The following is a 56,372-nucleotide window of genomic DNA, read 5'->3' as shown; positions in this document are numbered from 1 at the left end:
CCAGCCGGCGGCTCCACAGGCGCCAGTAGGCGGTGGTTTCCTGCTCGAAGTCGCGCGCGATCTCTTCCACGCCATGCGCCAGGGTCTCGTCGGGGCCCAGGATAAAGTTGTGCCCGCGCGTGACCAGGAACGGCGTGTGCGACAGCACGTAGGCCAGCGGCGCATCGGTAGTCATGCGCAGCGTCATCGATTCGCCGATGTAGCGCACGTGGCTGCTGCCGCGCGAGATCTCCGGCGCCTTGCGGCCCCATTCGAAGCGCGGCGCCACCACCACCCGCACGCGCGGCGCGCCGCGCACGGGACGGATGCGCCGGATCAGCGTGGTCGGCCGGAAATAGCGGCCCAGCCGGAAGAAGCGCGGCGCGAAGTCGGTGATCTCAAGGCAGTTGCCGTGCGTGTCGCTCAGCCGCGTGCGCAGCACCGCGGTGTTGGGTTCATACCACTGGCTCGCGCTGTGGAAGTCCTCGATCTCGATCGAGAAATGGCCGGCTTTCTCGCTCGGGTCGAGCAGTGCGTTGAAGACGGGATCGCCGTCAAAGCGCGGCAGGCACGACCAGACGATGCGCCCGCGGCAATCCACCAGCGCGGAGATTGCGCAGTTGCCGATCATGCCCAGCGAGAGCGAGCCCTCGGCATGCCGGCAGTTGCCGTCCACGGTCTTGTTCACGCCTTCGCTCGGCGGCTTTCCCAGCTCGCTGGGGCTGCTCGTATTGGTCACAGCAGTACCTCCCTCAGGATGCTGTCGGATAGGGGTTGTGGCGCGGTGCGCCTTCGCGGCCTGGCTCGGTCTCGTGCGGCACCGCGGCGGGCTGGCCGGCGGCGCGCGCGGATTGATCCAGCGCCCGCGCCGAGCGGTGCAGCCAGCAGCGCAGCGCAGCGGGCCCTTCCACGCAGACGCCGGCCACGGTCTCGCGCCGGCCCACCAGCACGCCCAGCCCGCCGAGCTTGCGCACGGCGGCAAAGCCGGGCTCGTCGGTCATGTCGTCGCCGGCAAACAGCGGCGTGCGGTCGCAGAACGGCGCCGACTTCATGAAGGCGGCGATGGCATCGCCCTTGTCGACGCCGGCGGGCTTGATCTCGACCACCATCTTGCCGGGCAACGCTTCCAGCCCGACCGCGTGGCGCAATACGTCAGTGACCGCGGCATCGACGAGGCCGGCCAGCTCGGGTGCCTGGCGGTAGTGGATGGCAACGGCGACGGACTTGCGCTCCAGCCGCAACGCCGGGTAGGCGTGCACGAGCGCTTCAAGGTGTGGGATCAACGGCTCGAGGGCCGGCGCGGGTGTCTGGGACACCATGCCGCCGTCGGTGCGGAATTCCGCCCCGTGGATGCCGGCCGCCGGCAACTGCAATGGCTGCAGGAAATGGTCCAGCTCGACGATGGGCCTGCCGGAGATGACGGCGAGCGCGCCGTCCAGCCGCTGGTAGAGCGTACGCAGCGTGCCGACCAGTTCAGGTTCCACCTGCACCAGTTCGGGCCGCGGCGCGAGGTCGGCCAGCGTGCCGTCGAAGTCGAGAAACAGCGCGGTATTGGGTTCGATAAGCGGTAGCTGAGGCATCGCGTTACACCGTAACACGTCGTTTTGACCGGCGTCCACCGGGCGCAGTCCTACATGGCGGGAGCGCAATCGTCAGCCGATGCAAGTCCGGGGCCAGCCCCGGCGCATCGTTCCGGGCCCCGCCGCCAGTGCCTTCCCCACCACTTCAAGGCACGGCCACATCCGTCCCGCGCTAACTTCCGCGGGCGACGGTTGGGCTGCCCCGGTGGGGTGCGCGGCGCCGCCATCCTTTATCATTGACGGTTTCCGCCAGAATTTCCGGTTTTTTTGCGCCGCCCCCGCGGCCCCTGCCCTGACACCATGACCCGCTCGTCCGCCGCCCGCCCCGACTACCTGAAGAAAATCCTGACCGCCAAGGTCTACGACGTGGCGCAGGAAACCGAACTGACCTATGCGCACCAGCTGTCGGCTCGCACCGGCAACTCGGTCTGGTTCAAGCGAGAAGACACCCAGCCGGTGTTCTCGTTCAAGCTGCGCGGCGCGTACAACAAGATGGCCTCGCTCACGGCGGAGGAACTCAAGCGCGGCGTGGTCGCGGCGTCGGCCGGCAACCACGCCCAGGGCGTGGCGCTGTCCGCGGCCCGGCTGCAGTGCAAGGCCATCATCGCCATGCCGGTGACCACGCCGCAGGTAAAGATCGACGCGGTGCGCGAGCGCGGCGGCCAGTGGGTCCAGATCGAGCTGCACGGCGAGTCCTACAGCGATGCCTACCACCACGCCGCCGAGCTGGAGAAGAAGCACAAGCTGACCTTCATCCACCCGTTCGACGATCCCGAAGTGATCGCGGGCCAGGGCACCATCGCCATGGAAATCCTGCGCCAGCACCCGGGCCCGATCCATGCGGTGTTCGTCGCCATCGGCGGCGGCGGGCTGATCTCCGGCGTCGCCGCCTACATCAAGGCAGTGCGTCCGGAGATCAAGGTGATCGGCGTGCAAACCGTGGACTCGGATGCGATGAAGCGCTCGGTCGATGCCGGCAAGCGCATCGAGCTGAAGGAAGTGGGCCTGTTCTCGGACGGCACCGCGGTCAAGCTGGTCGGCAAGGAAACCTTCCGCATCACGCGCGAGCTGGTCGACGACATCATCCTGGTCGACACCGATGCCATCTGCGCAGGCGTGAAGGACGTGTTCCAGGACACCCGCAGCATCCTGGAGCCGGCCGGCGCGCTGGCGGTGGCGGGCCTGAAGGCGTATGCCGAGCGCGAGAAGCTCAAGGGCCAGCACCTGGTCGCGATCGCCTGCGGCGCCAACATGAACTTTGACCGCCTGCGCTTTGTCGCCGAGCGCGCCGAGGTGGGCGAGGCGCGCGAAGGCGTGTTCGCCGTGACCATCCCCGAGGAGCGCGGCAGCTTCAAGCGCTTCTGCGAGCTGGTCGGCACGCGCAGCGTGACCGAGTTCAACTACCGCATCGCCGACACCAGCATGGCGCATATCTTCGTCGGCGTGCAGATCGCCAGCCGCGCCGAGAACGACAAGATCGCCGCCAGCTTCCGCAAGCATGGCTTCGACACGCTCGACCTGTCCAACGACGAACTGGCCAAGCAGCACATCCGCTACATGGTCGGCGGCCGCTCGGCGCTGGCGCATGACGAACTGCTGTACCGCTTCGAGTTCCCGGAGCGCCCGGGCGCGCTGATGAAGTTCCTGTCGAGCATGAGCCCGAACTGGAACATCAGCCTGTTCCACTACCGCAACCAGGGGGCGGACACCTCCAACATCCTGGTCGGCATCCAGGTGCCGAAGAACGAAAAGCGCGCCTTCCGCGCCTTCCTTTCGACGCTGGGCTACGTACACTGGGACGAAACCGACAACCCGGTGTACAAGCTGTTCCTGTCCTGATTGCTGTCCCGCTTCCTTCCGAGCGCCCCATGAGCCTCCCCGAACACTCGCCGCTGGGCAAGCCCTCGGCCTACAAGACCGAATACGACGCCTCGCTGCTGTTCCCGATCCCGCGCCAGCCCAAGCGCACCGAGATCGGCCTGCCCGAAGGCAAGCCGGTGCCGTTCTTCGGCGTCGACATCTGGAACGCGTACGAACTGTCGTGGCTGAACCTGAAGGGCAAGCCGCAGGTGGCGCTGGCCACCTTCATCATCCCGTCGGACACGCCCAACATCGTCGAGTCCAAGTCGTTCAAGCTGTACCTGAACTCGTTCAACCAGACCAGGATCGCTTCGCCGGAAGCGCTGCAGCAGCTGTTGCACCATGACCTGTCCGAAGCCACCGGCGGCACGGTGCAGGTGCGGCTGGTGACGGAGGCAGATCTTGGCAAGCAACAAATGGGCGAGCTCGACGGCCTGCTGCTGGACCGGCTCGACATCGAGGTCGACCGCTACGAGCCCGCGCCCGAACTGCTGTTCGCCAACCAGGAGGAAACGCCGGTGGAAGAAACGCTGGTGTCGCACCTGCTCAAGTCCAACTGCCTGGTCACCGGGCAGCCCGACTGGGGCAGCGTGCAGATCCGCTACGTCGGCGCGCCGATCAACCAGGAAGCGCTGCTCAAGTACCTGATCTCGTTCCGCAACCACAACGAGTTCCATGAGCAATGCGTCGAGCGGATCTTCATGGACGTGCTGCGGCAATGCAAGCCGGTGAAGCTGGCGGTGTATGCGCGCTACACGCGGCGCGGGGGGCTGGATATCAATCCGTTCCGGACCAACTTCAATACGGCCTGGCCGGACAACAAGCGCAACGCGCGGCAATAAGGCTGGACGGGGAGTCAGAACTCCCCGTGAAACCTCACCCCATAGAACTTCACCGGCCCGCGGTCCCGGTTGTAGCCGGGATTGCGCACGAACTGGAAGTCCGGGCTGATGCTCAGGTATTTCACCGGCTGGAAACTGTAGTAGATCTCCAGGATCTGCTCGGGGCCATAACGCAGCGCACCGTCACCAAGAAAGGCGCCCTGCCCGCCCGCGGCAAGATAGTTGCGATGCTGGCCGCCCAGCATATTGATCGCGACCGCCACGCCCAGCGCATCGCGGGCACGTCCCCATGCATCCCCCTTCATCACGCCGCCACCTGACACCTGCCTGCCGATCTCGGTAAAGGCATAGGTCTCGGTCTTGTCATCCGACAGGCTGGCGCGCGCAAACACTCCCAGCGAATCCGACACCTCCTGCAGCAGCGTCACGCCGACGCCCGTCTTGGCGTGCTCGCGCCGCACCTCGGCCAGGTCCGGCGTGGTGTTGTTGGCGATGCCGAACTGGATCGCATCGCTGAACGCGCCCATGCGCGCCTTGTTGCGGAACAGCAGCAGCCGCGCGGCGCCGGGCCGGCCCGCGAGCTGGTAGCGCTTCTCCAGCTCGATGATGTCGCCGTAGTGCTCGAACATGCGCGTATCGAGCTCCAGCCCGTTCGATTCCAGCGGCTGCAGGAAGCGCCCGATGCGCGCCGACCAGCCGTCGCCGATGTATTCCAGCGACACGCCCCAGGTATAGCCGCGCGCATCGGCCGGATAGTCGAACGCGCCATGCGTCATGAACGACCAGTTCATGAATTGCGTGCGTGGGTCCGAGCCGAACTCGTTCTGGTCGAACACGTCGAGCACGCCGAAGTTGCCCGCGGTCAGCACCACGCGCTGGCGGTCGACGGTGCGTGCGAACTGGTTGAAGTCGGCCTCCAGCGCCTCGCTGCCGCCGCCCATGCCCCAGGTCTGCCGCACGAAGGCGCGCGCGCGGTAGAAGACGGGGCTGGTGCTGGCCGCCTTGCCCAGTTCGCCGTTGGACAGCCCGCCCAGGCCGTGCAGGCCTGAGAACGGCACGCCTTGCGTGGCTTCCGGATTGAAGTGGAATTCCGCACCGCGCCACAGCTTCAGCCCGAGGTCGAGCGTCGCGCTGAAGGAGTAGCTCTTGGCGCGTTCGGTGCCAAGGCTGTTCGGGCCCGAATAGGCGGCGTTGAACGCCGGCTTGCGCTGCCAGACGTAGGTGCTCTGGCCGTGGAAGGCGAACGGGCTATCGGCATCCGCGGCGGCGTCGGCGGCAGTTGCCTGCTGCGCCGTGGCCGCCGGCAGGCATGCGCAGCAGGCCAGCGCGGCAAGCGCGCGGCGGAATCTGCGTCGGGCGCGCGGGTACGCGGCGGCAAGTGGCGAAAACAGCATGAACAAAGAAGGAGGCGAATGATGTGCCGGCGGCGGCGCACGCAGCATAGCCAAGCGCACATGACATGTCCACCGCGGAGCCAGGTGCGGAAATGCCGACGTTGTAACTGGGCTTGAATTAATTAATTCGAAAATTAATATTGTTTTCGACACGTTCAACACACGCCCATGCCACGCAAACCAGCTACCCCGAAGCCGCCCGATCGTCGCACACCCGGCCGCCCTGCCGCGGGCCAACCCGGCCAGCGCGAGCGCATTCTCGATGCCGCCACCGAACTGTTCTCGCGGCACGGCGTCGCCGGCACGCCGGTCAAGGCCATCGCCGTGCAGGCAGGCGTTACGCCGGCGCTGGTCCACTACTACTTCAGCGACCGCGAGCTGCTGCTCGATGCCGTGATCGAGGAGAAGGTACAGCCGCTGGTCGCACAGTTCTTCGCCACCGGCCCGGAAGTTTCGGAGCCGCTGGCGATGCTGGTCGGCATCGCCACCCGGCTGGTCCGCGCCGCGGCGGATACGCCCTGGTTTCCCGGACTATGGATCCGCGAGGTCGCCAGCGACGACGGCGCGCTGCGCGAACGCGTGCTGAAACGCTTCGCGCTGGAGCGTGGCAGCGCGCTGATGGCGCCGCTGGCCGCGGCGATCGCCAATGGGCAGCTCAACCGCGGGCTGGAGCCCGCGCTGGTGATGCCCTCGCTGGTGGGCCTGACGCTGCTGCCGCTGGCCACCACCCATATCTGGCGCCGGCTGCCGGGTGCCGAAGCGGTCGATACCGACGCGCTGGTGCGCCATGTCTCGGCGCTGCTCACGCACGGGCTGGCCCCCGCGCCGACTGACCGCGCCGGAACCTCGCCCCCACCCGCATCAAAAAAGAAGGGCCGTGCGCCCAGGCATTCCCCGGAGTCCGCTGCATGAACACCGTTGTTTCCCCCCTTCCCCTTCTGGCGCGCGCGCTCCCCATCGCCGCGCTGCTCGGCGCCGCGCTGCTTGCCGCCGGCTGCGGCAAGTCCGGCACCGACACCTGGCAAGGCTATATCGAAGGCGAGTTCGTCAGCGTCGCCTCGCCCTTCGCCGGCCGCCTCGACACGCTTTCCGTGCAGCGCGGCCAGCAGGTGGCGCAGGGCGCGGCGCTGTTCGCGCTCGAATCCGACGACGAACGCGCCGCGCGCCAGCAGGCCGAAGACCAGCTGCGCGCCGCCGAAGCGCAGCTGCAGGACATGAAGACCGGCAAGCGCCCGGTCGAAGTCGACGTGAGCCGCGCCCAGCTGGCGCAGGCGCAGGCCCAGGCGCAACGCAGCGCCGCCGCGCTGCGGCGCGACGAGCGCCAGTTTGAGATCGGCGGCATTGCGCAGGCACAGCTCGACGAATCGCGCGCCCAGGCGCGCAGCGATGCGGCGCGCGTGCGCGAGCTGCAGCGCGATATCGACGTGGCACGCTTGCCCGGACGCGACGCGCAACAGGCCGCACAAGCCGCGCAAGTGGCCGCGGCGCGCGCCGCGCTGGCGCAGGCGGACTGGAAGCTGTCGCGCAAGACCGTGGCCGCCACGCAGGCAGGGCTGGTCTACGATACGCCCTACCGCCTCGGCGAATGGGTGCCCGCCGGCAGCCCGGTGGTGCGCATGCTGCCGCCCGGCAACGTCAAGGTGCGTTTCTACGTACCCGAGGCCGTGGTCGGCGCGCTGCGCAACGGGCAGGCCGTGCACGTGCGCTGCGATGGCTGCGCCGCGCCGGTGGCGGCCAGCATCACCTATGTGGCCAACGAGGCCGAATTCACGCCGCCGGTGATCTACAGCAACGAGACCCGCAACAAGCTGGTGTTCCTGGTGGAAGCACGCCCGTCGGCCGCCGATGCCATCAAGCTGCGGCCCGGCCAGCCCGTCGAGGTGGTGCGGCAATGAACACGGAAACCAGCCACGCTGACAACGGCCGCGCGCAGGAACTTGCCATCGACGTGCGCGGGCTGAACAAGCACTTCGGCGACAAGCACGTGGTCAACGACCTCAGCATGCAGGTCGCGCGCGGCGAGATCTTCGGCTTCCTCGGCCCCAACGGCAGCGGCAAGACTACCTCGATCCGCATGATGTGCGGCCTGCTGACGCCGGATTCGGGCGAAGGCACCTGCCTGGGTTTCGACATCCTGACCGAATCCGACGAGATCAAGCGCAGAGTCGGCTACATGACGCAGAAGTTCTCGTACTGGGACGACCTGTCGATCCGCGAGAACCTGGACTTCGTCGCGCGCATGTATGGCATGCCGGACCGGCGTGATGCCGTCGACCGCGCGCTCGAAGACCTGGGCCTGGCGACGCGCTCGGCACAGCTGGCGGGATCCTTGTCGGGCGGCTGGAAGCAGCGGCTGGCGCTGGCGGCCTGTCTGCTGCACGAGCCGGAACTGCTGCTGCTCGACGAACCTACCGCCGGTGTCGACCCCAAGGCGCGGCGGGATTTCTGGGAGCATCTGCACCTGCTTGCCGCGCGCGGCATCTCGGTGCTGGTCAGCACGCACTACATGGACGAGGCCGAGCGCTGCCACAAGCTCGCCTATATCGCCTACGGCAAGCTGCTGGCGCAAGGCACCGCCGACGAAGTCGTGGCCAGCCAGCAACTGTCGACGTGGAGCGTGGAAGGCGACGACCTCGCCACGCTGTCGGAGCAATTGCAGGGCGCGCCGGGCGTGGAACAGACCGTGGCATTCGGCACCGCGCTGCACGTCACCGGGCGCGATGCGCAGGCGTTGGCGGGCACGCTGCAGCGCCTGGCCGGACCGGGACGGCGCGTGATACAGGCCCAGACCAGCCTGGAAGACGTGTTCATCCACATGATGAGCCGGGCCGATGACAACATGGACACGCGCAAGGCGAAGGAGCCGACATGAACGCCGCCGCAATCCGGAACCCGCGCCAGCCTCGCGCCAACGGCACGCGCTTCTCGGTCCAGCGCTGGTGGAGCATCGTGCTGAAGGAATTCCTGCAGCTGCGCCGCGACCGCGTCACCTTCGGCATGATCGTCGGCCTGCCGATCATGCAGCTGCTGCTGTTCGGCTTTGCCATCAACACCGACCCGCGCCACCTGCCGACCGCGGTGATCGCTGCCGACCAGAGCGAATTCACCCGCACCTTCATTGCCAGCATGCAGAACTCCACCTATTTCAAGGTGGTGGCCACGCTGCCCGACGAGGCCGCCGGCAGAGAGGCGCTGATGAAGGGTGACGTGCAGTTCGTGCTCAGCATCCCGCCCGATTTCACGCGCAAGCTGCTGCGCGGCGAACGCCCCGCGCTGCTGGTGGAGGCCGACGCCACCGATCCCTCGGCCACCGGCCAGGCGATCGCCGCGCTGCCGCAGCTGCCGTTCAGGGTCGGCACCCACGACCTGAAAGGCTCGCTGGCGCCGCTGGCGGGCGGCAAGGCGCCGTTCGACGTGCAGGTGCAGCGCCTGTACAACCCCGAGGGCCTGACCCAGTACAACATCATCCCCGGCCTGATGGGCGTGATCCTGTCGATGACCATGGTGATGATGACCGGGCTGGCGATGACGCGCGAACGCGAGCGCGGCACCATGGAAAACCTGCTGGCCATGCCGGTGCAGCCGCTCGAGGTGATGACCGGCAAGATTGTGCCGTACATTTTTATCGGGCTGATCCAGGTGACCATCGTGCTGCTGGCCGCGCGCTGGGTATTCAGCGTGCCTTTCGTCGGCTCGGTGACGGCGGTCTACCTCGCGGCGCTGCTGTTTATCGCGGCCAACCTGACGGTGGGCATCACGCTGTCGTCGCTGGCGCAGAACCAGCTGCAGGCGATGCAGCTGACCTTCTTCTACTTCCTGCCCAACATCCTGCTATCGGGCTTCATGTTCCCGTTTGCGGGCATGCCCGGCTGGGCGCAGGCGATCGGCAACATCCTGCCGATGACGTATTTCAATCGCATGGTGCGCGGCATCCTGCTCAAGGGCAGCGGCTGGGCCGAGCTATGGCCGCAGGTCTGGCCGATGGCGCTGTTCATCGTGGTGGTGATGACGATCGCGGTGCGCTTCTACCGCCGCACGCTGGACTGAAGGATTGCTGCCATGACCCGATTTCTTCCTTTGATGGCCGCTGCCGCGCTGCTGGCCGGCTGCGCCGTCGGCCCCGATTTCCGCCGCCCCGCGCCGACCGATGATGCCGGCTACGTGCCGGGCCCGCAACCGGTTGCCACCGTCGCGGCCGACAGCGGCGATCGCCATCCGCAATCGCACGCGCAGACACTGGCCGCAGGCGCCGACGTGCCGGCGCAATGGTGGACGCTGTTCCATAGCGCCGAGCTGGACGCCACCATCCGCATGGCGCTCGACGCCAGCCCCACGCTGGCCGAGGCGCGCGCGCGGCTGCGCGAGGCGCAGGAAAACCTTGCCGCGCGCACTGGCGCCACGCGCTGGCCCGCGATTGACGCGCAGCTCAATACCACGCGGCAGCAGGTCAATTTCCAGTCGATGGGCATTTCGACGATCTCCAGCCCGGGACCATTTACGCTGTATGGCGCTACGGTGCAGGTGTCCTATGTACTCGACCTGTTCGGCGGACAGCGGCGCGAGCTCGAAGGGCTGCAGGCGGCGGTCGACTACCAGCGCTACGAGCTGGAAGCGGCGCGGCTGGCGCTGGCCGCCAACGTCGCCACTGCGGCGATCCGCGAGGCCGGACTGCGCGCGCAACTGGCCGACACGGTGGCGCTGGCCGAAGCCCAGCGGCGCCAGCTCGGCATCGCCGAGGAACGCCTGCGCGCCGGCGGCGTCGCGCGCGTCGACGTGCAGCGCCAGCACGCACAACTGGCGCAGACGCAGGCGCTGGTGCCGGGCCTGCAGCGCCAGCTGGAAGCGACACGGCACCAGCTCGCGGTCTACACCGGCCAGACTCCGGCAGCCGCCTCCTTGCCCGCATTCACGCTGGACGCGCTGCATCTGCCCGACACGCTGCCGGTCAGCCTGCCGGCCACGCTGGCGCGGCGCCGCCCTGACATCCGCGCGGCCGAAGCGCTGCTGCACCAGGCCAGCGCCGATATCGGCGTGGCCACCGCCAACCTCTATCCGCAGGTCACGCTGAGCGCCAGCGGCGGCAGCCAGGTCACCGCCGCGCGCGACCTGTTCAGCAGCCTCAATGTGTGGAGCCTCGCAGCCGGGCTGGTGCAGCCGGTGTTCCGCGGCGGCGAACTGCAGGCGCGCAAGCGCGCCGCCGAAGCGGCGTACGAGCAGGCACTGGCCGCCTACCGGCAGGCCGTGCTGCAGGGCTTGCAGGACGTGGCGGATTCGCTGCGCGCGCTCGAGGCCGACGCCGCCACGCTGCGCGAGCGCGCCGACAACGCGCGCCAGGCGCGCGACACGCTGACGGTGGTGTCGGAACAGTACCGGCTCGGCGGCGTCAGCCAGCTGGCCGTGCTCGATGCCGAGCGCGAGGCGCGTCAGGCTTCGCTGGACCTGGCGCAGTCGCGCGCCGACCGGCTGGCGGATTCGGCGGCGCTGCTGCAGGCGTTGGGGGGTGGGTGGTGGCAGGAAGACCAGCAGGCCAGCGCGGCCGGGTCCCCCCCTGAGCGCTGATCGTCAGCGGCCGATAAACGCACGCAAGCGGCGCACCCCGTCATCCAGCCGCGCCGGATCGCAGGCATAGCACCAGCGCACAAAGCCTTCCCCCTCGTCGCCGAATGCGCTGCCGGGGGCCAGTCCGAGGCGTGCGTCGCGCACCAGCTGCTTGCACAGCGCCAGGCTGTCGGCTGCGCCCGGCAGGCGGAAGAAGACATACATGGCGCCGTCCGGGGCATGCGCATCCACACCCGGCAACCCCGACAACGCGCCGACCAGGTGATCGCGTGCGGCGTGCAGGCGCTGCACCAGGTCACGCGTGAAGGGCTCGCCCTCGCGTACCGCCACCACGCCGGCCTCCTGCACGAACGACGGTGCGCACGAGGTGTTGTATTCAATCAGCTTGCCCAGATCGTGGGTCATCGCCGACGGCAACACCATCCAGCCGAGGCGCCAGCCCGTCATCAGCCATGCCTTGGAGAAGGAGTTAACGTGGATCACGCGCTCGTCGCGCGAAGCGATATCGAGGAAGGACGGTGCCGTGCGGCTCTCGCCGCCGCCCGCTTCGTCGCCGTAATAGAGGCGTTCGTAGACTTCGTCGGCAATGATCCAGATGCCGTGGCGGCGGCAATGATCCAGCACGGCCTGCTGCGCGGCGCGCGGCATCACCCAGCCGGTCGGGTTGTTGGGAGAATTGACCATCAGCGCACGCGTGCCCGGGGTGAGCGACGCCAGCAGCTTGTCGACATCAAGCGTCCACCCGTTCGCGCCATAGTCGAGCGACACGGTGTCCACGGTGGCGCCGAGGATCTTGGGGATCTCTACCAGGTTCGGCCACAGCGGCGTGACCGCCACCACGCGGTCACCCGGTCCGGTGACCAACTGCGCAGCGAGCATCAGGCCATTGACGCCGGCACTGGTGACTGCCACGTTGTCCATGGAGGTCGCGCCGTGCAGCGCGCTCGCATAGTCCGCCAGGGCACTGCGCAAGGGCGCAATGCCGAGGTTGTGCGTATAGAAGGTGGCGCCGTTCGCCAGTGCACGCGCCGCCGCGTCGCGAATGAAGTCAGGCGTGGTCTGGTCGGACTCGCCGAACCAGAACGGCAGGACGTCGGGCAGGCCAATGCCTGCGTTGGCGACCTCGCGGATACGGGAGGCGCGCAGGTTGCGGATGGTGTCTCGTGCTTGCGGGAGGTTCTGGTCGGTCGGACTGCGGGGGCTTGCTGACATCGGCACTCCTCGTGAGCGGGGGGAGAATGCCAAGGGTAGCGGAAAGTGGCGGCGCGCGCGCACCGCCACGCGCTTACCGGCCGGGTGAGTACAGATCGGAGCGGTCCAGGGCACGGCCGTCGCGTCCGGCGCCGCCGCCCGGCCTGAGCTTCAGGCCGAAACTGCTTGCCGCCTGTCCTTGGTCGCCCGGACGTAAGGCGTACTGCTCCCCGTGGTCCGGCCGTGCGGCCCGTACAGCCGAGGCCGGAGCCGGGGCCGTGCCGGAGGCTGTTCCTGCGGGACGGTTGGAGGCTCCTGCGATTGCCGAGGCGGCCTGCCACAACAGCATGAGCGAGATAAGAGCGCGAAGGATTACCGGAGGATGCCGTTGCCTCGTCGGGTTGCACGTCATGGGTGATAAGAACGGCAGCGCTGCAGGCCTCCATTGTGGCAGCGGCGGCGACGCACCGCCAGCCACCAGCCGCTTGTGCACGCTACTGCCTGTCAGTCTGCCTGCACTGGTTCCTTGCGCGACCGCGCAAGCCACTAGTTAGTGCCATTGGATTTCCAGTACACGGCCTTGCGCTTCGGGACAATGGTAGGCGTAACCCGTTGCGGTGAAATGGGCGAACTGGCACCACCATCGCGCTGCACCGCCCCGATGACCACCGTCGTCGCCTGGCCGTCGATCGGAACAGTGCCGAACATCGGCGAAGGCGGCAGCCCACCTCCAACAAATTTCGAAGACCTGTCGCCTCCGCAGGAGCCCGTTACGCCTACAGCACCGGACGCATTGAACAGGTTGACCCAATAGCCCCGCGCCTCGCCGAGCATGGTCGAGCAGCTACCCTGCTTGGCTGGTACCGGGCGGTTCGTGCTGAACGTGACCATGCCTGCCGCAATGAGCGCGGAGGTCACGGTTTGTTCCCCCTGTCCATACTGGCTCAGATCCATGAACCACCCTTTGCTACCGGACCCGGGCAAGACTCCGGTGACGCTGCAGCTGGTCGTGTTCGTGAAGTCGTTCATGAGGCTGGTATCGTCGAGATTGCGTGCAGTGGTGCTGGCAAGATCGTCGAGATATACGTAGAAGCGATTGGTTACACTGCCAAAGGCGTATTGGGCCTGCAACGGGTGCTCGCGGTCACCGGAACCAAGGGCGAGGTACACCTTCCCGCCGGGAGCCGGCAGCACGGCAGGCGCGAACAGGAATTTGCGGCCCGAGCCGTTGGTGTAAGCAACCCGGTTCATGACCCAGTCGTCGGGATTCGCCGCGAAATCGATACGATAGATGTTCCCGCCGGTGTCAACCGCGTAGGCATGGTCGACCACGCCGGCGGTGGTGACTGCGGCCAGCGCGATATCCGCGGCAACGCTGCGCTGCGTGCTGAACGACTTGATGATGGCGCCGGTGTCAGCCTTCAGGATGTAGACGCGCGCGCCCTTTGGACTGGTGCAGTTCGGCGCTACCTGATTTGCGTCCTCGCAGCTATCGTAGCCGCCGCCGACAATCATGACAGGGCCCGTATGGCCAAGCACCGTCGGTACCACCTTGGGCGTCGACCACGTCTGGCCGATCCCGCTGAAGTCATCGTCCGCGATCGGAGCCATGCACCCCAGGTCGTTAGTCAGGTTCGGGCAGCCCGCTTTCCACTTGAACTTGGGCGCAGCGGGATCGGTGACATCGAGCGCGTACAGCATGCGCCCGCCACGGCGCATGGTTGGGTAGATCCAGACACTGGAATTGTTGGCCGACTGATAGACACCGATCGAACCGTCAAAGAAATAGTCCTTCGGGATGGGTGTCGGCGTAACGCCAGCGGGCGTCGTGGGGTAGTTGATCAGCGGACTGTTGTCCTTCAGGCGTTGGAACTTGCTGAAGAATTCAGGCGCGATGAAGGCCCAGCGTTCCGCCCCGGTGGTCGAATCCACCGCGCGCACCATGCCATCGTTGGCGCCATAGTAGGCAGTGACGCCGACCGTGCCACCATAATCGACAGGCAGCGGTCGCGAATGGATGGCATCTCCATGCAGGGATGGACGGCTTTCCGTCACATCGTTATTGTTATTCTCGTCATTGACATCGTGGCCACGGATGAAATCCACCAGCGATTGCTGAAGCCCTGACGAACTGGCGTTGAATGGAACCAACGCGCTGCCAGATTGCGTATAGATGTTCCGATTGACCTTCCAGGTCGGGCTCGCATTGGTCGTACCCGGGTTATTGCCCTTGCGAATCACTTCGGCCACGCCGCCTTTCTCTACCAACGGGCCGTCGGGCGCATCTGAAAATGCGGTTTCAGTACTGCAATTGCCTTTTGGCGAGGTGTCCTCCTTCACCGTTTCCCAATACCTCCCCGAATCAGTCGTCCAATAGCTGACGGCACAGTCAGTTGGGTAACCGGTTAGCGGGTTTACCGCCAACTGCGGCGGGCTCGAGCTATCACCAAGGACAACGGAACTGCCATTATTAATCAACTGATACTGCTTCAGATTACCCATCCAGCGAGGTTTGGTACCGGCATCAGGACGAAACATGGGGATAAACACCTGGTTCTTGTCCTGCGCCCGGTTGGTGGTATTGACCGGAAGGCTGGCTGAAGCGAACGTCGAGTTGACTCCCTGGATCTGAGCAAGAATGAGTTTTATCTTGTTTTCGATATCTGCCTGACCATCTGCATGCAAATACATGCCACCACCACGCTCCGCTGCATCCCGCAAGGAATTGGAGTACCGCTGATTCCATTGATCGTGATATACGTCTATCACGTAGGTCACGATCGATCCGTTATTGTTCTCCTCCGGCACGACCGCGCCGCTGTTGGACAGGAACAGGGTCCATTCATCGGTCCAGGTATCGAGGCTGGGGGGAAATTTTGTTGGTAGCTTCGATCCGGCGCTGGCAATACTTGGCTCGTAGGATTGATTACCTGCCGAGCCTGTATTGTTCGCGTTATTTGCAATATAAATAATAAAATTTTTCGCGCACGGATTCTCAGATTTTATCGGACTCTGATACTTACCACTACTAATCGCAAACCCGGATGTCAGGCCCCTGCCGGATGCGGAATATGGAGCCGCGTTCGTGGCCGCATCAGCATTGTCATTCGGGTATTGATTGGTTGGGAAATATGGGCCACTGAACGGAGTGAGACCGGAAAAATATTTGTAGAGCTCGTACAGCCCGGCCGCCTCATCCTTATTGTTCATCCCACCCACCTTCTCAGTGGATGCGGTTATGTTATTTCCAATGTATGCCAGGATACTCTGGAAAGCAGTTCGATTCGTGTCATCGGTCATATCACGCGCACCGAATCGGACATAGCCCCCACCCGTACCCGGCGTGGCGCCATTAGCGTTCGTACCCGTGTAGTCCGTGAGCAACGCCAACCCGATATTCGCAGGACTCGTGGTTTTGATCGTGCTCAGTACATTGCTCAGCGCCATGACCTCGGCCTTGCCCTGAGTCTGCCCACCATCCCAGCCCTGAGAGTTGCGGCTCCAGTTCGGGCTGTTGTCAATCAGGACCATGATATTGGGCGCCTCCGCCCTGCCGCCGACTCCGATGAAGACATCAATATCCTCGGCCATCCCGCGCAGCGGCATCGCGACAAGGGCGCAGGAGACAACCAGCGCGATGCATTTCCTGATCGAGGTAGTTGGATAGTTCACGGCCATATGCCTCACGAATTATGGACAGACAGTGGTCGCCGGAACCCGGACGGCCGCACCCTGGTTGACTGTTGCCTGGGCATTGCCCAAGGTATCTGTGGCGACGGCCTGGACATCCCACAATGTGTTTGCACAAAGTGAATTGTTGGAAGCGCCCCCTTCCACGCCAAATTCCTGGCCCGCGCCCAGGAGACAACCGGCATCGTCGGCTTTGGTGAAGTCAAGCGCTGCGGCCGGTATGACTTGCGCCGATACACATTTCGCCGTGACGGCGACCGTCACATCCGTAACACCATCGCCGTTCACATCAACACAACTTGTGTTCGGCACGTTGCCGCACGGATTTGGTATGGCATTCGCGGGAGTACTGGTGAACTGAGTACTGCTGATAACCTGCTCAATGGCTCCCTGGGCAGCTGAAATCGCCTGGTCCCTCTGCTGGGCATTGCCGGCAGCCTGGAGATTGCCCTTGGTCAGCTTGAACGAGGTGATGGCCAGCAGCGTGATCAGTAGCAGCATGATCATGCCCACCAGCAAGGTGGCGCCGCGCTGGCGGAATGTCATTGTTCTCATGGCGTATTCCTGCCAGCGGTGTTGTTCACCCTGATCAGAGAGGTGTAGGCATGACGCCTGTAGGCATCGTTGAATGGGCCGACGGTGTTGGCGGTGCCGTCGGCGTTCATGCCCATGGCAAAGGTCTTGAGCTTGCCGTCGGTGTAGCCCATGCTCTGCTTCTTGTTGCGTGCGAGCAGGTAGAGCTTCACCGAGACGACGTTGCGCCAGTAACCGACGCAGGCCGGCTCCACGCAACCGGCGTAGCCGGCCGGGTCAGCCGTGAAAACGCTGGCCGCGCCCGTGGTCGGCACCGCGGTCTCGATGCCGTACTCGATCTGCATGTTCTCGATGCCTTCGACCAGCGGGACAATAGTAAAACCTGCGGCTCCGAGTTCGGCGCGCTTCAGCGTGGGAATGCCATCGCCATTCTTGTCATTGTTTGCGATGAAATAGATATGCGTGCGGTACTGATGCAAGGCAGCCAGGGTTCCCGGCGTTGTCGGCGGCTTGCAGTCCTTCTGATGCAGCGTCAGCTTTGTCGTATCGACATCGAGCCCGTAGTAGTTGGCAACAGTGGGGGAGGACAGTTCCGCCGCGCTGGTGCAGCCAGATGCCTGGAAGTACGGGGCCCCGGCGATCAGCGCATCGCAGTCGGGGGTTCCGACTGCGCAGCCACTGGCGCGGCGGACCACAACGATATCGCTCCCCGCCTTCACATCGCTCAGGCAAGTCGGGATGCTTGCGGCATTGTCATTGCCCTGGACGGCAATCGGCAAGGCCACTTTCAGGTCGGCCAGCGCTGTGGCGCAGGGATCCGGGGTTGTGGCGGGCAGCGATAACAGGGCCCCATTGAACTCCGCAAGGTAACCGGCATTGCGCAGGTCGTCAGTGAGCAATTGCACGGCGTAGCGGCCATTCTCGGTCTGCTCGTTGGCGCGCTCGATTTCGTCGCGTGTCTGGCTGTTGTTGACAAAAAGCGTGGTCAGTGCGGCGATGATCAGCAGGCCAAGGGTGATCGCCACCATCAGCTCGATAATGGTGTAGCCACCGTGCGCGGTTCTGCGGTTGACTGTCATGTTGACTTCAATCCGGAATCATGAGGAAAGCGCCAGGAGCTCAGAAGCAGGCAGGCAGCCCGATGGAGACCTGGGTGGCAATGACGCGTCGATAGGCGTCATCGTTGCCGTACTGTCCCTGCGCACAACCGATGGCAGATGCGGCGGTATGGTGGACTCCCTGCCAGGCAACCGCGACTTGATAAATCCCCGGCGTGCAGGTACCGGGTGTGGGATCGGGCGCCTGCAGTTGCGTGATGCAGCCGCGCGCACCCAGCATGGCCCCGACATTCACTGCGGATTTTTGCTCGGCCGCGCCCTTCAAGGCATTGCTCCATTCGCAAATGTCGCGAGCAGGTCCCGCGGCAACGCCGGCACAGGAAGCCGCTTGGGTGTCACCCGTACCAATCGCGTTCGCAGTAACGTAATTCGAAGCCAGTGTGCGATTGGCGCCGATGCGCTCGGACATATCCTGCAGGAGCAAGGTCGCCTGAGTACGCTGATAGGATTCAATCTCCGCGAGATAGACCTTGGCCAGCAGGCCGGCGGTACCCAGCAAGCCGAAGCTCAGGATCACGATGGCTACCAGTACTTCCAGCAAGGAGAATCCGTGCTGGTGCCGATGTGTGCGCCGCGCCGGGATCAGCATGATGAGGCTGCCAGCATATAGGGACGTCCGCTCAGATCGACCGACACGCACTGGTATGTCGTGGTCGAACCGGAAGTCGCAGTAATGAGAAACGACGGCGCGGCCCCTGCCTGGAGCCGTCCAGACGCGCGGTAGATAACATTGGCGGGACCGGTAATGGATGCACCGGTGGCGCTGCCGCGATCATCCAGGACATTGGCCACGTTGGCCGGATCGAGGATCTGCCAGCCGTTTTTCCAATCCCCGGCCTTCGGCGACAGGGTCACTGCCGCATTGCGCGCGATAGCCTCGCTGCGCGCCCTTGACAACGTTGCAAAGAGCTCCGAAGCAACTGCCTTTGCGCGCTGCGACGCTATCAAACCCGAAAACGAGGGGGCGGCCATCGCAGCCAGGATGCCGACGATAGTGATGGCGACCAGCAACTCCGGCAGCGTGAATCCCGCTCGGCTACCCCATGGCCGCCCGCCAGCCGGGGATGCCGCCAATCGATTCCGGACATGACCATTGGACATGGCAGGCACCTACCAAGTGTTCGCAGGCGTCTTGACGCCCGCGTTGTTGATGCTCAGGGTGACGTCGTTTGCCTGAGAAGTACCCGCTATGGGCGTTGCCGTAACGGTAAAGGTGGGCGGAGACCCGGCCACCGCTGCAATGCCGATGGTGTAGTAAGCCGTAACATCGGTTGGCGGTGTCACGTTAAGCGTCGCCAGGCTACTGGCATAGCTTCTGGAATCGAGCAGGTACTGCTGCTGGCGCTGCGCGATGTCCATGAGGCTGGCTTGCGCCGCAGCGCGCCTGCCCTTGATGACGTGACTGATGTACGAGGGATATGCAGTCGCAGCAAGGATAGCGATGATCGCCACCGTGATCATCAGCTCGATCAGCGTGAAGCCGCGCGCGCGCGCGCCGCGGCCCGGCATGGCGCCCGCCGCGTCTGTTCCTGCCCCGATTTGACCCTTGACCCGAAACGGCGGCGTGACCATGCCGCCGTGTCGCACTGCAGGGCTTCTATGTCCCATGCTCGCGCTCCGTACCAATTATGTTCCGGTTGACCGATTTCCGGAGGTTATGGCGCGGAGTGTAAGTCACCGCCATTCAAGTGGGTAAGGAAATTCTGATGACAGTGCGCCAGCGTTGCGGCAATCCGACAATCGGGGGGCTTGCCAAAAACCCCGGGTACAGCTTTGGCGGTGTCCGGACGTTAACCGGCTTTCGAAGTAACGATGTGACGGCGTGACGACGTGGCAGCGCGTCGTCTGCAAGCGCCGCCGCCCGGCGCTCCGGTGCGCGGCTGTGCAACAATCGTTACAACCACGAACCCGGAGTGCCCATGCCGTCCGACAGCCCCACCCATCCGCCACAGCCTTCCCAGGCCGGTCCCACGCCGGCGCCGCCCCACGACCTAGACGCGCTGCTGGCCTTGCTGCGCGCCAGCTTCCCGAGCCTGAGCACACAGTTCCAGAGCGGTGCGCGCTACCTGCTCGACCACCCGCAGGACGTGCCGGTGCTGTCGATGCGCAAGATCGCCGCCAGCGCCGGCGTGCAGCCCGCCACGCTGGTGCGGCTGTCGCAGCACCTCGGCTTCGAGGGCTGGCAGGGCCTGCGCGAACTCTTTGTCGATGCGCTGCGCGGCGGTAGCCAGCCCTATGCGCGCCGCGCGCGCAAGGTGGTGCGCGAAAGCAGCGCCAGCCGCATGCTGGGCGAGATGCTCGACGCGCAGCACCATAACCTCGACCTGATCGCCGCCAACAACGACAAGACGCTGCAGCAGGCGGCGGAACTGTTGTCGCAAGCGCAGAACGTGCACGTGGCGGGCTTCCGCTCGTGCTTCCCGATCGCGTTCACCTTCCACTATGTCTACCGGCTGTTCCGCAGCTCGGTGCAGCTGATCCGCGCCGATGCCGGCACGCTGGAAATGGAGCTGCGCGGCCTGGCGCCCAAGGACGCCGTGGTGGTGGCCAGCTTCGCCCCGTATTCGCAGGAAAGCATCCGCGTGGCGGCGGCCGCGCGCGAGTGCGGCTGCAAGGTGATCGCGCTGACCGACAGCACCGTGGCGCCGATCGCGCTGGCGGCGGACTGCACGCTGCTGTTCTCGGTCGAGAGCCCGTCGTTCTTCCCCTCGATCACGGCCGGCGTGGCCATGGTCGAGGCACTGGTCGAGCAGTTGCTGGCGCGCAAGGGCAAGGGCGCGATCCGCGCGCTCGAGCAGGCCGAGGGCGAGCTGCACCGCGCCGGCGCCTACGTGCCCGCCGGCCGCGGCTGAGGACGATTATTCGAAGGCCTCGTCGCTGGGGCTGGCGTAGGCCTTCTTCAAAGGCTCGCTCATCTGCAGCTCGAAATTGACCTGCTTGGGCGGCACCGGCGCGGCAAACCACTTGCTGTAGAGCTTGTTGATCTCGCCGCTGCGGATCAGCCCGCCGATGGCGCCGTCGACCACCTGCTTGAAGCCGGGATCGTCCTTGCGCAGCATGAACGCATAGGCCTCGAACGACTGCGGCGTGCCCACCACGGTCCAGTCGGCGGGGTTGGGCGCCAGCGTGCGCGCTCCCGACAGCAGCACGTCGTCCATCATGAACGCGGCCACGCGCCCTGACTGCAGGATCAGGAACGACTCGCCATAGTCCTTGGCGCTCTGGATGGTGATGTTGGCCTGCTTCTCGTCGTTGAGCCGGCGCAGGATGCGCTCCGAGGTGGTGCCGGCATTGGTCACCACCGCCTTGCCCGAGAGGTCGCCGAAGTCGCGCACCGGGCTGCCTTTCTTCACCAGCAGCCGCGTGCCGGCGACGAAGAACGTGGTCGAGAACGCCACCTGCTGCTGGCGCGACTTCAGGTTGGTGGTGACGCCGCATTCCAGGTCGACGGTGCCGTTCTGCACCAGCGAGATCCGGTTCTGCGAAGTCACCGGCACCATGCGCACCTGCAGCGCCGGCAGGCCGGTCTCGCGCTTCACCGCATCGATCACCCGGTCGCAGATGTCCTGCGAGAAGCCGATCACCTTCTGGTTGGCGTCGTAGTACGAGAACGGGATCGACGAGGTGCGATGGCCGATGGAGATCGTGCCTGACGACTTGATCTTGCCGAGGGTCGGGCTGGCGGCGGAATTGGCGACACCGGCGGCGACACCGGCGGCATGCGCCGTGCCGGCCGGGCCGCTGCAGAGCACCAGCGCCGCCGCTGCGGCCGATGCAACCGCGGACCGGCGCGGGGTCGGTGAACCGCCGCACGGACGCGTGACTTCTGCTGCTTTCATACAGGCTCTCCTTGGATGCGTGAATAGCTTGGTTGTCGGGTTAGCGGTCAGCGACGCGCCATCGCATCGCCAATGCTAGGCAATCAGCAACAACTGTTCCATCATGGATAACCATGAAACATATGTATTTTTCACCGGCGCGGTGAAACGACTGTTGGCGCCGCGGGCGGATGGGCGCAAACGTGGGGCATCGACGCGCGACGCTTGTGCAGCCGGCGCAGCATGAGAACGAGCAAGGAGGCAGGGAGTCGGGCGCGGGACCGCGCCGGGAGGTGGGTGGCGACGTGGGGCGGACGCCGCGCCTGGCGCGGCCGTCCGCCGTGGAACCGGCTTACCGTGTGCACTTCTCCTGGTACGCCTGCTGCAGCGACTTGCGCGGGCGCTCGCGTTCCAGCTCGGGCACCTGCCGCCCTTGCGCGGTCTCGATGGTCGAGTCGGTGGTGCGGTACTCGCGCTTGGGCGCGGTGGCGATCTGGGCGGCGAGCTCACGGCATTCCGCCGACTCGATGCTGGCCGGCGTCGCGTCCGGGTCGGGGCGGTAGGGCGTGGTGCCCTGCTGGACTGCCTCGTTGATGGCAGCGGCGGCGGCGCCCTGGACGTCCTGCTTCTGCGCCTGGGCGCTGCAGGCCACGACAAGGGTGGCAAGTGCGGCTAGGCGGATCAGGGGGCGCTGGCGGCTCGGCATGGTGGCTCCTCGGATGTATGGCTCGTTGATTTGCAGAAGCCGCCAGCTTAAACGTTCGCGCCCTGTCTGGCACTAGCGGCATCTGCGGCACTTCCGGCATTTGTTGCCGGCCGCGGCAGCCGTTGCGCTAGCGCCCGCGGTGCCCGCCCTCGTCGTCGAGTTGCCAGTCGCGCCGCATCACCACGTAGGTGAAAGACGCGGACCAGCCGATCAGGATCAGGCCCACCAGCGGCTCGATGGTCGCGATCAGCCGGGTCGCGCCGACCGGGTAGAGGTCGCCCAGGCTCTGCGTGGTGAAGGTCTCCAGCGCAAAGTAGGCATAGACCAGCAGTGAGGGCTCGCCGTGGCGGGTGGGCATGCCGGGCGCGGTCGATCCGGCCAGCCAGCCGAGGCCGAGCACGTTGTCGGCAAACCAGAAGCCGAACGCGAACACCATCGCCTCCAGGCAGTGGACCAGGATGATGCAGACGATCAGCACGCCAATGTTGACGCGCCCGCTCCAGCGCCGCGGATGCAGCGACGACAGCACGCGCAGCGCCTCGTAGTGGATCCCCACCACGGCCACGGTCAGCACCGCGGCGCACAGCAGGGCCAGCAAAAAATTCTCGGCAGAGTTTTCCATGCGCAACCGGTCGAGTGGCTGGGGCGTCCGGCTTATGGCGGGCAAAAAAGACGCCCTCCAACATAACATCGGAAGGCTCGCGGGAAAACAGCCGCGGAACGCCGCAAGATGTCATGCAGAACCCGGCAAGCCACAGGATTCGTGGCCCCATGCGGGCCATGCACTATGCTGGAAATCCCACAATCCCAATGCAAGCGGAGGCCGACATGCGTAAATCCATCCCGATCCTGGCGGCGCTGGTGCTGTGCGGCGCCAGCGGCCTGGCACTCGCCCACAACTGCCCCAACGAGATGAAGGCGATCGACGCCAAGCTCTCGACCAAGCCGGCGCTGTCGCCGGAGGATACCGCCAAGGTGGCCAAGCTGCGTGCCGACGGCGCGGCCTATCACAAGGCCGGCAAGCATGACGAAGCGATGAAGTCGCTGCTCGAGGCCAAGAAGATACTTGGCATCTGAAGGGGGGCGCCGCACTAGAAAAAAAAGAGCCGCCGGGCAATCCCGCGCGGCGGCTTTCTCATTGCTGCATGGCCCAGGGCGAGGGCCCTGGCCCAGTCCGGGTCAGGAGCCCGACCCGACCTGCTGGATCACGCCATTGGGCGCCACCAGGTAATACTCGGCGCCAACCCCCACCCAGCGCGTGCCCTTGCGCGGCGCCGGCAGGTTGTATTGCTTGTAGTCGTCGATCACATATTGGCGGTCCCTGAACTCGGTCGGCAGGCGGTCGCCCTTCTTCCATTGCTGCACCTGCACATACGGCGAGCTTTGCGGAGCTGGCGGCGGCGCAGACGCCGCGGGTTCCGTCATCGGCCGGGTAGAAGTCTTGCCACCACCCTGCGCCATGGCAAACGGCGCCGCCAGCACGCTTGCCGCAAGCAACAGGGCCGGCATCGCTTTCTTGGTATTCATCGTGATCTCCTTGCGTACGGAAAACCGAACTGCCGGAGGATCCGGACAGCTTCTACCAGATTAGTCACAAAAGCGGGAAACCGTGGCAACCGTGGCCCGGCAGCCACGTCCGCGGTGTTCACAATTGTTTGCCCGGCCGCGGCGGGCGCCATGCGCCGCGGGCCATGGTGGTGGCTAGAATGAGGCCTGACGGAAACACTCAGCAGGCCGCGGCAAGCGCCGCGCCTGCCCGGGCGCCCATGCCCTCCATAATGTTCCCTGGCCATGCCCTTCGGCCGCGCGATGCCGCGACGCATGCGCACCCTCGCCGGAGCTTGCAACCACCCCTGCCAGAGAACGACAAGAACGGGGGACTCTCGTGTTGCAAGACGCTGGTCGATTCCTGGCACTGGTCAATCCCGCCATCGCCATCGCATTCTCGCTGTGCTTCGTGCTGGCCTGGCGCTATGAGCGCAGCCGGCACTACCTGCTGCTGCCGGCTGCCGCGTATTGCATGTACGCGATCGCCATCACCCTGCAGATCGTCTGGCCGCCGCACCCCGGCGGCGGGCAGGCCACGGTGACCGGCCTGCTGTACCTGGGCAGCGGCGTGCTGCTGCTGCGCGGCATGCTGGCGCGCGTCGGTGCGCGGCTCGATACCTGCGCGCAGGTGGCATTGCCGCTCGCGCTGCTCGCCGCGATCGCGTGGTTCGACCTGGTGCAGCCGCGGCTGGTGGCGCGCATCTATATCCTGAACGTCGGCATCGCCATGATCCTGCTGCTGGGCATGCCGGCACTGGCGCGGCTGCGCAGCGGGCGGCTGGCGGACCGCGTGCTGTTCTGGTTCTACCTGCTGTTCGCGCTGCACTTCCTGCCGCGCACCGTGCTGACCGTGGTGCCGGCCGCATCGCACGATCCGGCGTCCTTTATCCAATCTGCCTACTGGCTGTGGCTGCAGGCCACGCTGGCGCTGCTGCTGATGGCACTGGCCCTGGCGTTGCTGGCCGCGGCGGTGCAGGACATCATCGTCGGCCTGCGGCACGAGCGCGACACCGACCCGCTGACGCTGCTGCATACCCGCCGCGGCCTGGCCGCGCTCGCCATGCAGCAGATCCCGCCGCCGCCGGGGCAGCCGCTCAGCCTGCTGGTGTGCGACCTCGACTTCTTCAAGTTCATCAACGACAACTACGGCCACAGCGCCGGCGACGCGGTGCTGGCGCAGTTCGGCCAGATCATTGCCGGCGGCATCCGCCGGCGCGATATCGCGGCGCGGCTGGGCGGCGAAGAGTTCGTCGTGCTGCTGCCCGATACCGCGCCCGACGCCGCGCTGCAACTGGCCGAGCGCCTGCGCCATACGCTCGAACACACGCCGATGACAGTACTGCCCGGCGTGCACCGCGTGACCGCCAGCTTCGGCGTGGCGACGCTGCGGCCCGGCGAAGACCTGGATACGCTGCTGATGCGCGCCGACCACGTGCTCTACGCGGCCAAGAACCGCGGCCGCAACTGCGTCGCGTGGGAGCGGGACGAAGCCTTGCAGGCGCCCGGCGCCCTTGCGTGAGGCGGGGCTACAGGTAGATCACCGCGAGCGCACGCAGGATCCCGCGCAGGATCCCGATGACGATGACCGGGCGGTCGTCCGCGATCCGGTCCGGATCATGACGACAAGCGTGAATGGCGGTAGCCGGGCAGGCAGGCATCCAGGATCAGGCCGAGTTCGCCGATGCGGTCCTGCGTCGCCTGCACTGCCCACGCGGCGCCGGCCTCCAGTTCGCGGCACAGCTCCGCCGCGTCGCGCGCGGCATCGATCTGCGCGAGCGCACCGCGCATGCGATGCGCGTGCGCCTGTACCGCGCCCAGGTCGCCGCTGGCGGCAGCGGCAAGCAAGGCATCGAAATCGGCCTGCACGCTCCGCGCCAGCAGCGCGGCATCGGCGTCGCCGCTAATGCGCGGCGACGCCTGAGCGCGCCCCGGCATCAGCTCTTGCAGGCACGCCGCCAGCTCCTGCAGCAACACCGGCTTGACGAGGCAGCGGTCCATGCCGGCGTCGTGGCAGCGACCGGCCTCGCCAGCGCCGGCGTTGGCGGTCAGCGCGACGATGCGCACCGGGTTGCCCGCCGCGCGCAGCCGGCGGCTGAACGCGTAGCCATCCATGACCGGCATCTGCACATCGGTCAGCACGACGTCGAAGGCCCCTGCCGTGCACGCCGCCAGCCCCTGCGCGCCGTCGCTCGCCAGTTGCACCGCGCAGCCGAGCCGCTCCAGCTGGCCACGCAGCAATAGCCGGTTGTGCGGATGATCCTCCACGACCAGCACGCGCAGCCCGAGCTGCGGCAGCGCCGGCATCGCTGGCGCCGCATCGGCACCGGCGGCGGCGGGCGCCGGCCGTGAGGCGGTGACGGGCAGCTGCAGCGCAACGGTAAAGCGGCTGCCCTGGCCCGGCGAGCTGTCGGCGGTGATGTCGCCGCCCATCAGCCGGGCCAGTTTCCTGCAGACGGTCAGCCCGAGTCCGGCGCCGCCGGGTTCGGCCGCGCGCGTGGCATCGCCCTGCGTGAAGGGCTCGAACAGGTGCGGCAGCAGCGCGCCATCGATGCCGGGGCCGGTGTCGGCCACTTCCAGCATCAGCGTGACCTGGTCCGCGGAGGGCTGCGGTTCCTGCCACATGCGCAGCGTGACGCGCCCTTGCGCGGTGAACTTGATTGCATTGCGCAACAGATTGGCCAGTACCTGCCGCACGCGCAGCGGATCGCCCAGCAGCCACGGCAGGCCCGGCTGCAGGTCGCAGTCCAGGGCCACGCCCTTGTGCATGGCCAACGGCTCCTGCGCGCGCGCCACGGTTTCGGCCAGCGCCACCGGATCGAACGGCACCGCGTCCAGCCTGATCTGGCCGGCTTCGATGCGCGAGAAGTCGAGCAGGTCGTCGAGCATCTGCAGCAACACCCGCGACGACTCGGTAATGGTCGCCACCTGCTGGCGCTGCCCTGCGTCCAGCTCGCTCATCGACAGCAGTTCCAGCGTGCCGAGCATGCCGTACAGCGGCGTGCGGATCTCGTGGCTCATCGCGGCCAGCAGGCGCGCGCCGGCGGTCCGGGCCGCCTCGGCCGGCGCCGGGCCAGCGCTGTCGTCGTTCGTCGTCATGGCATTTGTCCGGGGCTGCATGCCTGCCCGAAGGTGGCGCAGATATGCCAAGCATAGCCACGCGCGGCCGCGGATGCATGGATTTCGCATCGAGCGCTGTCGATGTCGATGTCGAACTCCTCCAGCCTTTGCGGCAGGGCATCGACGGCTAAATGCAACTGCGCGCCAGCAAGGCGGCGCGGCAGCGGAAGGCTCAGGTCGTGCCCAGCCGGTCGCGGGTGCGCCGGGCCACATCCTTCATCCACGGGAACGCATCCCAGTAGCGGCGCGCAAACTGTTCGATCTCGTCGCGCTGCTTCAGCGACAGGCCGATCATGTCGAGCCCCTCCAGGAACATGCGGCGATGCCGCGCCGACAGCTCGAACGGGAAGTCGCCGACCGGCGTGCGCACCTGCATCGCTTCGACGTCGATGCGGATCTCATTGGCGCTGTCGGCATCGACCGCGTCCATCAGCCGCTCGACCACCTCGCGCGGCAGCATCACCAGCAGCAGCCGGTTGTTCATCGCGTTCGAGTAGAAGATCTCGCCGAAGCTGGGCGCGATCACCGCGCGGATGCCGAACTGCTGCAGGCCCCATACGGCATGCTCGCGGCTGGAGCCGCAGCCGAAGTTGGCGCCGCCGGCCAGGATGCTGGTGCCGGCGTACTCGGGCCGGTTCAGCACGAATTCCGGGCGCCGCGCGCCGGTGGCGTCGAACCGGTGGTCATAGAGAATGCCATCGGCCAGGCCCGACTTGTCGATGCCGCGCAGGAACTGCTTGGGAATGATCTGGTCGGTGTCGAGGTTCTCGAAACGGATCGCGGCGGCTTTGCCGGTAAGGCAGGAAAGTTCAGGCATGGGACAGCTCCAGCTTGCGGACGTCGGTGATCGCGCCGGTAATGGCGGCCGCAGCCGCCATGGCCGGGCTCATCAGGTGGGTGATGGCACCCCGCCCCTGCCGGCCTTCGAAATTGCGGTTGGTGGTGGAGGCGCAGCGCACGCCGTCGGCGAGCACATCGTCGTTCATGGCCAGGCACATCGAGCAGCCGGGCTGGCGCCATTCGAATCCCGCCGCGATGAGGATGTCGGCCAGCCCTTCGCGCTCGGCCTGTGCCTTCACCGCGCCCGATCCCGGCACGACCATCGCACGCACGCCCGCGGCGACGGTCTTGCCGCGCACCACGCTGGCGACCGCGCGCAGGTCTTCGATGCGGCCGTTGGTGCATGAGCCGATGAAGACGTGCTGGATCGGCGTGCCAGCCAGCGTCGCGCCCGGCTGCAGGTGCGTATAGGCCAGCGCGCGCTGGACCGAGCGCTGCTCCGCTTCGTCGATCTGGTCTTCCGGGAACGGGACCTGGCCCGACACCGGCAGCACCTGGTCGGGGCTGGTGCCCCAGGTCACGTGCGGCTCGACCTGGCTGGCGTCGAACATGTATTCCATGTCGAACCGCGCGCCGGCATCGCTGTGCAGCGTCTGCCAGTGCTCCAGCGCGGCCTCGCGCCGGGCGCCGTCGATGTCAGGGGCGCGGCGCAGCACGTAGTCGATGGCGGCCTCGTCCGGCGCGATCAGCGCGCCGCGCGCGGCGGCCTCGACCGTCATGTTGCACAGCGTGAAGCGGGCTTCGATGCTCAGCTCGCGGATGGCCGAGCCGCAGTATTCCACCACGTAGCCGCGCGCACCCTGTGCGCCGATCGCCCCGATGATGCGCAGGATCAGGTCCTTGGCGGTGGTCCCGACCGGCAGCTTGCCGTCCACGCGGATGCGCATGGTTTTTGCCATCCGGTAGACCAGCGTCTGCGTGGCCAGCACGTGCTCGACCTCGGACGTGCCGATGCCGAAGCCCAGCGCGCCGAGCGCACCGTAGGTGGTGGTGTGGCTGTCGCCGCAGATCACCACCATGCCCGGGCGGATCATGCCGTGCTCGGGCGCCACCACGTGCTCGATGCCCTGCAGCGCGTCGTTGGTGTCGAACAGCGGGATCGCGTGCCGCTCGCAGTTGGCGTGCAGGTTGGTGGCCTGCAGCGCCGACGCCGGATCGGCGATCACGCGGATCGCGCCGGGGTGCGTGGGGATGATATGGCTGACCACCGCCACGTTCTGCCCCGGCACCAGCACGCCACGCCCCTGCTCGTGCAGGCCGGCGAAGGCCTGCGGGCTGGTGTATTCGTTCATCAGGTGCAGGTCGCAATACAACAGCACGTTGTCGTCGTCGATCCTGGCGACGGTATGGGAGTCGACCAGCTTCTGGTACAGGGTGCGGGGTGTCATGGCACAAGCCTTGGTAACGGTTTGACGGTCATTCCGCGGTCATTCCGCGGTGATACCGCGCTGCTTGATCAGGTCGGCCCACACGGGCATTTCTTGCTCCAGCCGCTGCCGGGCGGCCGCGGGCGTGCCCGGCGTCGGCTCGAAGCCTTCCTTGAGCATCCGGTCGCGCGTGGCCGGCGTCGCGAGCGCGGCATTCAGCGCGGTGTTCAGCTTGTCGATGACCGGCTTGGGCGTGCCAGTGGGCGCGAACACCATGAACCAGGTCTCGAAGTTGTAGCCGGGCAAGCCGGCCTCCGCCGCGGTCGGCACGTTCGGCAGCTGGGCCGAGCGCTTCGAACCGGTCACGGCCAGCGCCTTGAGCTTGCCGCCCTGCACATGCTGCTGGGCCGCGGACACCACCGGAAAGCTCATGTCGACCTGGCCGGCAATGGTGTCGACCAGCGCCGGGCCGCCGCCGCGATACGGCACGTGCACGATCGACACGTTGGCCACCGACTTGAACAGCTCCGCCGACATATGGAAGGTGCTGCCATTGCCGGCCGAGCCGTAGGTCAGCTTGCCCGGCTGGGCCTTGGCCGCGGCGATCAGCTCCGGCAGCGTCTTGGCCGGGATGTTGTTGTTGACCACCAGCACGTGCTGCGAGCTGGCGACCATGCCGATCGGCGCGAGGTCCTTCAGCGTGTCATACGGCATGCGCGGGAACAGGCCGGGGTTGATGGCCAGCGACACCGTCTGCAGGCCGACGGTGTAGCCATCGGCGGGCGCCTTGGCGACCGCGTCGACGCCGATGTTGCCGCCGGCGCCGGCACGGTTCTCCACCACGATAGTGCCGCCGAGGCTCCTGGCCCAGGCATCGGCGACCAGGCGCGCGGCGATGTCGGCGCTGCCGCCGGGGGCATACGGCACGATCAGGCGGACCGGGCGCTGGGGGTAGGACTGGGCGGCGGCAGTGCCGGCGGTGGCGGCGAAAACCGCGGCACAGGCCAGCAAGGCGGTCAGGTGGACAAGTTTCACGGGCGTCTCCTGTGGGATGAATTGTTGTGGAAACGATCGTATCATTGCCCCGGAGAAACATAATTCAGACTCCGTTACTTCTTTAGTTCCTGCAATTCAGCAATGGATAACTTCTCCGATCTCGCCTTCTTCCAGTGCATCAACAAGCACGGCAGCCTGGCCGCCGCGGCGCAGGAACTGGGCGTGACGCCGCCCGCGGTCAGCAAGCGGCTGGCCGCGCTGGAGGCACGGCTGGGCGTGCGGCTGCTGCACCGGACCACGCGGCGCATCGGCCTGACGCCGGAGGGCGAAAGCTACCTGGTCGAAGGGGCGCGCATCCTGGCGGAAATGGAGGCGCTGGAGCGCGCCATCGCCGGCAGCAGCAGCACGCCGCACGGCCTGCTGAAGATCGGGGCGACGCTGGGTTTCGGCCGCCGCCATATCGCGCCGGCGCTGTCGGCATTCGCGCGCGCGTTTCCCAGGATCGAGGTCCAGCTGCACCTGAGCGACCGGCCGCTCAACCTGGTGGAGCAGGGCCTGGACGCGCTGATCCATTTCGGTGAGCTGCCCGACGTGCGGCTCACCGCGCGGCTGCTAGCCAACAACCGGCGCCTGCTGTGCGCGGCGCCGTCCTACCTTCAGGCCGCCGGCGAGCCGGCGAATCCGCGCGAGCTGGCACGGCACAACTGCATCTTTATCCGCGAGGCCGACGAGACCTTCGGCACCTGGCACCTGCGCAACGGCGCGCAGCAGGAGACGGTCAAGGTGCGCGGCACCATGAGCACCAACGACGGCGAATCGGCGCTGGCGTGGGCGCTCGACGGGCAAGGGTTGCTGGTGCGCTCCGAATGGGACGTGGCCGAGCACCTGCGCAGCGGCGCACTGCGCCGCGTGCTGCCGCAGTGGCAGCTGGCGCCGGCGGACATCTACCTGGTATTCCCGGCGCGCAACCACCGGCCCGACAAGGTGCGGGCGCTGGTGGATTTCATGCTGGAGCGGTTTGCCGGCCACCGCGCCCGCGGGCCGGGCGGCGCGGACAGCGCGTGGTAGCGTGGTAGCGCGCGGTGGCGGGATGACCGGCTGAGAGAACCGCCTTAGCCGGCGAACCGGTAGCCCAGCCCCACTTCGGTCAGCAGGTGGGCCGGCTGCGCCGGGTCCGCTTCGAGCTTGTGCCGCAGGTGCCCCATGTAGACGCGCAGGTACTGGCTGCTTTCCGATTGCGCGGGCCCCCATACCTCGCGCAGCAGCTCGCGGTGCGTCATGACCTTGCCGCGATGCGCGATCAGCACGGCCAGCAGCCGGTACTCGATCGGCGTCAGGTGCACCGCCTGCCCGGCGCGCGTGACCAGTCGGTTGGCAAGGTCGACCTGGACGTCGCCGAACGTGACCTGGCTGGAACCCTGCGCGCTGGCGCGGGCATGCCGGCGCAGCAGCACCCGCAGCCGCGCCACCAGCTCGGCCACGCCGAAGGGCTTGGTCAGGTAGTCGTCGGCCCCCGCATCCAGCGCGCCGACCTTGTCGGCTTCGCCGCTGCGCGCGGACAGCACCAGGATCGGCACGGCGGTCCAGGTGCGCACCTCGCCGATCAGCTTGAGCCCGTCGCCGTCCGGCAGGCCAAGGTCGAGGATGACCAGGTCGGGCTGCCGCGTGCCGGCCTCGATCAGGCCGCGCTTGAGCGACTCGGCCTCGTGCACCGTGCAGCCCTCGGCCTCCAGCGTCAGGCGCACGAAGCGGCGGATATGCGGTTCGTCCTCGACGAGCAGGATCGTGGGCGAAAAATCGAACGGCATCTATGCCTCTCCTTGCCTGGTTGGCGACGGCTCGGGCAGTTCGGCCGGCTCGGGCTCGATCGCCGGCGGGTTGCCGCGCGGCAATGCGATCGTGAAGCGCGCGCCGGTGCCATCGCCAGGGCGCGACTGACCCTGCCGCTGCGCCGGCTCCACCCAGATGCGGCCGCCATGCGCCTGCATGATGGCCTCGCATACGGCCAGGCCCAGCCCGACGCCGGCGGTCGCGGACTCGCGTTCGCCGCGCGTGAATTTCTCGAAGATCTGCCGCTCCCTGCCGCGGGGCACGCCCGGACCGTCGTCCTCGACCACTACCCGGACCTCGTCGCCCGCAGCCATGGCCGACAACCGGATTTCGGTGCCTGGCGGCGTGTACTTGGCGGCATTCTCCAGCAGGTTGCACAGCACGCGGTCGACCAGCACGGCGTCGCACTCCACCAGCGGCACCTGCGACAGGCTGGCCACGACAACGCGGTGGCGCGCCAGCGCCTCGCGCATCGCGGCCAGGCTCGCGCCCACCAGTTCCTCCACCGATTGCCATTCGCGCCGGATGTGGACGTCGCGGCTTTGCAGCCTGGCCATGTCGAGCAGGTTGACCACCATGGTCCGCATGCGGCGCGCCTGCTCCAGCATCGCGGCGACAGTCTCCTCCAGCGGCGGGGCCAGCGGCGGCGTGCCGCGCTGCATGGTTTCTGCCATGCCGATCAGGCTGGTCAGCGGCGTGCGCAGGTCATGCGAGACCGCGGCCAGCAGCGAACTGCGCAGGCGTTCCGACTCCATCGACAACAGCGCCTGCTGTGCCACCTCGACGTAATGCAGCCGCTCTATCGCGATCGCGATCAGCGTGCAGAACACATCGGCCTGGCGGCGTAGCGCCGGCTGCGCGAACGCATGCGGCACCGCAGGCTCCACGGCGAGCACGCCGCGGGTGCGCATCGGCGCCTTCAGCGGCAGGTACAGCACGGTGCTGCCCGGCAGCGTGCCGGTGCCGGTGCCCGCGGGCTGGCCATGGTGGAAGACCCATTCGGCGAGCACGCGGTCGATCGAGTCGCTGTGTCCCGCGCTGTGTCCCGGGCTGTGGCCGGCGCTGTTTCCCGCGCTGTGGCCGGCGCTGTTTCCCATGCCGCGCGCCGGGCCGTCATCCGACACCGGTGGCAGCAGCCGCCCGTCCGCCGAGACCAGGAAGAAGGCCGAACTGGCATCGAAGGCGGCGCGCAGGAAGCGGCTGCCGATCGCGACGATCTGCTCGGACTGCAATGCCGCCGACAGCTCGCGCGCCAGCTCGTACAGCGTGCGCGCGTCCTCTTCGCGCTGCACCGCCAGCCGCGCCTGCTCGCGCAGCCCGGCGGTAAGCTGGCCGATCACCAGCCCGACCGACAGCAGCACCAGGAAGGTCAGCAGGTACTGCACGTCGGAGACGGCGAACGACAGCCGTGGCGGCACGAAGAAGAAATCGAACGACGCCACCGCCAGCACCGACGCCAGCGCCGCCGGCCCGCGGCCGTGGCGCAGCGCCACGCCGACCACCGCCACCAGGAACAGCATGACGATGTTGACCACGTCGAACCATGGCAGCGCCAGCGCCGACAGCAGCGTCGCGCCCGCGCACCAGGCCGCGGCCCAGGCGTAGTCCTTGCGCCTGGCGCCGTCAGGGCTTGCCGTGGTTTCCGTGTCGTCGGCGGCATGGCGCGGACGCAGATCCGCGCGCGTCATGTCGGCGGCCACGCGGATGATATCGATCTCGGGGCAGCCGCGCGCCAGCGCATCGGCAAAGCTGGCGCGGCGGCCGGGCAGCCAGCCCGGTCCGCTGAAGAACGGCGACAGTGCCAGCCCGAGCAGCGCACGCGCGCGCTCCACCAGCGAGCCGCCGCGGCGCCAGTCCGCCGGCGCGCGGCCGAGCACGACCTTGGTCAGGTTGTGGCGCCGCACGTAGCCCGCAATCGCCTGCACCATGTCGTTGCCGGCCAGCGTCTCGGTCCGTGCGCCAAGCTCCTCGGCAAGGCGCATCGCGGCCTGCAGGCGCAGCCTGGCGGTATCGGGTAGCGGCGCCAGCCGGGGCGTCGCCACCGTGACCACGTGCCAGTCGCAATCGAGCTGCCCGGCGAGCCGGCGCGCGCTGCGCACCACCTGCTCGGCATCATCGCCGCTGCCGATGCAGGCGAGCACCGCCTCGCGCGTGCGCCAGACCGCCTGCACGGCTTCGGACTGGCGCCAGGCGCGCACATCGTCGTCGATGCGGTCCGCGGTGCGGCGCAGCGCCAGTTCGCGCAGCGCGATCAGGTTGCCCTTGCGGAAGAAGTTGCGCGCCGCGTGCCGCGCCTGCTCGGGCAGGTAGACCTTGCCCTCTTTCAGCCGGCGCAGCAGTTCGTCGGCCGGCAGGTCGACCAGCACGACCTCGTCGGCGCCGTCGAAGACCGTGTCGGGCACGGTCTCCCACACGCGGATGCCGGTGATGCCGCCGACGGCCTCGTTAAGGCTTTCCAGGTGCTGCACGTTGACCGTGGTCCACACATCGATGCCGGCCGCCTGCAGCTCCTGGATGTCCTGCCAGCGCTTCGGATGGCGGCTGCCCGGCGCATTGGAGTGCGCCAGTTCGTCGACCAGCACCAGCGCAGGATGGCGGGCCAGCGCCGCGTCCAGGTCGAATTCGCTGAGCACGCGCTCGCGGTACGGCACCGCCTTCATCGGCAGGCGCTCGATGCCGCCGACCAGCGCTTCGGTTTCCGCGCGGCCGTGGGTCTCGACCACGCCGCTGACGACGTCGACGCCCTGCGCCGCCGCCGCGCGCGCGGCGGTAAGCATGGCAAAGGTCTTGCCGACGCCCGCCGATGCGCCGAAGTAGACCCTAAGCTTGCCGCGCGCAGCCCGAGCCGTTTCGGCCTGCACCTGCCTGAGCAGGGCATCGGGATCGGGGCGTGTGCCGGCGGCGCGGAGTTCGGTATCAGGCATGGGAAAGTTCGCGCCCCATGCTAGCAGAACCGCCTGCCCGACGCGCCGCCACGGCGCATGGCTGGCGCTGCGCGGCAAAAGGGATCGATACGATCTGGAAGATCCCGGTCACGGCTGACATCCTTGAATGGGTCCGGGCAAGCCTACCGGCGTGTCCGTAAAAACCGGGTAGAAAGAAGGCGGACCGGCATAAAAATCCTATAAAAATCGCAGCGCGCACGTCCCGATGCTGATCCGGATCGACTTCGGCGCCATGGGACAGGTCGCCGGCCACTGGCGCGGCATCGGCGTCACGCTGTTCGTCAACTGGCTGGTCAAGCCGTTCTCGATGACCTTGCTCGGATGGATCTTCGTGCGCCAGCTGTTTTCCGCATGGCTGCCGGCCGACCAGACCGACAGCTACGTGGCGGGACTTATCCTGCTGGCCGCGGCGCCGTGTACCGCGATGGTCTTCGTCTGGTCGCAGTTGTGCAAGGGCGATCCCTATTTCACGCTGTCGCAGGTGGCGGTGAACGACGCCATCATGGTGGTAGCCTTCGCGCCGATCGTCGGACTGCTGTTGGGACTGTCCTCGATCACCGTCCCGTGGGACACGCTCATCATGTCGGTGGCACTCTACATCGTCATTCCGGTGCTGTTCGCGCAGATCATCCGCAAGGCGCTGCTGGCCAGAGGTGAAGCGGCGTACCGCCGCGTGGTGGATGCGCTGGGCCCCGGCTCCATCACGGCGCTGCTTGCCACGCTTGTGCTGCTGTTCGGCTTCCAGGGCAACGCGATCGTCGAGCAACCCCTGATCATCCTGCTGCTTGCGGTACCGATCCTGATCCAGGTGCTGCTGAACTCCGGCCTGGCTTATCTGCTGAACCGCAAGCTCGGCGTTGCCCATTGCGTGGCGGGACCATCGGCGCTCATCGGGGCAAGCAATTTCTTCGAACTGGCCGTGGCCACGGCCATCAGCCTGTTCGGCTTTCAATCCGGCTCGGCACTGGCCAGGCGTGCTGATCGAGGTGCCCGTCATGCTGTTCGTCGTGGGCGTGGTCAACCGTTCGCGGCGCTGGTACGAATCGCACTGAGTCTCCACTGGCGCACCATCAGTCAGCTACGGACATAAAAAAACCCCGCGCAGAGGCGGGGCTGATCTTTACAGATTTTGGTTAGACAAGGTCAGAACGGAATATCGTCGTCCATATCCTCGAAACCATTCGACGGTGCCTGCTGCGGGCGACGAGCGCCGCCACCACCTTGGCCGCCGCCCTGGCCGCCGCCCTGGCCGCCACGGCCGCCGCCGTAGCCACCGCCGCCGCCGCCCTGCGATTCACGGCTGTAGCCGCCGCCACCACCGCCGCCGCCGCCGTAGCCGCCTTCATCGCCACCGCCGCCGCCGCCCTGGCGCGAGCCCAGCATCTGCATCTGGTCGGCAACGATTTCGGTCGAGTACTTGTCCTGGCCGGACTGGTCCTGCCACTTGCGGGTGCGGATGCGGCCTTCGATATAGACCGACGAGCCCTTGCGCAGGTACTGGCCAGCGATTTCGGCCAGCTTGCCGAACATCGAAACGCGGTGCCACTCGGTGGCTTCCTTCATCTCGCCGGACTGCTTGTCCTTGTAGCGATCGGTGGTCGCCAGGCGAAGGTTGGTGACCGCGTCGCCGCTGGGCATGTAGCGGGTTTCGGGGTCGGCGCCGAGATTGCCGACGAGAATGACTTTGTTGACCGAGGCCATGTGAATGTTCTCCAAAAGCCACGCGCTGTGTTGAAAAGCGTGGCAATACGATAAGGCGACAAGGGTGAAGCTGACTGCAAGTGTGATCCGATACTGCGCCGACGGCTAGCGTGGCCGGTTGCCGGGTTCGGCACTGCGCCGTCACTGCGGCGCCGCCAAGGCGCAGCGACATGCAGCAACTAAAGCAACGTAAACGAACATCGCGCCGCCCGGCCGGTGTCGGGTGGCGCGATCATGCTAGGCCATTTTCGGCCCGGAAAGCGTTACGGATTGATGCGATGCCAAGGCAACTTCATGCAGCCGGCGCAGGTGCGGCTTCCTGCCCGCGGGCCGGAGGTGCCTTCATGCTCCAGGCGATTATAAGCCAGAGCAGCAGCACGGCCGCGCAGCCGACGAACACCGCGCTGCGGCCCTCGTGCTTGAGCAGCCAGCCGCCGACGGCGCCGCCCAGGAACAGGCCCAGCGCCTGCGTGGTGTTGTACACGCCGAGCGCCGCGCCGCGCGCGGATGCGGCATAGCGCGACACCAGCGAGGGCTGCATAGCCTCCAGCACGTTGAACGCGACAAAGAACAGCAGCAGCACACCGACGATGGCCCACAGGCCGTGCACCGCTGCGAACAGCAGCTGCACCGCGGTCATCAGCGCCACCGCGCCCAGCAGCACCGGGCGCACGCGGCCGTAGCGCTCGGCCGCCATCATCGGACCCAGCATCAGCACGAACGACACCAGCACCACCGGCAGGTAGACCTTCCAGTGCTGGTCGAGCGGCATGCCGGCATCGGTCAGCATCGCCGGCACCACCATGAACATGGCCACCTGCGATGCATGGAGCGCCAGCACGCCGACGTTCAGCCGCGCCAGGTCGGCATTGAGCAGCACCTTGCGGAACGGCAGCCGCACCGGGTGCGGCGCGGGCGGCGTCGGGACCAGGAACAGCGTCACGCCGATGGCCACCAGCCCCAGCATCGACATCAGGCTGAAGATGCCCGGCATGCCGATGCTGTGCAGCAGCGGCGAGGCGATCACCAGCGACAGCGCAAAGGTCAGGCCGATGCTGCCGCCAACCATCGCCATCGCCTTGGTGCGATGGCGCTCGCGCGTGAGGTCGGCGATGCAGGCGGTGATGGCCGCCGAGATTGCGCCCATGCCCTGCAGCGCGCGGCCGGCGATGATGCCCGTCAGCGTATCGGAGAACGCCGCCACCAGGCCGCCCGCGGTAAACAGCAGCAGCCCGGCCACCATCACCGGCTTGCGCCCGATGCGGTCGGACAGCCAGCCCAGCGGGATATGCAGGAAGGCCTGCATCAGGCCATAGATGCCCATGGCCAGGCCGACGCGCTGGGCGTCATGCCCGTCGGGCAGGTTGCGGGCGTATTCGGCAAATACAGGCAGGATCAGGAACAGCCCCAGCATGCGCAGCGCGAAGATGCTGGCCAGCGACACGCTGGCGCGCAGCTCGGTGCGCGTCATGCGTTCGCGGGCGGGGGCCTGGGACGCGCCGGCAGGGCTCGCGTCCGGGGAAGAAGACTGGATCGGCGGCATTGCGATCGTGAGGATCTCTGGAAAGCGGGTCGGCTGGCGGGGCCGGCCGGGTGGCCGTTTTGTGACGGCGTCGGCCGGTATGGCCTCTGGCCGGTGTCCGCCCGCCTTCCGGGTCGCCCTGGAAATGAGGCCGGCGACGGCTCCGCGCCGGGGTTCCCGGCATGCGCCCGTTCTGGGCCGGCTACCCCGGAAACCGAAGTTGGGTATATTAACAGGTTTGCTCCTTCGCGCTTCCCGGGTCACCTGGCCTTGCCAGCGAGCCCCCGGGCGTGTGCCCGGATGCGCTTTCCGCCGTCGCCAGCGGCAGGAAGTGCGAGCCAGCGCACCTGGACACTGGGTTTTGCCTTTCCTTCAGACAGCCTCGGCCAGCCCGGCCCGGGCGGCCTGCCTGGCGACGACTTTTCGGCATATGGAAGAAATCAAGATCCGTGGGGCGCGTACCCACAACCTGAAGAACATCAATCTCGACCTGCCGCGCAACCGGCTGATCGTGATCACCGGCCTGTCGGGCTCGGGCAAGTCTTCGCTCGCCTTCGACACGCTCTATGCCGAGGGCCAGCGCCGCTACGTGGAGTCGCTCTCCGCCTACGCCCGCCAGTTCCTGCAGCTGATGGAAAAGCCGGACGTCGACCTGATCGAAGGCCTGTCGCCGGCGATCTCGATCGAGCAGAAGGCCACGAGCCACAACCCGCGCTCCACCGTCGGCACAGTCACCGAGATCCACGACTACCTGCGCCTGCTGTACGCGCGCGCCGGCACGCCCTACTGCCCAGACCACAACCTGCCGCTGCAGGCGCAGAGCGTGTCGCAGATGGTGGATGCGGCGCTGGCGCTGCCGGAAGACACCAAGCTAATGATCCTGGCGCCGGTGGTGGTCGACCGCAAGGGCGAGCACTCGGACCTGTTCGATAGCATGCAGGCGCAGGGCTTCGTGCGCTTCCGCATCCGCTCGGGCGGCGGCACCGCACATGAGGCCGAGGCCAGAGTCTATGAGGTCGACCAGCTGCCCAAGCTGAAGAAGACCGAGAAGCACAGCATCGACGTGGTGGTCGACCGCGTGAAGGTCCGCGCCGACATCAAGCAGCGCCTGGCCGAATCGTTCGAGACCGCGCTGCGCCTGGCCGACGGCCGCGCGCTGGCGCTGGAGATGGACAGCAACAAGGAGCACACCTTCAGCTCGCGCTTTGCCTGCCCGATCTGCTCGTACTCGCTGCAGGAGCTGGAGCCGCGGCTGTTCTCGTTCAACAACCCGATGGGCGCGTGCCCGAGCTGCGACGGGCTGGGCCAGATCACCTTCTTCGATCCCAGGCGCGTGGTGGCCTTCCCCAACCTGTCGCTGGCCTCGGGCGCGATCAAGGGCTGGGACCGGCGCAACCAGTTCTACTTCCAGATGCTGCAGAGCCTGGCGGCGTTCTACGACTTCGATACCGAGACAGCGTTCGAAGAGCTGCCGGAGAACGTGCAGCAAGTGGTGCTGCACGGCTCGGGCGAGCAGGAGATCCCGTTCACCTACATCAACGAGCGCGGCCGCACCACGGTGCGCGAGCATGTGTTCGAAGGGATCATCCCCAACCTGGAGCGCCGCTACCGCGAGACCGATTCCGTCGCCGTGCGCGAGGAACTGGCCAAGTACCAGAACAACCAGCCCTGCCCCGCCTGCCACGGCACGCGGCTGCGCACCGAGGCGCGCCACGTCAAGCTGGGCGAGAACGAGCAGGCGCGCGCGATCTATGAGATCAACGGCTGGCCGCTGCGCGATGCGCTGACCTATTTCCTGACGCTGGACATGCATGGCGCCAAGCGCGAGATCGCCGACAAGATCGTCAAGGAGATCACCGCGCGGCTGAACTTCCTCAACAACGTGGGACTGGACTACCTGTCGCTGGAGCGCAGCGCCGATACGCTGTCGGGCGGCGAGGCCCAGCGCATCCGGCTGGCGTCGCAGATCGGCTCGGGGCTGACCGGCGTGATGTACGTGCTGGACGAGCCGTCGATCGGCCTGCACCAGCGCGACAACGACCGCCTGATCGGCACGCTCAAGCACCTGCGCGACATCGGCAACTCGGTGCTGGTGGTCGAGCATGACGAGGACATGATCCGCGCCTGCGACTACGTGGTCGATATCGGCCCGGGCGCGGGCGTGCACGGCGGCATGATCGTGGCCGAGGGCACGCCAGGGCAGATTGAGGCTTCGCCGGCATCGCTGACGGGGCAGTACCTGTCCGGACAGCGCCGCATCGAAGTGCCGAAGAAGCGTGCCGCTCCGGACGAAGAGCGGCTGCTGCGCATCGTCAACGCCAGCGGCAACAATCTGCGCAACGTCACCGCCGAAGTGCCGGTGGGCCTGCTCACCTGCATCACGGGTGTGTCCGGCTCGGGCAAGTCGACGCTGATCAACGACACGCTCTACCACGCGGTGGCGCGCCACCTTTATGGCTCGACGCCGGAGCCGGCGCAGCACGACCGCATCGAAGGGCTGGAGCATTTCGACAAGGTCATCAACGTCGACCAGAGCCCGATCGGCCGCACGCCGCGTTCCAACCCGGCCACCTACACCGGCCTGTTCACGCCGATCCGCGAGCTGTTCGCCGGCGTGCCCGCGGCCAAGGAGCGCGGCTACGATCCGGGCCGCTTCTCGTTCAACGTCAAGGGCGGACGCTGCGAGTCATGCCAGGGCGACGGCGTGCTCAAGGTCGAGATGCACTTCCTGCCCGACGTGTACGTGCCCTGCGACGTCTGCCACGGCAAGCGCTACAACCGCGAGACGCTGGAGGTGCTGTACAAGGGCAGGAACATCTCCGAGGTGCTGGACCTGACCGTCGAGCAGGCGCATGAGTTCTTCAGCGCGGTGCCGGTGGTGCGGCGCAAGCTGCAGACGCTGCTGGACGTGGGCCTCGGTTATATCCGGCTGGGGCAGTCGGCGACCACACTGTCGGGCGGCGAGGCGCAGCGCGTCAAGCTGTCGCTGGAGCTGTCCAAGCGCGACACCGGGCGCACGCTCTATATCCTGGACGAGCCCACCACGGGCCTGCACTTCCACGATATCGAGCTGCTGCTCAAGGTCATCCACAAGCTGCGCGACCAGGGCAATACCGTGGTCATCATCGAGCACAACCTGGACGTCATCAAGACCGCCGACTGGCTGATCGACATGGGCCCGGAAGGTGGCGCCGGCGGCGGCCAGGTGATCGCGCGCGGCACGCCGGAGGCCGTGGCGAAGAGCAAGGCCAGCTTTACCGGCAAATACCTGGCGCCGCTGCTCGAGCGCGGCTGACCTGCCGGCCAGCCGATAGGCCGCGGCTCAGTCGAGCCCGGCGGCCGGCAGCACGCGCGTGCGCCGCGCCGTGCCGCCCTGCGGCAACTCGATCGCCACGCCGCCACCGCTGTCGGCGCCGTGGCCGGTCAACGCGGTGATCACCACCTGGTGCGTGACCATCAGGTAGGGCCCGCCGTGCGGGTCGAGCCCGTCGATCAGGCGCGACAGCTGCGCGACCTGCGCGTCGCGGCGCTGCGCATCCGCCCCGAAGAACGAATTGAGCAGCGGCTGCACCTGTACCGGCCCCAGGCCGATCAGCCGCGCCGTGTCCTGGCAGCGGCACCAGGCGCTGCTCCAAACCTGCGTCGGCCTGAAGCCGGCCGCCTTCCAGCTCGTTCCCAGCCGCGCCGCCTGCTCGCGTCCGCGCGCGTCGAGGTTGCGCTGGGTGGCGCAATCGGCCAGCCGGAACCCGGGCGGGTCGCCCACGCCCGGCGCGCTGGCATGGCGCAGCACCACCAGGACATTGGGGCGCTGCAGCTCGCTCACCGCGATCTCGCGCTGTGATGCCGGAGCGACCTGCGCAGCGGCAAACGCCGGGACCATGGCGATTACGGCAAGCAAGGAAATCAAGCGGCCAAGGGCAGGCATCGGCTGCTCCGGTGGAGGGTCAACCCCTCCGGTATAGCAGGCGCCGGCTTGCTTTCACCACCTCGCGCCCTACCATGAACCGGACGGCGACATGCATCGCACAGGAGCCCTGCCATGGAACTGACGGTCGTACCGGTTACCAAGCCGGAAGCCACCAACTTCATCTTCGGCCAGTCGCATTTCATCAAGACCGTGGAAGACCTGCACGAGGCGCTGGTTGGCACGGTGCCCGGCATCCGCTTCGGGATCGCGTTCTGCGAGGCCTCGGGCAAGCGGCTGGTGCGCTGGTCGGGCACCGACGAGCACCTGATCGACATGGCCTGCGAGAACGCGCGCGCCATCGGCGCGGGGCACAGCTTCCTGATCTTCCTGGGGGACGGTTTTTTCCCGGTGAACGTGCTGGGCGCGGTGCGCGCGGTGCCGGAGGTTTGCCGGATCTACTGCGCGACCGCGAACCCGACGCAGGTGATCGTCGCGCAGACCGATGCCGGCCGCGGCGTGATGGGTGTGATCGACGGCGCCTCGCCGCTGGGGATCGAGACCGAGGCCGATGTGGCGGAGCGCAAGGCCCTGCTGCGCAAGTTCGGCTACAAGATGTAGCCGTGCCGCTCAGCGCTGCGCCGCCTGTACCCGCGTGACGGGCGGCACATCGTCTTCTTTCATCCGGCTGCGGTTCAGCACGCCCGCTTGCTCCAGCACCGGATAGGCCGTCGCGCAGAACAGCGAATTCAGCCGCTTCAGCTCGCTGATCACATCCAGATGCAGCGAACTGGTCTCGACGCTTTCCGCCGTCTGCACCGCCACGCGCTGCAGATGGGTGCGCGCGTACTTGCGCTCCAGCTCGCGGAAGTTGGCCTTCTCCGCCATCAGCGCCTGCGCGCTCTTCAGGTCGCCGTTGAGGAACACCGACAAACCCAGCCGCAGGTTGGCCACCAGGCGTGCATGCATTTCGGCGATTTCCTGCATGCCGGCCTCGGAGAACATCAGGTTGTGGGCGATCTTCTTGTCCTTGGTATCGAGCAGGATGCGCTCGATGATGTCGCCGGCATGCTCCAGGTTGATGGTCAGCGAGATGATCTCGGTCCAGCGCTGGCCGTCGCGCTCGTCCAGCGCTTCGAGGCTGATGCGGGTCAGGTAGAGCTTGATCGCGGTGTAGAGGTCGTCGACCTCGTTGTCGATGCGGCAGGTGGCGGTGGCCAGCTTGGCGTCGTTGGTGCGCATCACGCGCAGCATGTTGTCGAGCATCTGCTCGACGCGGTCGCCGATGCGCAGCACCTCGCGCGCGGCATTGGACAGCGCCAGCGTGGGCGTCGACAGCGCGGCCGGGTCGAGATGGCGCGGCGTGACCTGGCTGTCGCCGGTATTGCGCCCGGGCAGCACCTTCTCGCACAGGCGTGCCAGCGGCGCCGTGGCGCCGAGCAGCAGCACCGCCAGCGTGACATTGAACAGCAGATGGAAATTGACGATCAGCCGCTGCGGATCATGGTCGATCAACGCCAGCAGTTCTTCGGCCTGGCTTAGCAGCGGCAGCGCCACCAGGCACCCCAGCAGGCGCGACAGCAGGTTTCCCAGCGTCACGCGCTTGCCCGGCTGGTTGTTGCCCGAGGTGGTCAGCAGCGCCGAGATGCCCGAGCCCAGGTTGGCGCCCAGCACCAGCGCCAGCGCCACGTGGATCGACACCACGCCGGCCGAGGCCAGCGCGCCGCAGAACAGCACCACGGCCAGGCTGGAATAGCACAGGACGGTCAGGAAGGCGCCGACCAGCATGTCGAGCCCCGAGTCGCCGGTCAGCGAGGCGAACAGCACCTTGACCCCGGCGGCCTGCACCACAGGACGCGTGGCAATAGAGATCAGCTCCAGCGCCAGCGTGATCAGCCCCAGGCCGATCAGCACCCGCCCCACGTGGCCCGCCTTGCTGCCCTTCCAGCTCAGATGGCCGATCACGCCGACGAAGATCAGCAGCGGCGACAGCCATGACAGGTCGAGTGAAAACACCTGCACCATCAGCGCGGTGCCGACGTTGGCCCCCAGCATGATCGCCAGCGCCGGCGCCACGGCGATCAGGCCCTGGCCGACGAAGGAACTGACGATGACCGCGGTGGCGTTGCTGCTCTGGACCAGCCCGGTGACGCCGAGCCCGGCAAGGAAGGCGGTGAAGCGGTTGGAGACGCTGGTCGACAGCACGTGGCGCAGGTTGGCGCCGTAGACGCGCAGGATGCCGACCTTGACGATGTTGGTGCCCCATACAAGCAGGGCAACACCCGAGAGCAGATGAAGAAGTACGCCCATTGTGCGCCTCAGCGTGACCGGTGCCGGATTACTGCCGGAGGCGGCCCTGCCCGGTCATCGTGTAGTTGTCAATGGGGCATTATGCGCCCGTCACCGGGCAGCGGCAACGGCACAAGGCGAGGGGTGCGGGCAACCGGCAACACATGCCGCGGCACGTCCGCGGCCGCGCTCAGGGCAGCGCGACCTTGATTCCCAGCCCGACGAAGATCGCCCCCGCGGCGCGGTCGAGCCAGCGCCCCGTGGCCGGACGGCGCCGCAGCCATGCCCCCAGCCAGCCCGCGCACAGGCCGAACAGGGAGAACACCACCGCGGTCTGCAGCATGAAGACCACGCCCAGCAGCAGGAACTGCAGCCCGGGATGCGCGGCATCGGCGCGCACGAACTGCGGCAGGAACACCAGGAAGAACAGCGTCACCTTGGGGTTCATCATGTTGCCGAGCACGCTCTGGCGGAACACGCGGCCCAGCGGCACCGCGTCGACGTCGCCGCCCTGCGCCAGCCCGCCCCTGGCGCGCAGCGCCTGGATGCCGATCCAGATCAGGTAGGCGGCGCCGGCATACTTGATCAGCTGGAACGCCAGCGGCGAAGAGCGCAACACCGCCGCCAGCCCGACCGCCGCGATCACGGTATGGAACAGGCAGCCGACCGAGAAGCCCAGCGCCGCCACCAGCCCCGCGCGCCGCCCCTGCGCCATGCCGCGCGCGAGCACCTGCAGGTTGTCGGGGCCGGGCGCGACGGTGACCGCGACCGAGGTCAGCAGAAACAGCAGCAGGTCTGGCATACGATCTCCGGTCTTTCCGTCAGTGAGGTCCTGTCAGTGAGCGAGTATCAGTGCCCGTCGAAGCGGCACACCGTGAACAGCGGCAGCCCGCCGCCCTGCAGCAGCTTCGAGCCGCCCAGTTCCGGCAGGTCGACGATGGCGGCACCCTCCACTACCGTGGCGCCCAGCCGCTCCAGCAGCTTGCGCCCCGCCATCATGGTGCCGCCGGTGGCGATCAGGTCGTCGACCAGCAGCACGCGGTCGCCGGCCTTGCAGGCATCGGCATGGATTTCGACGGTCGCGCTGCCGTACTCCAGCTCGTATTCCTCGGCCACCGTCTGGAACGGCAGCTTGCCCTTCTTGCGGATCGGCACGAAGCCCAGGTTCAGCTCGTACGCGACGATCGCGCCCAGGATAAAGCCACGCGCGTCGATGCCGGCGACGAGGTCCAGCTCGGCGTCCATGTAGCGGTGCACGAAGACATCGATCAGCACGCGCAGCGTCTTGGGGTCCTGCAACAGCGGCGTGATGTCGCGGAACATCACGCCCGGCATGGGCCAGTCCGGCACGGTCCGGATGCGGTCGCGCAGGTAGCCGGTGACGTCGCCGAGGTCGGGGGACTGGATGATGGAATCTGCCATAGGGTCTGGAAAAAAACAGGAGCACAGGAGCACGCCTGGCGCGCCGGTGAAAGATGCCCGCGCCGGCTGCGGTAACGGGCTACCACCCGCTCCGCCGGGCCGGCCAGCACAATGGCCCTGCCGGCTGCCGCCGGACACCCGTAACCATACAGGAGACCGCGATGGCGAAGAAGATACTGATGCTGGTCGGCGACTACGCCGAAGACTACGAGACCATGGTGCCGTTCCAGGCACTGCAGATGGTCGGCCATACCGTCCACGCCGTCTGTCCCGACAAGAAGGCAGGCGCCGCCTGCGCCACGGCGATCCACGACTTCGAGGGCGACCAGACCTACACCGAAAAGCGCGGCCACAATTTCACGCTGAATGCCAGCTTCGCCGAGATCGACCCGGCCGCGTACGACGCGCTGGTGATCCCCGGCGGCCGCGCCCCCGAATACCTGCGCCTGAACGCCCGCGTGCTGGAGATCGTGCGCCACTTCGCCCAGGCGGACAAGCCGATCGCCGCGGTCTGCCACGGCGCCCAGCTGCTGGCCGCCGCCGGCGTGCTGGAAGGCAAGGGCTGCTCGGCCTACCCGGCGTGCGCGCCGGAAGTGAAGCTGGCCGGCGGCACCTATGTCGATATCCCGGTCGACCAGGCGCATACCGACGGCAAGCTGGTCACCGCGCCGGCCTGGCCCGCGCACCCGGCGTGGCTGGCGCAGTTCCTTGCGGTGCTGGGCACGCGGATCGTACATTAGAGCCTTCCGCCACGCGGCGCCGCGCCATCGCGGTGCGGCGCCGCATGCACCCGCGCGCCGCTTGCGGCGCAGCACGGAGAGCTTCGATGTGTGAGATCTTTATCCGCGCCAATCCGGCCTCGTACCAGACCCAGGCCCGGTCGCTGCGGCTGCATGGCGTGGCCACCAGCATCCGCCTGGAGAGCCTGTTCTGGGAAGTGCTGGAAGAACTGGCCACGCGCGACGGCATGACCGTCAACCAGCTGATTACACGCCTGCATGACGAGCTGACCGCCCACCGCGGTAGCGAGGCGGTAGCGGGCAACTTCTCTTCTTTCCTGCGGGTGTGCTGCCTGCGCTACCTGAAGCTGCAGGGCGAAGGTCGGATTCCGGCGGACCAGTCGGTGCCGATCCGCTCGCTGGACGCGCGCGCGGTACTGAACGACCTGCCGGAGTCCTGGGTGGAAGCGCGCCCACGGCAGGCGTTCTCCCACTGATGCGCGCCCCGCGCGGCGACTAGCCGTTCAGGATCCGCATCTCGGCGGCTTCCAATGCTTCCGGCTGGCCGCGCAGCACGACGATATCGCCCGGTTCCAGCACGGTCTCGGGCTCCGGGTCGAAGGCGCGGATGCCGCGCCGGCGCACCGCCGTTACCTCCACGCCGATCCGCTCCAGCCCGAGCATGCCCAGGCGCCGCCCGACCGCGGTGGACTGCGGCCCCAGCGACACGGAATGCAGCCGCACCGAATCGCGCTCGACCATGTCTTCTTCGTCGTCACGGCCGTGGAAGTAGCCGCGCAGCAGGCTGTAGCGCGCGTCGCGCGCCTCCTGCACGCCGCGCAGCACATGCCGCATCGGCACGCCCAGCAGCACCAGCGCGTGCGAGGCCAGCATCAGGCTGCCCTCGATGATCTCGGGCACCACCTCGGTGGCGCCGGCCTTTTGCAGGACATCCAGCTCCGAATCGTCGACGGTGCGCACGATCACCGGCAGCGCCGGCTCCAGCTCCTGCACGTGGTGCAGCACCTTGAGCGCCGACGGCGTGTTGGCGTAGGTGACGATCAGCGCCGCAGCGCGGTGGATGCCGGCGGCGATCAGCGCCTCGCGCCGGCCGGCGTCGCCGTAGACCACGGTGTCGCCGGCGGCGGCGGCTTCGCGCACGCGGTCGGGGTCCAGGTCGAGCGCGACATAAGTGATGCCCTCGCGCTCCAGCATGTGCGCCAGGTTCTGCCCGCTGCGGCCGAAGCCACAGATGATGGCGTGCTTTTCCGTCTGCAGGCTCTGCGCGGCGATGCGGGTCATGTTCAGCGACTGCATCAGCCATTCGTTGGCGGCAAAGCGCAGCACGATGGCGTCGCTGTACTGGATCAGGAACGGCGCGGCCAGCATCGACAGCAGCATCGAGGCCAGGATCACCTGGATCAGCACCGGGTCGACCAGGTTCAGGCCGTCGATCTGGTTCAGCAGCACGAAACCGAATTCGCCGGCCTGCGCCAGTCCCAGCCCGGTACGGATCGCCACCCCCTGGCGCGAGCCGAACACCCGCGCCAGCACCGCGATCAGCACCAGCTTGAACAGGATCGGCACCAGCAGCAGCGCCAGTACCAGCCACAGGTGGTCCAGCACCACGCGGATATTGAGCAGCATGCCGATGGTGACGAAGAACAGCCCCAGCAGCACGTCGCGGAACGGCTTGATGTCTTCTTCCACCTGGTGCCGGTACGGCGTCTCGGAGATCAGCATGCCGGCCATGAACGCGCCCAGCGCCATCGACAGCCCCAGCCGCTCGGTCAGCGCCGCCATGCCCAGCGTCACCAGCAGCAGGTTCAGCATGAACAGTTCCTGCGACCGGCGCGCCGCCACGATATGGAACCAGCGGCTCATCAGGCGCTGGCCGAGGAAGAAGATCGCGCCCAGCGCCACCACGATCTTGACCGTGGCCAGCCCCAGAGCCATCACCAGGTCGCCGGGATCGCGCGACAGCGCCGGGATCACGATCAGCAGCGGCACCACCGCCAGGTCCTGGAACAGCAGGATGCTGATGATGTTGCGGCCGTGCTCGCTCTCCAACTCCATGCGCTCGGACAGCATCTTGGAGACGATCGCCGTGGACGACATTGCCAGCGCCCCGCCCAGCGCCACCGAGGCCTGCCACGACAGCGGGAACAGCCAGTTGAAGGCCCAGCTGGCGGGCACCACCGCCAGCATCGACAGCACCACCTGCGAGCCGCCCAGCCCGAACACCAGGCGCTTCATCGACCGCAGCTTGCTCAGGCTGAACTCCAGCCCGATCGAGAACATCAGGAACACCACGCCGAACTCGGCCAGGTACTTGGTCTGCGCGGTATCGCTGGCCAGCCCCAGCGCATGCGGGCCGATCAGGATGCCGACGGCCAGGTAGCCGAGCATCGGCGGCAGCTGCAGCATGCGGAAAGCGACCACGCCGAAGACGGCAGCGGCCAGCAGCACCAGGGTCAGTTCCAGCGGTGAGTGCATCAGGATGGTCGGGTGACCGGCCGGGCGCGCGCCCGACCCGGCACGGGCACCCTGCCGGGGAAACTTGGCAAGCGCGTCGATGCGGCGGGCACGCGGGGGCACATCGAGGCAGCCCCGGGCGACGTCGCATTCGTTGGTATACTTCGACGCCATGATAGCCAATTTCGATGCGGATCGAGCACTCAGGCTCGCCCGCGACACACTCCAGACCGAAGCCGAAGCGGTTTCCGCACTTTCCGGCCGCCTGACCGACGACTTTGCCCGTGCCGTGCAGATGATCCTGCGATGCAGCGGGCGCGTGGTGGTCTCCGGTATCGGCAAGTCCGGCCATATCGGGCGCAAGGTGGCGGCGACGCTCGCTTCCACCGGCACCCCCGCGTTCTTCGTGCATCCGGCCGAGGCCAGCCACGGCGACCTGGGCATGGTCACGCGCGACGACGTGCTGATCGCCTTCTCCAATTCCGGCGAAACCGGCGAGTTGCTGTCGATCATCCCGATCGTCAAGCGCATCGGCGCGCGGCTGATCTCGGTCACCGGCAACCCGGAGTCGAACCTCGCCAAGCTGGCCGACGCGCACCTCGACGCGGGCGTGGAAAAGGAAGCCTGCCCGCTCAACCTGGCGCCAACGGCAAGCACCACCGCCGCGCTGGCGCTGGGCGATGCGCTGGCGGTGGCGGTGCTGGACGCGCGCGGCTTCGGCGAAGAAGACTTCGCCCGCTCGCACCCGGGCGGCGCGCTCGGCCGCAAGCTGCTGACCCATGTGCTCGACGTCATGCGCACCGGCAACGCGGTGCCCGAAGTCCGCGAAAACACCCCGCTGGCCCAGGCGCTGATGGAAATCACGCGCAAGGGCATGGCCATGACCGCGGTGGTCGATCCCGACGGCCGTGCCATCGGCGTCTTCACCGACGGCGACCTGCGCCGCCTGCTGGAAACCCCGCGCGACTGGAAGACCGTTCCCATCGGCGAGGTCATGCACCGCAACCCGCATGTGGTCAACCAGAGCCAGCTGGCCGTCGAGGCGGTGCAGGTCATGGAAGCCAACCGCATCAACCAGTTGCTGGTGGTCGACGACGACGGGCGCCTGGTCGGTGCGCTGCATATCCACGACCTGACCCGCGCCAAGGTCATCTGAACGGGGCGCGAGAAGCACCGACAAGCACACCAACAAGCACACCATGCAGGCACTCATCGCCTCCCTCAGCGGCATCGTCATGCGCCTGCTGCCGCTGCTGCTGATGGCCTTCGTCGCCGGCAGCACCTTCTGGCTGGTGCAGATCAACTCGCCCAAGGAAAGCCAGGACACGCAGGCGACCAAGAAGCACGAGCCGGACTATTTCATGGACCGTTTTTCGGCCACGGAACTGGCGCAGGACGGCAGCACCAAGATCCGCTTCACCGGCGAACGCATGGTCCACTTCGAGGACGACCAGACCTACGAGGTCACGCGCCCCGCGCTGCGCGCCTATGAACCGGACCGTCCGCCGGTGACGGCACGGGCCGACCTTGGCCGCATGAACGCCGAAGGCTCGGTGATCGACCTGTACGGCAACGGCCATGTGCTGCGCCAGCAGGGCGCCGACGCCTCCAAGGATCCGCAGCTGACCGCCGTGTCGAGCTATTTCCAGTTGCTGGTCAATGACGACATCGTCAAGACCGACAAGCCGGTAAAGCTGACGCGCGGACCCTCGGTGATGACCGCGAACGGGCTGATCTTCAACAACGTCACCCGCGAAGTACAATTGCTCGGCAACGTACGCGGCACCATCGTCACCGGGCCGTCTCCGGGCCGTACGCCGGGACGCTGACCCGGCCCGCGCGGCCGGCCGCCGCGCAACGGCAATAACGCTGCGCGCCCTGCCTGCCCCGCAAGACCCGCATAACCCGCATAACCCGGCCTAACCCGCACCACCACGCCCTCTAGCCACCGCTGCCAACATGACTGCATCCCTGACGACTTCGTCCCGTCGACACGCCGCCCCGGCCCTGCTCGCCACGGCCATGGCCATCGGCCTGCTGCTGGCCCAGCCCGCGCTGGCCGAGCGCGCGGACCGCGACAAGCCGATGGTGCTCGAGGCCGACAACGCCAGCTACGACGACGTCAAGCAGATCTATACGCTGACCGGCAACGTGGTGCTGACCAAGGGCACGATGATCCTGAAGTCGGATGCGGCCGAGCTGCGCACCGACCCCGAGGGCTACCAGTTCGCGGTGGCCACCGCCAAGGCTGGCAAGCAGGCCTATATCCGGCAGAAGCGCGAGGGCGTCGACGAATACATCGACGGCTGGGGCGACCGCATCGAATACGACGGCAAGCAGGAGCTGTCCAAGCTGATCGGCAACGCGCGCATGGCGCGCCTGCAGGGCGCCAAGATGCTCGACGAGATCCGCGGCGCGGTGCTGACCTACGACAGCCGCAAGGAGTTTTACACCGCTGCCGGCGGCAGCGACAACACCTCGGCCGCCAATCCGTCGGGCCGCGTGCGCGCGGTGCTGTCGCCGCGGCAGAACCCGAATGCGCAGGGTTCGGGCAGCGGCTCGCCGCTGGACCTGAAGCCGGCGCCCGCGCCCGCCAACAAACCCTGACGCCTCGCGGGGACCGATGCCTTGCAAGGACCGCCTCCCCGCCTGAAACGCTGAACGCCAGACTGCCAATGACCGATACCGCCACCATCGCCGAAAAGCCTTCCGTCCAAGCCACGGCCGTCCTCGAAGGCGGCAGCACGCTGGTCGTGCGCCACCTGAAGAAGCGCTATGGCTCGCGCACGGTGGTCAAGGATGTCTCGCTGGACGTGAAGAGCGGCGAAGTGGTTGGCCTGCTCGGCCCCAACGGCGCGGGCAAGACCACCTCGTTCTACATGATCGTGGGGCTGGTGAACCTGGACGAGGGCGATATCGTGCTCGACGGCGACCACATCAGCGGCCTGCCGATCCACGAACGCGCGCGCATGGGCCTGTCCTACCTGCCGCAGGAAGCATCGGTCTTCCGCAAGCTCAACGTCGAGGAAAACATCCGCGCCGTGCTCGAGCTGCAGGTGGAAAACGGCAAGCCGCTGGCCAGGGCCGAGATCGACCGCAGGCTCGACGCGCTGCTCGACGACCTGCAGATCGCGCACCTGCGCAACAACCCGGCGCTGTCGCTGTCGGGCGGCGAACGCCGCCGCGTGGAAATCGCGCGCGCGCTGGCATCGTCGCCGCGCTTCATCCTGCTGGATGAACCGTTCGCCGGCGTGGACCCGATCGCAGTGGGCGAGATCCAGCGCATCGTCAGCTTCCTGAAGGCGCGCAACATCGGCGTGCTGATCACCGACCACAACGTGCGCGAGACGCTTGGCATCTGCGACCACGCGTACATCATCAGCGAAGGCACCGTGCTTGCCGCCGGGCGGCCCGAAGAGATCATCGCCAACGAATCGGTGCGGCGCGTCTACCTGGGCGAAAACTTCCGCATGTGATGTACTGGCCTGCCCGCGGCGGCAGGCCATTGATTCTGCCTGGTTTCACCCCCATCATCTGCATGTGGGACAGCCCACTGCCGGCGTCGATCAAGCCGCGACATCGATAGCAATTTCCGTTCCAACAACGGAAAGATGCGCATAAAATAGGTCGCATGAAACCGTCGCTACAGCTCCGCCTCTCCCAGCACCTGGCACTGACGCCGCAACTGCAGCAGTCGATCAGGCTGTTGCAGCTTTCGACGCTGGAATTGCAGCAGGAAGTCGAACAGGCGCTCACGGAAAACCCCCTGCTCGAACGCGAGAACGACTGGATCGAAAGCCCGCTGCGCGTGGCCGCCGATGGCTCGGTCAACCTGCAGAGCGCGCCCGCGCCGGCACCGGCCGAACCGCAAGGCAACGGCGAGGCGCGCGCCGAGGGCGCGGGCGATGACGACAGCTACGGCGACAGCAACAGCGGCGACGACTATGGCGGCGACTGGAGCCTCGACGATTTCGCGCGCCGCCCGCAAGGCGACGAAGACGAGAAGACGCCGATGCAGCTGCGTGAGGCCGAGCCCACGCTGCGCGAATACCTGATGGAACAGCTCACGCCGCTGAAGATCTCGGTGCGCGACAAGGGCCTGGCCATCTTCCTGATCGAATCGCTCGACGACGACGGCTACCTGAGCGCGACGCTCGAAGAGATCTGCGCCGAACTGCCCGAAGAACTCGAATTCGAGATCGAGGAAGTACAGGCGATGCTGACGCTGCTGCAGAGCTTCGACCCGCCGGGCGTCGGCGCGCGCAACGCGGCCGAGTGCCTGGGCCTGCAATTGCGCCGGCTGCAGCATCCGCAGCGCGAGCTGGCGCTGAACATCGTGCATAACCACCTCGAGCTGCTGGCCGTGCGCGACTACACGCGCCTGAAAAAAGCGCTGCAGGTAGACGAGCCTGCACTCAAGGCCGCGCATGAACTGATCCGCTCGCTGGCACCCTACCCGGGCCACGCATACAGCCGCCCCGAAGCCGACTTCGTCGTGCCCGATGTGTTCGTGCGCAAGAGCGGCAGCGGCTGGATCGCGCAGCTCAATCCGGATGTGATGCCGCGGCTGCGCATCAATGACATGTACGCGCAGATCCTGCGCGGCGCCAAGGGCGAGTCGGGTACCGCAGGCCTGCAGCAGAAACTGCAGGAAGCGCGCTGGCTGATCAAGAATATCCAGCAAAGGTTCGACACGATCCTGCGTGTCTCGCAGGCCATTGTCGAGCGTCAAAAGAACTTTTTCACGCACGGCGAAATCGCCATGCGCCCCTTGGTTTTGCGGGAGATTGCCGATACACTGGGATTACACGAGTCAACCATCTCCCGGGTGACGACCAATAAATACATGGCAACGCCGATGGGTACTTTCGAACTGAAGTACTTCTTCGGCAGCCACGTGTCCACCGAGACCGGTGGCGCGGCTTCATCAACGGCCATCCGCGCCTTGATCAAGCAACTGATAGGAGCCGAAGACCCGAGGAATCCCCTTTCCGACAGTCGCATCGCCGAACTGCTGGGTGAGCAAGGCTTCGTTGTCGCACGACGCACCGTAGCCAAATATCGCGAAGCCCTGAAGATCCCCGCAGTGAATCTCCGCAAGTCTTTGTAGCCGAGCCCACCGCCTGCCTGGTGAGGCTCTTTCAGAAGGAGAAGCGCTATGAACTTCAAGATCAGTGGACACCACCTTGACATCACGCCGCCGTTGCGTGAGTACGTGGAAACGAAGCTGGAGCGAATCGTCAGGCATTTCGATCAGGTCATTGGCGTTAGCGTGCTGCTCTCTGTCGACAATCACAAGGAAAAGGACAGGCGGCAATATGCGGAAATCAATCTACATCTCAGGGGCAAGGACATCTTCGTTGAAGCGCATCATGAAGACCTGTATGCAGCGATCGACGCACTAGTCGACAAGCTGGACCGTCAGGTACTGCGCTACAAGGACCGCGTGCAAGGCCACGACCGCGAAGCGGTCAAGTACCAGATGGCCGCAGCGCAGATGCAGCAATGAGCGTGCCCGGTGGCCCCGCAGAGGGCCGCTGAATCAAAACTGAACAGGCAAGCCGCGCGTAGCGCGGCTTTTTTGCGCCTGCGGCGCTGTGGCGCCTGCGCAAAGGGCCTGTCACCCGTTTGAGACGGAGTGTTCGCAACGGCCGCGGCAGGGTGTATGCTGCGCCATACATGCAGGGCCGCATCCTGCCCGCGCCCGGTTAAGGTGCGGACGCCAACCGGGCGGCGCTGCGCTGCACAATCACAGGGAGGCTGCTGCTCTATAATGGCCGGACGCCTCGGCGTTGCCGGCGACCGGCTGCCCCTGAGCCACACACTGCCCGGCGGAACGGCGGAACCGCCCGCTAACTGAACTCCTGCGCATCGCCCATGAATCGTTTGGCCAAATTGCTGCCACCCGGCAACATCACCCTCGACGTCAGCGTCACCAGCAAGAAGCGTGTGTTCGAGCAGGCCGGGCTCCTCTTCGAGAACAACCATGGCGTGGCGCGCGCCACCGTGACGGACAACCTGTTTGCGCGCGAGTCACTGGGCTCCACCGGACTTGGCGCCGGCGTGGCGATCCCTCACGGCCGCATCAAGGGGCTCAAGCAGCCGCTGGCCGCCTTCATGCGCCTGGCCGAACCGATTCCGTTCGAATCGCCCGACGGCAAGCCGGTATCGCTGCTGATTTTCCTGCTGGTGCCGGAACAGGCCACGCAGCAGCACCTGGAAATCCTGTCCGAGATCGCGCAGCTGCTGTCGGATCGCGACATGCGCGAAGGACTGGCGACGTTGCCCACTTCCGAAGCCGTGCACCAGTTGCTGACCGAATGGCATCCCTGATTCACCGATTGACCTGAACGGGCCGGCACAGACCGGACAGGCACAGCGCCTGGCACACCGCCCCACACGTCATACCCGCATGGAACTCACCGGCGTCACCTCCCAGTCCATCTTCGACGACAACGCAGCCGACCTCAAACTCTCATGGGTCGCCGGCCTGGAAGGTGCGGACCGCGCCTTCGACGTGGAATTCGCCCGCGAAGCCACCTCGGCCGCGGACCTGGTGGGCCACCTGAACCTGATCCACCCCAACCGCATCCAGGTGCTCGGCAAGCCCGAGATCACCTACTACCAGCGGCTGGACGACGATATCCGCAAGCGCCAGATGGGCGAGCTGATCCTGCTGGAGCCGCCTTTCCTGGTGGTGGCCGACGGCATGGAGCCGCCGCCGGACCTGGAGCTGCGCTGCACGCGCTCTTCCACGCCGCTGTTCACCACGCCGGTGTCGTCGGCCGCGGTGATCGACCACCTGCGGCTGTACCTGTCGCGCATTTCCGCGCCGCGCGTGACCATGCACGGAGTGTTCCTCGACATCCTCGGCATGGGCGTGCTGATCATGGGCGAATCGGGCCTGGGCAAGAGCGAACTGGGCCTGGAACTGATTTCGCGCGGCCACGGCCTGGTGGCTGACGACGCGGTCGACTTCGTGCGGCTGGGGCCGGACTTCATCGAGGGGCGTTGCCCGCCGCTGCTGCAGAACCTGCTCGAAGTGCGCGGCCTTGGCCTGCTCGACATCAAGACCATCTTCGGCGAGACCGCGGTGCGGCGGAAGATGAAGATCAAGCTGGTGGTGCAGCTGGTGCGCCGCAACGACGGCGAGTTCGAGCGCCTGCCGCTCGATTCGCAATACCTCGACGTGCTGGGCCTGCCGATCCACATGGTCAAGATCCAGGTGGCGGCCGGCCGCAACCTCGCCGTGCTGGTCGAGGCCGCCGTGCGCAACACCATCCTGCGCCTGCGCGGCATCGACACGCTGCGCGATTTCATGGACCGCCAGCGCGCCGCGATGCAGGCCGATGCGGTCTCGCGCGGCCAGGGCCGCCTGCTCTGAGCGGGCTGATTGCCCGCGCACGCGTTTTCAATTGCTTACAAC

General features: G+C 67.0%; 50 protein-coding genes and 1 pseudogene (1 of these 51 only partly in view). 24 read left to right on the top strand and 27 right to left on the bottom strand.

The window, feature by feature from the left end:
- Together E1J61_RS08710 and otsB are read right to left on the bottom strand one after the other, a co-directional pair.
- A protein-coding gene (locus E1J61_RS08710) for a glycoside hydrolase family 15 protein (protein ID WP_133093682.1) crosses the window boundary here: on the bottom strand, positions 1–718 show its 5' portion. Its footprint begins 1,148 nt before the window's first position; 718 of the gene's 1,866 nt are visible here — the first part of the coding sequence; it begins with the start codon at positions 716–718; its stop codon lies off the left edge, out of view.
- Positions 719–731: 13 nt separating this feature from the next.
- Positions 732–1,559 carry a trehalose-phosphatase gene (otsB, locus tag E1J61_RS08705; RefSeq protein ID WP_133093681.1) on the bottom strand — a complete coding sequence of 276 codons (828 nt, stop codon included), beginning with the start codon at positions 1,557–1,559 and terminating at the stop codon, positions 732–734.
- A 300-nt stretch (positions 1,560–1,859) separates the two neighbouring features.
- Between otsB and ilvA the strand changes: the two genes are divergently transcribed.
- A complete protein-coding gene (gene ilvA / locus E1J61_RS08700) occupies positions 1,860–3,398 on the top strand; it encodes a threonine ammonia-lyase, biosynthetic (RefSeq protein ID WP_133093680.1) in 1,539 nt (512 codons plus the stop codon).
- A gap of 29 nt (positions 3,399–3,427) precedes the next feature.
- The gene (gene queF / locus E1J61_RS08695; RefSeq protein WP_133093679.1) at positions 3,428–4,261 is read left to right on the top strand and encodes an NADPH-dependent 7-cyano-7-deazaguanine reductase QueF; all 834 of its coding nucleotides are present in this window, start codon (positions 3,428–3,430) and stop codon (positions 4,259–4,261) included.
- A gap of 14 nt (positions 4,262–4,275) precedes the next feature.
- Here queF and E1J61_RS08690 read toward each other — a convergent pair whose 3' ends face one another.
- Positions 4,276–5,655, bottom strand: coding sequence for a carbohydrate porin (locus E1J61_RS08690; RefSeq protein WP_133093678.1), 1,380 nt, complete (start codon positions 5,653–5,655; stop codon positions 4,276–4,278).
- Between the two features lie 168 nt (positions 5,656–5,823).
- Here E1J61_RS08690 and E1J61_RS08685 point away from each other — a divergent pair, with 168 nt between their 5' ends.
- From E1J61_RS08685 to E1J61_RS08665, 5 genes are read left to right on the top strand one after another with little or no spacing between them, the layout of a single operon-like run.
- Positions 5,824–6,567, top strand: coding sequence for a TetR/AcrR family transcriptional regulator (locus tag E1J61_RS08685; protein WP_133093677.1), 744 nt, complete (start codon positions 5,824–5,826; stop codon positions 6,565–6,567).
- On the top strand, positions 6,564–7,550 hold the full coding sequence (locus tag E1J61_RS08680; RefSeq protein WP_133093676.1) for an HlyD family secretion protein: 987 nt from the start codon (positions 6,564–6,566) through the stop codon (positions 7,548–7,550). Before E1J61_RS08685 ends, E1J61_RS08680 begins: the two co-directional genes overlap by 4 nt.
- Positions 7,547–8,527 (top strand): ABC transporter ATP-binding protein, encoded by a 981-nt coding sequence (locus E1J61_RS08675; RefSeq protein WP_133093675.1) that lies wholly within the window; start codon positions 7,547–7,549, stop codon positions 8,525–8,527. Before E1J61_RS08680 ends, E1J61_RS08675 begins: the two co-directional genes overlap by 4 nt.
- A complete protein-coding gene (locus tag E1J61_RS08670) occupies positions 8,524–9,702 on the top strand; it encodes an ABC transporter permease (RefSeq protein ID WP_133093674.1) in 1,179 nt (392 codons plus the stop codon). Before E1J61_RS08675 ends, E1J61_RS08670 begins: the two co-directional genes overlap by 4 nt.
- A 12-nt stretch (positions 9,703–9,714) precedes the next feature.
- Positions 9,715–11,214 carry an efflux transporter outer membrane subunit gene (locus E1J61_RS08665; RefSeq protein ID WP_133093673.1) on the top strand — a complete coding sequence of 500 codons (1,500 nt, stop codon included), beginning with the start codon at positions 9,715–9,717 and terminating at the stop codon, positions 11,212–11,214.
- Between the two features lie 3 nt (positions 11,215–11,217).
- Here the strand turns inward: E1J61_RS08665 and E1J61_RS08660 are convergent, their stop codons facing one another.
- The 7 genes from E1J61_RS08660 to E1J61_RS08630 all read right to left on the bottom strand — a co-directional run bounded on the left by E1J61_RS08660 (position 11,218) and on the right by E1J61_RS08630 (position 19,355).
- Positions 11,218–12,426, bottom strand: a complete 1,209-nt coding sequence (locus E1J61_RS08660; protein ID WP_133093672.1) for a pyridoxal phosphate-dependent aminotransferase — start codon at positions 12,424–12,426, stop codon at positions 11,218–11,220.
- A gap of 525 nt (positions 12,427–12,951) precedes the next feature.
- A complete protein-coding gene (locus E1J61_RS08655; RefSeq protein ID WP_133093671.1) occupies positions 12,952–16,083 on the bottom strand; it encodes a pilus assembly protein in 3,132 nt (1,043 codons plus the stop codon).
- A gap of 12 nt (positions 16,084–16,095) precedes the next feature.
- Complete coding sequence (locus E1J61_RS08650; RefSeq protein WP_133093670.1) at positions 16,096–16,650, bottom strand: PilX N-terminal domain-containing pilus assembly protein; 555 nt, start codon at positions 16,648–16,650, stop codon at positions 16,096–16,098.
- Positions 16,647–17,708 carry a PilW family protein gene (locus E1J61_RS08645; RefSeq protein WP_133093669.1) on the bottom strand — a complete coding sequence of 354 codons (1,062 nt, stop codon included), beginning with the start codon at positions 17,706–17,708 and terminating at the stop codon, positions 16,647–16,649. The genes E1J61_RS08650 and E1J61_RS08645 overlap by 4 nt, the downstream gene beginning before the upstream one ends.
- A 40-nt stretch (positions 17,709–17,748) precedes the next feature.
- Positions 17,749–18,336 (bottom strand): type IV pilus modification protein PilV, encoded by a 588-nt coding sequence (pilV, locus tag E1J61_RS08640; protein ID WP_133093668.1) that lies wholly within the window; start codon positions 18,334–18,336, stop codon positions 17,749–17,751.
- Positions 18,330–18,848: a GspH/FimT family pseudopilin gene (locus E1J61_RS08635; protein ID WP_133093667.1), complete on the bottom strand. Its 519-nt coding sequence runs from the start codon at positions 18,846–18,848 to the stop codon at positions 18,330–18,332. The genes pilV and E1J61_RS08635 overlap by 7 nt, the downstream gene beginning before the upstream one ends.
- A gap of 9 nt (positions 18,849–18,857) precedes the next feature.
- Positions 18,858–19,355: a type IV pilin protein gene (locus E1J61_RS08630; protein WP_371703311.1), complete on the bottom strand. Its 498-nt coding sequence runs from the start codon at positions 19,353–19,355 to the stop codon at positions 18,858–18,860.
- Between the two features lie 311 nt (positions 19,356–19,666).
- Here E1J61_RS08630 and E1J61_RS08625 point away from each other — a divergent pair, with 311 nt between their 5' ends.
- Entirely contained in the window at positions 19,667–20,599 is a 933-nt protein-coding gene (locus E1J61_RS08625; RefSeq protein ID WP_133093666.1) for a MurR/RpiR family transcriptional regulator, read from the top strand.
- Positions 20,600–20,605: 6 nt separating this feature from the next.
- Here E1J61_RS08625 and E1J61_RS08620 read toward each other — a convergent pair whose 3' ends face one another.
- From E1J61_RS08620 to E1J61_RS08610, 3 genes are all read right to left on the bottom strand, one after another.
- On the bottom strand, positions 20,606–21,586 hold the full coding sequence (locus tag E1J61_RS08620; RefSeq protein WP_243736815.1) for a transporter substrate-binding domain-containing protein: 981 nt from the start codon (positions 21,584–21,586) through the stop codon (positions 20,606–20,608).
- 331 nt (positions 21,587–21,917) lie between these two features.
- Positions 21,918–22,271, bottom strand: coding sequence for a hypothetical protein (locus E1J61_RS08615; protein WP_133093665.1), 354 nt, complete (start codon positions 22,269–22,271; stop codon positions 21,918–21,920).
- Between the two features lie 127 nt (positions 22,272–22,398).
- The gene (locus E1J61_RS08610; RefSeq protein ID WP_133093664.1) at positions 22,399–22,893 is read right to left on the bottom strand and encodes a two pore domain potassium channel family protein; all 495 of its coding nucleotides are present in this window, start codon (positions 22,891–22,893) and stop codon (positions 22,399–22,401) included.
- A gap of 206 nt (positions 22,894–23,099) precedes the next feature.
- Here E1J61_RS08610 and E1J61_RS08605 point away from each other — a divergent pair, with 206 nt between their 5' ends.
- Positions 23,100–23,348 carry a hypothetical protein gene (locus tag E1J61_RS08605; RefSeq protein WP_195430533.1) on the top strand — a complete coding sequence of 83 codons (249 nt, stop codon included), beginning with the start codon at positions 23,100–23,102 and terminating at the stop codon, positions 23,346–23,348.
- A gap of 102 nt (positions 23,349–23,450) precedes the next feature.
- On the opposite strand, the gene E1J61_RS08600 is transcribed toward E1J61_RS08605, so the two are convergent.
- Positions 23,451–23,798: an RcnB family protein gene (locus E1J61_RS08600; protein ID WP_133093663.1), complete on the bottom strand. Its 348-nt coding sequence runs from the start codon at positions 23,796–23,798 to the stop codon at positions 23,451–23,453.
- A 358-nt stretch (positions 23,799–24,156) separates the two neighbouring features.
- On the opposite strand from E1J61_RS08600, the gene E1J61_RS08595 reads away from it, so the two are divergent.
- Entirely contained in the window at positions 24,157–25,338 is a 1,182-nt protein-coding gene (locus E1J61_RS08595) for a diguanylate cyclase (RefSeq protein WP_133093662.1), read from the top strand.
- A gap of 95 nt (positions 25,339–25,433) precedes the next feature.
- Here the strand turns inward: E1J61_RS08595 and E1J61_RS08590 are convergent, their stop codons facing one another.
- The 4 genes from E1J61_RS08590 to E1J61_RS08575 all read right to left on the bottom strand — a co-directional run bounded on the left by E1J61_RS08590 (position 25,434) and on the right by E1J61_RS08575 (position 30,178).
- Positions 25,434–26,915 (bottom strand): ATP-binding protein, encoded by a 1,482-nt coding sequence (locus tag E1J61_RS08590; RefSeq protein WP_165971446.1) that lies wholly within the window; start codon positions 26,913–26,915, stop codon positions 25,434–25,436.
- Positions 26,916–27,108: 193 nt separating this feature from the next.
- On the bottom strand, positions 27,109–27,753 hold the full coding sequence (gene leuD, locus E1J61_RS08585; RefSeq protein WP_133093660.1) for a 3-isopropylmalate dehydratase small subunit: 645 nt from the start codon (positions 27,751–27,753) through the stop codon (positions 27,109–27,111).
- Positions 27,746–29,164, bottom strand: coding sequence for a 3-isopropylmalate dehydratase large subunit (gene leuC, locus E1J61_RS08580; RefSeq protein WP_133093659.1), 1,419 nt, complete (start codon positions 29,162–29,164; stop codon positions 27,746–27,748). Before leuC ends, leuD begins: the two co-directional genes overlap by 8 nt.
- Positions 29,165–29,203: 39 nt before the next feature.
- Positions 29,204–30,178: a tripartite tricarboxylate transporter substrate binding protein gene (locus E1J61_RS08575; protein ID WP_133093658.1), complete on the bottom strand. Its 975-nt coding sequence runs from the start codon at positions 30,176–30,178 to the stop codon at positions 29,204–29,206.
- 102 nt (positions 30,179–30,280) lie between these two features.
- Here E1J61_RS08575 and E1J61_RS08570 point away from each other — a divergent pair, with 102 nt between their 5' ends.
- On the top strand, positions 30,281–31,207 hold the full coding sequence (locus E1J61_RS08570) for a LysR family transcriptional regulator (RefSeq protein ID WP_133093657.1): 927 nt from the start codon (positions 30,281–30,283) through the stop codon (positions 31,205–31,207).
- A 44-nt stretch (positions 31,208–31,251) separates the two neighbouring features.
- Here E1J61_RS08570 and kdpE read toward each other — a convergent pair whose 3' ends face one another.
- On the bottom strand, positions 31,252–31,947 hold the full coding sequence (kdpE, locus tag E1J61_RS08565; protein WP_133093656.1) for a two-component system response regulator KdpE: 696 nt from the start codon (positions 31,945–31,947) through the stop codon (positions 31,252–31,254).
- The gene (locus E1J61_RS08560; RefSeq protein ID WP_133093655.1) at positions 31,948–34,893 is read right to left on the bottom strand and encodes a DUF4118 domain-containing protein; all 2,946 of its coding nucleotides are present in this window, start codon (positions 34,891–34,893) and stop codon (positions 31,948–31,950) included. It lies immediately after the preceding gene.
- 220 nt (positions 34,894–35,113) lie between these two features.
- Here E1J61_RS08560 and arsB point away from each other — a divergent pair.
- Positions 35,114–35,966: pseudogene (gene arsB / locus E1J61_RS08555) on the top strand (ACR3 family arsenite efflux transporter); the annotation flags it as partial.
- A gap of 91 nt (positions 35,967–36,057) precedes the next feature.
- Here arsB and E1J61_RS08550 read toward each other — a convergent pair.
- The gene (locus tag E1J61_RS08550) at positions 36,058–36,615 is read right to left on the bottom strand and encodes a single-stranded DNA-binding protein (RefSeq protein ID WP_133093654.1); all 558 of its coding nucleotides are present in this window, start codon (positions 36,613–36,615) and stop codon (positions 36,058–36,060) included.
- Positions 36,616–36,907: 292 nt separating this feature from the next.
- Positions 36,908–38,158 (bottom strand): MFS transporter, encoded by a 1,251-nt coding sequence (locus E1J61_RS08545; protein WP_133093653.1) that lies wholly within the window; start codon positions 38,156–38,158, stop codon positions 36,908–36,910.
- Between the two features lie 409 nt (positions 38,159–38,567).
- On the opposite strand from E1J61_RS08545, the gene uvrA reads away from it, so the two are divergent.
- A complete protein-coding gene (gene uvrA / locus E1J61_RS08540) occupies positions 38,568–41,432 on the top strand; it encodes an excinuclease ABC subunit UvrA (RefSeq protein ID WP_133093652.1) in 2,865 nt (954 codons plus the stop codon).
- Positions 41,433–41,459: 27 nt separating this feature from the next.
- Here uvrA and E1J61_RS08535 read toward each other — a convergent pair whose 3' ends face one another.
- Positions 41,460–42,062, bottom strand: coding sequence for a histidine phosphatase family protein (locus E1J61_RS08535; protein WP_133093651.1), 603 nt, complete (start codon positions 42,060–42,062; stop codon positions 41,460–41,462).
- Positions 42,063–42,176: 114 nt separating this feature from the next.
- On the opposite strand from E1J61_RS08535, the gene E1J61_RS08530 reads away from it, so the two are divergent.
- Entirely contained in the window at positions 42,177–42,662 is a 486-nt protein-coding gene (locus tag E1J61_RS08530; RefSeq protein ID WP_133093650.1) for an adenosine-specific kinase, read from the top strand.
- A gap of 9 nt (positions 42,663–42,671) precedes the next feature.
- Here the strand turns inward: E1J61_RS08530 and E1J61_RS08525 are convergent, their stop codons facing one another.
- From E1J61_RS08525 to E1J61_RS08515, 3 genes are all read right to left on the bottom strand, one after another.
- Positions 42,672–44,351 (bottom strand): Na/Pi cotransporter family protein, encoded by a 1,680-nt coding sequence (locus E1J61_RS08525; protein WP_133093649.1) that lies wholly within the window; start codon positions 44,349–44,351, stop codon positions 42,672–42,674.
- Between the two features lie 169 nt (positions 44,352–44,520).
- The gene (locus E1J61_RS08520) at positions 44,521–45,132 is read right to left on the bottom strand and encodes a LysE family translocator (RefSeq protein ID WP_133093648.1); all 612 of its coding nucleotides are present in this window, start codon (positions 45,130–45,132) and stop codon (positions 44,521–44,523) included.
- 47 nt (positions 45,133–45,179) lie between these two features.
- Positions 45,180–45,752, bottom strand: coding sequence for an adenine phosphoribosyltransferase (locus tag E1J61_RS08515; RefSeq protein WP_133093647.1), 573 nt, complete (start codon positions 45,750–45,752; stop codon positions 45,180–45,182).
- Positions 45,753–45,913: 161 nt separating this feature from the next.
- Here E1J61_RS08515 and E1J61_RS08510 point away from each other — a divergent pair, with 161 nt between their 5' ends.
- Positions 45,914–46,492 (top strand): DJ-1/PfpI family protein, encoded by a 579-nt coding sequence (locus E1J61_RS08510; protein WP_029046786.1) that lies wholly within the window; start codon positions 45,914–45,916, stop codon positions 46,490–46,492.
- An 86-nt stretch (positions 46,493–46,578) separates the two neighbouring features.
- On the top strand, positions 46,579–46,968 hold the full coding sequence (locus E1J61_RS08505) for a ribbon-helix-helix domain-containing protein (protein WP_133093646.1): 390 nt from the start codon (positions 46,579–46,581) through the stop codon (positions 46,966–46,968).
- Between the two features lie 19 nt (positions 46,969–46,987).
- On the opposite strand, the gene E1J61_RS08500 is transcribed toward E1J61_RS08505, so the two are convergent.
- The gene (locus tag E1J61_RS08500) at positions 46,988–48,967 is read right to left on the bottom strand and encodes a monovalent cation:proton antiporter family protein (RefSeq protein ID WP_133094198.1); all 1,980 of its coding nucleotides are present in this window, start codon (positions 48,965–48,967) and stop codon (positions 46,988–46,990) included.
- Positions 48,968–49,118: 151 nt separating this feature from the next.
- Here E1J61_RS08500 and E1J61_RS08495 point away from each other — a divergent pair, with 151 nt between their 5' ends.
- The 8 genes from E1J61_RS08495 (at position 49,119) to hprK (ending at position 56,330) form a co-directional block, all read left to right on the top strand.
- On the top strand, positions 49,119–50,102 hold the full coding sequence (locus E1J61_RS08495; protein WP_133093645.1) for an SIS domain-containing protein: 984 nt from the start codon (positions 49,119–49,121) through the stop codon (positions 50,100–50,102).
- Positions 50,103–50,145: 43 nt separating this feature from the next.
- Positions 50,146–50,775, top strand: a complete 630-nt coding sequence (gene lptC, locus E1J61_RS08490; RefSeq protein ID WP_133093644.1) for an LPS export ABC transporter periplasmic protein LptC — start codon at positions 50,146–50,148, stop codon at positions 50,773–50,775.
- 130 nt (positions 50,776–50,905) lie between these two features.
- Positions 50,906–51,553 (top strand): lipopolysaccharide transport periplasmic protein LptA, encoded by a 648-nt coding sequence (gene lptA, locus E1J61_RS08485; protein WP_133093643.1) that lies wholly within the window; start codon positions 50,906–50,908, stop codon positions 51,551–51,553.
- A 68-nt stretch (positions 51,554–51,621) separates the two neighbouring features.
- Positions 51,622–52,422, top strand: a complete 801-nt coding sequence (gene lptB, locus E1J61_RS08480; RefSeq protein ID WP_133093642.1) for an LPS export ABC transporter ATP-binding protein — start codon at positions 51,622–51,624, stop codon at positions 52,420–52,422.
- 155 nt (positions 52,423–52,577) lie between these two features.
- The gene (locus E1J61_RS08475) at positions 52,578–54,056 is read left to right on the top strand and encodes an RNA polymerase factor sigma-54 (RefSeq protein WP_133093641.1); all 1,479 of its coding nucleotides are present in this window, start codon (positions 52,578–52,580) and stop codon (positions 54,054–54,056) included.
- 48 nt (positions 54,057–54,104) lie between these two features.
- Positions 54,105–54,455: a ribosome hibernation-promoting factor, HPF/YfiA family gene (gene hpf, locus E1J61_RS08470; RefSeq protein ID WP_029046778.1), complete on the top strand. Its 351-nt coding sequence runs from the start codon at positions 54,105–54,107 to the stop codon at positions 54,453–54,455.
- Between the two features lie 368 nt (positions 54,456–54,823).
- Entirely contained in the window at positions 54,824–55,279 is a 456-nt protein-coding gene (gene ptsN / locus E1J61_RS08465; protein WP_029046777.1) for a PTS IIA-like nitrogen regulatory protein PtsN, read from the top strand.
- A gap of 79 nt (positions 55,280–55,358) precedes the next feature.
- Positions 55,359–56,330: an HPr(Ser) kinase/phosphatase gene (gene hprK / locus E1J61_RS08460; protein ID WP_063236682.1), complete on the top strand. Its 972-nt coding sequence runs from the start codon at positions 55,359–55,361 to the stop codon at positions 56,328–56,330.
- Positions 56,331–56,372 lie beyond the last annotated feature (42 nt).

The organism is Cupriavidus sp. L7L (genome assembly GCF_004353535.1).
Classification (GTDB): domain Bacteria; phylum Pseudomonadota; class Gammaproteobacteria; order Burkholderiales; family Burkholderiaceae; genus Cupriavidus; species Cupriavidus oxalaticus_A.
The sequence above is the reverse complement of the archived record's forward strand: the minus strand, read 5'-3'. Positions and strand labels throughout refer to the sequence as shown.

What these genes read in the sequence shown, in the direction of transcription:
- otsB (WP_133093681.1), bottom strand. Translation starts at nt 1,559, where the DNA reads ATGCCTCAGCTACCGCTTATCGAACCCAATACCGCGCTGTTTCTCGAC.
- ilvA (WP_133093680.1), top strand. Translation starts at nt 1,860, where the DNA reads ATGACCCGCTCGTCCGCCGCCCGCCCCGACTACCTGAAGAAAATCCTG.
- queF (WP_133093679.1), top strand. Translation starts at nt 3,428, where the DNA reads ATGAGCCTCCCCGAACACTCGCCGCTGGGCAAGCCCTCGGCCTACAAG.
- E1J61_RS08690 (WP_133093678.1), bottom strand. Translation starts at nt 5,655, where the DNA reads ATGCTGTTTTCGCCACTTGCCGCCGCGTACCCGCGCGCCCGACGCAGA.
- E1J61_RS08685 (WP_133093677.1), top strand. Translation starts at nt 5,824, where the DNA reads ATGCCACGCAAACCAGCTACCCCGAAGCCGCCCGATCGTCGCACACCC.
- E1J61_RS08680 (WP_133093676.1), top strand. Translation starts at nt 6,564, where the DNA reads ATGAACACCGTTGTTTCCCCCCTTCCCCTTCTGGCGCGCGCGCTCCCC.
- E1J61_RS08675 (WP_133093675.1), top strand. Translation starts at nt 7,547, where the DNA reads ATGAACACGGAAACCAGCCACGCTGACAACGGCCGCGCGCAGGAACTT.
- E1J61_RS08670 (WP_133093674.1), top strand. Translation starts at nt 8,524, where the DNA reads ATGAACGCCGCCGCAATCCGGAACCCGCGCCAGCCTCGCGCCAACGGC.
- E1J61_RS08665 (WP_133093673.1), top strand. Translation starts at nt 9,715, where the DNA reads ATGACCCGATTTCTTCCTTTGATGGCCGCTGCCGCGCTGCTGGCCGGC.
- E1J61_RS08660 (WP_133093672.1), bottom strand. Translation starts at nt 12,426, where the DNA reads ATGTCAGCAAGCCCCCGCAGTCCGACCGACCAGAACCTCCCGCAAGCA.
- E1J61_RS08655 (WP_133093671.1), bottom strand. Translation starts at nt 16,083, where the DNA reads ATGGCCGTGAACTATCCAACTACCTCGATCAGGAAATGCATCGCGCTG.
- E1J61_RS08650 (WP_133093670.1), bottom strand. Translation starts at nt 16,650, where the DNA reads ATGAGAACAATGACATTCCGCCAGCGCGGCGCCACCTTGCTGGTGGGC.
- E1J61_RS08645 (WP_133093669.1), bottom strand. Translation starts at nt 17,708, where the DNA reads ATGACAGTCAACCGCAGAACCGCGCACGGTGGCTACACCATTATCGAG.
- pilV (WP_133093668.1), bottom strand. Translation starts at nt 18,336, where the DNA reads ATGCTGATCCCGGCGCGGCGCACACATCGGCACCAGCACGGATTCTCC.
- E1J61_RS08635 (WP_133093667.1), bottom strand. Translation starts at nt 18,848, where the DNA reads ATGTCCAATGGTCATGTCCGGAATCGATTGGCGGCATCCCCGGCTGGC.
- E1J61_RS08630 (WP_371703311.1), bottom strand. Translation starts at nt 19,355, where the DNA reads ATGGGACATAGAAGCCCTGCAGTGCGACACGGCGGCATGGTCACGCCG.
- E1J61_RS08625 (WP_133093666.1), top strand. Translation starts at nt 19,667, where the DNA reads ATGCCGTCCGACAGCCCCACCCATCCGCCACAGCCTTCCCAGGCCGGT.
- E1J61_RS08620 (WP_243736815.1), bottom strand. Translation starts at nt 21,586, where the DNA reads ATGAAAGCAGCAGAAGTCACGCGTCCGTGCGGCGGTTCACCGACCCCG.
- E1J61_RS08615 (WP_133093665.1), bottom strand. Translation starts at nt 22,271, where the DNA reads ATGCCGAGCCGCCAGCGCCCCCTGATCCGCCTAGCCGCACTTGCCACC.
- E1J61_RS08610 (WP_133093664.1), bottom strand. Translation starts at nt 22,893, where the DNA reads ATGGAAAACTCTGCCGAGAATTTTTTGCTGGCCCTGCTGTGCGCCGCG.
- E1J61_RS08605 (WP_195430533.1), top strand. Translation starts at nt 23,100, where the DNA reads ATGCGTAAATCCATCCCGATCCTGGCGGCGCTGGTGCTGTGCGGCGCC.
- E1J61_RS08600 (WP_133093663.1), bottom strand. Translation starts at nt 23,798, where the DNA reads ATGAATACCAAGAAAGCGATGCCGGCCCTGTTGCTTGCGGCAAGCGTG.
- E1J61_RS08590 (WP_165971446.1), bottom strand. Translation starts at nt 26,915, where the DNA reads ATGACGACGAACGACGACAGCGCTGGCCCGGCGCCGGCCGAGGCGGCC.
- leuD (WP_133093660.1), bottom strand. Translation starts at nt 27,753, where the DNA reads ATGCCTGAACTTTCCTGCCTTACCGGCAAAGCCGCCGCGATCCGTTTC.
- leuC (WP_133093659.1), bottom strand. Translation starts at nt 29,164, where the DNA reads ATGACACCCCGCACCCTGTACCAGAAGCTGGTCGACTCCCATACCGTC.
- E1J61_RS08570 (WP_133093657.1), top strand. Translation starts at nt 30,281, where the DNA reads ATGGATAACTTCTCCGATCTCGCCTTCTTCCAGTGCATCAACAAGCAC.
- kdpE (WP_133093656.1), bottom strand. Translation starts at nt 31,947, where the DNA reads ATGCCGTTCGATTTTTCGCCCACGATCCTGCTCGTCGAGGACGAACCG.
- E1J61_RS08560 (WP_133093655.1), bottom strand. Translation starts at nt 34,893, where the DNA reads ATGCCTGATACCGAACTCCGCGCCGCCGGCACACGCCCCGATCCCGAT.
- E1J61_RS08550 (WP_133093654.1), bottom strand. Translation starts at nt 36,615, where the DNA reads ATGGCCTCGGTCAACAAAGTCATTCTCGTCGGCAATCTCGGCGCCGAC.
- E1J61_RS08545 (WP_133093653.1), bottom strand. Translation starts at nt 38,158, where the DNA reads ATGCCGCCGATCCAGTCTTCTTCCCCGGACGCGAGCCCTGCCGGCGCG.
- uvrA (WP_133093652.1), top strand. Translation starts at nt 38,568, where the DNA reads ATGGAAGAAATCAAGATCCGTGGGGCGCGTACCCACAACCTGAAGAAC.
- E1J61_RS08535 (WP_133093651.1), bottom strand. Translation starts at nt 42,062, where the DNA reads ATGCCTGCCCTTGGCCGCTTGATTTCCTTGCTTGCCGTAATCGCCATG.
- E1J61_RS08530 (WP_133093650.1), top strand. Translation starts at nt 42,177, where the DNA reads ATGGAACTGACGGTCGTACCGGTTACCAAGCCGGAAGCCACCAACTTC.
- E1J61_RS08525 (WP_133093649.1), bottom strand. Translation starts at nt 44,351, where the DNA reads ATGGGCGTACTTCTTCATCTGCTCTCGGGTGTTGCCCTGCTTGTATGG.
- E1J61_RS08520 (WP_133093648.1), bottom strand. Translation starts at nt 45,132, where the DNA reads ATGCCAGACCTGCTGCTGTTTCTGCTGACCTCGGTCGCGGTCACCGTC.
- E1J61_RS08515 (WP_133093647.1), bottom strand. Translation starts at nt 45,752, where the DNA reads ATGGCAGATTCCATCATCCAGTCCCCCGACCTCGGCGACGTCACCGGC.
- E1J61_RS08510 (WP_029046786.1), top strand. Translation starts at nt 45,914, where the DNA reads ATGGCGAAGAAGATACTGATGCTGGTCGGCGACTACGCCGAAGACTAC.
- E1J61_RS08505 (WP_133093646.1), top strand. Translation starts at nt 46,579, where the DNA reads ATGTGTGAGATCTTTATCCGCGCCAATCCGGCCTCGTACCAGACCCAG.
- E1J61_RS08500 (WP_133094198.1), bottom strand. Translation starts at nt 48,967, where the DNA reads ATGCACTCACCGCTGGAACTGACCCTGGTGCTGCTGGCCGCTGCCGTC.
- E1J61_RS08495 (WP_133093645.1), top strand. Translation starts at nt 49,119, where the DNA reads ATGATAGCCAATTTCGATGCGGATCGAGCACTCAGGCTCGCCCGCGAC.
- lptC (WP_133093644.1), top strand. Translation starts at nt 50,146, where the DNA reads ATGCAGGCACTCATCGCCTCCCTCAGCGGCATCGTCATGCGCCTGCTG.
- lptA (WP_133093643.1), top strand. Translation starts at nt 50,906, where the DNA reads ATGACTGCATCCCTGACGACTTCGTCCCGTCGACACGCCGCCCCGGCC.
- lptB (WP_133093642.1), top strand. Translation starts at nt 51,622, where the DNA reads ATGACCGATACCGCCACCATCGCCGAAAAGCCTTCCGTCCAAGCCACG.
- E1J61_RS08475 (WP_133093641.1), top strand. Translation starts at nt 52,578, where the DNA reads ATGAAACCGTCGCTACAGCTCCGCCTCTCCCAGCACCTGGCACTGACG.
- hpf (WP_029046778.1), top strand. Translation starts at nt 54,105, where the DNA reads ATGAACTTCAAGATCAGTGGACACCACCTTGACATCACGCCGCCGTTG.
- ptsN (WP_029046777.1), top strand. Translation starts at nt 54,824, where the DNA reads ATGAATCGTTTGGCCAAATTGCTGCCACCCGGCAACATCACCCTCGAC.
- hprK (WP_063236682.1), top strand. Translation starts at nt 55,359, where the DNA reads ATGGAACTCACCGGCGTCACCTCCCAGTCCATCTTCGACGACAACGCA.